Genomic DNA, 57,451 nt, shown 5'->3' with positions numbered 1-57,451 from the left:
AATGCCGGTTACAAGCTGGCGCCGGTCGACACCAACCTGTTCCCGGGTGGCTTCAACAACCTGCCGACCGAGATGCTGCCGCTGACGGTGCAGGCCGCCATGGCTGCGATCGACAAGTATTGCCCGGATGCGCGCAACCTGATCCTGGTGCCCGAGACGCATACGCGCAACCCGATGTACCTGCAGAACGTGGCGCGCCTGATGCAGATCTTCCGCCAGACCGGCCTGCACGTGCGCCTGGGGTCGTTCTCGCCGGACGTCACCGAACCGACCCCGCTGGCCCTGCCTGACGGCAATATGCTGGTGGTCGAGCCGCTGGTGCGCTCGGCCAACGGGCGCCGCGTCGGCCTGGCCGATTTCGACCCCTGCACCATCCTGCTCAACAACGATCTGTCGGCAGGGATCCCGGCCATCCTCGAGAACGTGCACGAGCAGTCGCTGCTGCCACCGCTGCATGCCGGCTGGGCGCTGCGCCGCAAGAGCAACCACCTGAAGGCATTCGACGAGGTGGCCAAGAAGTTCGGCAAGCTGATCGACATCGATCCGTGGCTGGTCAATCCGCTGCACAGCAAGTGCGGCGAAGTCGACCTGCGCGAGAACGTCGGCACCGAGGAGCTGGCCGACAACGTCTCGGCGCTGTTCTCGAAGATCAAGAAGAAATACAAGGAATACGGCATGAAGGAGCGCAAGCCCTTCGTGATCCTGAAGCCCGACGCCGGCACCTACGGCATGGGCGTGATGACGATCAAGGATGCGAGCGAAGTGCGCGACCTGACCCCGGCCCAGCGCGCGCGCATGTCGGTGATCAAGGATGGCGTGGCGGTGACCGACCTGATCATCCAGGAAGGCGTGCCGACTTTCGAATCGATCGACGACGCCGTGGCCGAACCGGTGGTGTACATGATCGACCGCTACGTGGTGGGCGGCTTCTACCGCGTACACGCCGAGCGCGGCATTGACCAGAACCTGAATTCGCCGGGCTCGCAATACGTGCCGCTGGCCTTCGCCCAGCAGCATGCGGTGCCGGACCTGAAGGCCAAGCCGGGCACGGCGGCGCCAAACCGCTTCTATGTGTATGGCGTGGTGGCGCGGCTGGGCATGCTGGCGGCGTCGCTGGAAATGGAACGCACGGATCCGAATCCGGAAGTCTATTAAGCGAATCGGCGCGTTCAACCGAAGCGCGCACTGCCGCATTGCGTCTGTAGGGTGGACGGCTCTGCCGTCCACCCCTACGCCTCCTTGCGCACCACGTACATGAAGTGCGAACGCAGCACCGGCGCCAGCGCCGTCAGCAATTCGGACACCATATACGGCGCAACGGCCAGCAGGCGGTGGATCGGCGGCGCCAGCACCAGGCTGCGGTAGCGCTGCCCGCTCCCAGCCCACCATTCCTGCAGCTCGCCCCGGGTGACCTTGCGCACATTGCGGTTGCGCGGGTTGTCGTAGCGAAAATCGAACACCAGGCACCAGCCTCCCGGGCGCAGCGCGCGCCACATCTGGGCGGCCAGGTCGCGCCGCAGGGCCGGATCGAGCACCGAGGAAAATACCGTTAGCGCCGTGACCAGGTCGAAGCTCGCCTGTGGCAGCGCGTCGAGCGTGCCCAGGTGCCAGCGCACGCCGTGCGCCGTACATCGGCGCGCATGGGCGAGCCGGTCTTTTTGCAGTTCGGTGCCGGTGAGATTGGCCGGCGAGGCGCCCCAGTCGATCATCTGGCGCAGGAAGCCGCCGCTGCCGCAGCCGACGTCCAGCACCTGCACGCTCGACAGATCCGGGCCGACCGTGCAGGACAGCAGGTCGGCGAAGCCGCGCGCGCGCGCCGCCACCTGCTGCAGGATCTCGGGCCGGTGCCAGGCATAGCGCGCCAGCGCCGCCCCGCCATGCCAGTTGCGGTAGACGTCTTCGATGCGCTCCTGCTCGGCCTGTTGGCTTGGTTGGGTATCCATGCCCTCATGTTCTCGCGCGATTGTATTGACACGATTGAGCTGCCTCAGTCACGTTGCGTGATACATCACAAATTGCTGCAGTTGTATTTCCGGGTGTGAGTGGATGAGGGCCCGGTCCGCGAGTTTCTACAATTCGGGCTAAAATCAGGCATTACTTCGAATGGACGTCCCATGAAAATCGCCTTTCTCGCCGACCCTCTGTCCGGATTCAAGATCTACAAGGATTCGACCTTCGCCATGATGCGCGAGGCGGCGCGGCGCGGCCATGCCATCTACCACTTCGAGCAGCGCGATATGGTGCTCGAAGAAGGCGTCGTCAGCGCGCGCGTGGCGCAGATCCACCTCACCGGCGACGCCGACGCGTGGTACCGCGCCGACCCGGCTGTCGATGTGAACCTGGGCGAATTCGACGCCATCCTCGAGCGCAAGGATCCGCCGTTCGACATGGAATATGTCTACGGCACCTATCTGCTGGAACTGGCCGAGCGCCAGGGCGCGTGCGTGATCAACAGCCCGCGCGCGATCCGCGACCACAACGAGAAGATGGCAATCGGCCAGTTCAGCGAACACACCTCGCCGACCCTGGTCACGTCCGACGCGGCGCGCCTGCGCGCCTTCCACGCCAAGCACACCGACGTGATCTTCAAGCCGCTGGACGGCATGGGCGGCGCCGGCATCTTCCGCGTGAAAAGCGATGGCCTGAACCTGGGGGCGATCATCGAGACCCTCACCGACAACGGCCGCAACACCATCATGGCCCAGAAGTTCATTCCGGCCATCGAGAAGGGCGACAAGCGGGTGCTGGTCATCGGTGGCAAGCCGGTGCCTTTCGTGCTGGCGCGCATCCCGCAAGGCGGCGAAGTGCGCGGCAACCTGGCCGCCGGCGGCCTGGGCGTGGCCCAGCCGATCAGCCCGCGCGAGCGCGAGATCGCCGAGGCCCTGGGCCCGGTGCTGGCCGAGCGCGGCCTGTTGCTGGTAGGATTAGACGTGATCGGCGACTTCCTCACCGAAGTCAACGTGACCAGCCCGACCTGTTTCCAGGAAATCTGCGACCAGACCGGCTTCGACGTGGCCGCGATGTTCATCGACGCGGTTGAACAAAAGGTAAACAAATAACATCATGGTAGGCATCCTGCTCCTGACCCACGCGCCGCTGGGCCAGGCATTCATCGCGGCAGTGGCGCACGTGTTCCGCGGTCCGACCGAGCGCTTCGAGGCGATCGACGTGGCCGCCGACCAGGATATCGGCGAGGTCAATGGCCTCGCGCGAGAGGCGATCGCGCGCCTCGATGAAGGCGACGGTGTGCTGGTGATCACCGACGTCAAGGGCGGCACGCCGTCCAACTGCTGCAACTCGCTGGCCGACGCCGGCCATGTGGAAGTCATCGCCGGCATCAGCCTGCCGATGCTGCTGCGCGCGATCACGTACCGGCGCGACACGCTCGACGTGGTGGTCGAGATGGCGCTGGCGGGCGCCCAGAATGGCGCGGTGCGGGTGGATAACCGGATCAGGGTAGGGTAGGGATTGCCATAGCGGTAGCGGTGCAGGCGCCGGGGGGCGCGATTCGACAAGTACAACGATAAAGCGAATATGATTCAACAAGAACTCGAGATCATCAACAAGCTGGGCCTGCATGCCCGCGCATCCGCCAAGTTCACGCAGCTGGCCGCCAAGTACCAGAGCGACGTCTGGCTGACCCGCAACGGTCGCCGCATCAACGCCAAGTCGATCATGGGCGTCATGATGCTGGCCGCCGGCAAGGGCGCCAAGGTGACCCTGGAAGCCGACGGCAAGGACGAGGAAGCCGCGGTCGCGGCCCTGTCCGCCCTGGTCAACGACAAGTTCGGCGAAGGCGAGTAATGCCGCGTGAAGCGGCATCTCGTTCAGGAGACGTCAGCATGGCCTCCTTCCTTCTCCATGGCATACCGGTCTCGCGCGGGATCGCGATCGGCCGCGCCCATTTGCTCACCCCGGCCGCGCTCGACGTCAAGCACTACCTGGTCGCCGACGACCAGGTAGAAAACGAAGTGCGCCGCCTGCAGGACGCGATCGCCGCCGTGCACCGCAACCTGCAGGAACTGTGGACCGACCTGCCCAAGGACGCCCCCACCGAGCTGGGCGCCTTCATCGACGTCCACGCGCTGATCCTGTCCGATCCGATGGTGTCGGAAGCGCCGCTCGACATCATCCGCGCGCGCCACTACAACGCCGAATGGGCGCTGGTGACCCAGATCGACGACCTGTCGGCCCAGTTCGACGAGATCGAAGACGAATACCTGCGCGAACGCAAGTACGACATCCAGCAGGTGGCCGAGCGGGTATTGAAAGTCCTGACCGGCACCGCGCTGAACGTGCCGCCGATCGTGCTCGACGAAGACCAGCCGCCGCCGCAGATGATCGTGGTGGCCCACGACATCTCGCCGGCCGACATGCTGGCCTTCCGCGACCGCGACGGCGGGCCGCGCACCTTCATCGGCTTCGTCACCGACGTCGGCGGCCAGAACTCGCATACCGCGATCGTCGCGCGCAGCCTCGACATCCCGGCCGTGGTGGGCATGGACCAGGCCTCGCGCCTGGTCGAGCAAGATGACTGGGTGATCGTCGACGGCGACGCCGGCGTGGTGATCTGCAATCCGAGCCAGCTGGTGCTGGAGCAGTACCGCGAGCGCCAGGCGGCGCTGGCCAAGGCGAGAAAACGCCTGCTCAAGCTCAAGAAGACGCCGGCCGTCACCCAGGACGGCACCGCCATCACGCTGCTGGCCAATATCGAGCTGCCCGACGATTGCCCGGCCGCGCTCGAGGCAGGCGCCCATGGCGTCGGCCTGTTCCGCTCCGAATTCCTGTTCATGGGCCGCGGCGCCGAGGGCCTCAGGATTCCCGGCGAAGACGAGCAGTTCGAGCAGTACCGCAAGGCGGTGCTGGCGATGAAGGGCCGTCCGGTGACGATCCGCACGCTCGACGTCGGCGCCGACAAGCCGCTCGACCAGACCGACCAGACCGCGCTCAACCCGGCGCTGGGCCTGCGCGCGATTCGCTACTGCCTGGCCGAGCCGCAGCTGTTCCTGACCCAGTTGCGGGCCATCCTGCGCGCATCCGCCTTCGGCAAGGTGAGAATTCTGATCCCGATGCTGGCGCATGCCTTCGAGATCGACCAGACGCTGAACATGATCGAGCAGGCCAAGGCCCAGCTGCGCGCCGAGAACATCAAGTACGACGAGGGCATCGAGGTCGGCGCCATGATCGAGATCCCGGCCGCGGCGCTGGCGCTGCCGCTGTTCGTGCGGCGCATGGATTTCCTGTCGATCGGCACCAATGACCTCATCCAGTATCTGCTGGCGATCGACCGGGTCGATTACGAAGTGGCGCACCTGTATAATCCGCTGCACCCGGCCGTATTGCAGCTGATCGCCTCGACCATCGCCACCGGCCACAAGGCCGGCCTGGACGTGGCGGTGTGCGGCGAGATGGCGGGCGACGTCAAGCTCACCCGCCTGTTGCTGGGCATGGGCTTGCGCGAATTCTCGATGCATCCGGCGCAGCTGCTGGCGGTGAAACAAGAAATTTTGAATACCGACCTGGGCGTGGTCACCACCCGTACCCGGCGCATCCTGCGCGCGATGGAGCCGGGCGAGATCGCCAGCGCGGTCGAGCAGCTGCAAGCCCTCTGATAGTTTGGCGACGGCCAGGCCCCGGCCGTCGCAAGTAACACCACCGCACCACCCAACACTTTTGAATACCTCCATGGGATCTCTTGGACTAGTCACACCGCAGGCGATGCATTTCGCCGAGCCCTTGCTGCTGCAGAGCGGCGCCCAGCTCGGCGACTACACGCTGATGTATGAAACCTATGGCACGCTCAACGCCGACAAGTCGAACGCGGTGCTGATCTGCCACGCGCTCAACGCCTCGCACCACGTGGCCGGCCACTACGCCACGCCCAAGAGCGCGGGCTGGTGGGACAATATGGTGGGACCGGGCAAACCGGTCGACACCGACCGCTTCTTCGTCATCGGCATCAACAACCTCGGCTCCTGCTTCGGCTCGACCGGCCCGATGCATGTGAACCCCGCCACCGGCAAGCCGTATGGCGCCGCCTTCCCCCTGGTGACGGTGGAAGACTGGGTGGCGGCCCAGGCGCGCCTGGCCGACCGCCTCGGCATCGAGCAATTCGCCGCCGTGATGGGCGGTTCGCTGGGCGGCATGCAGGCGCTGTCGTGGGCCATCATGTACCCGGACCGCCTGCGCCACTGCATCGTGATCGCCTCGACGCCCAAGCTGTCGGCCCAGAACATCGCCTTCAACGACGTCGCACGCCAGGCGATTTTGACCGACCCGGACTACCGCGGCGGCGACTTCTACGAACACGATGTGGTGCCGAAGAACGGCCTCAAGGTGGCGCGCATGGTCGGCCACATCACGTATCTGTCGAACGACGACATGGCGGAGAAATTCGGGCGCAAGCTGCGCAACGCGGCCGAGACCAATGACTACAACTTCGACTTCGGCATCGACTTCGAGATCGAATCCTATCTGCGCTACCAGGGCGACAAGTTTTCGGAATACTTCGACGCCAACACCTATTTGTTGATCACCAAGGCGCTCGATTACTTCGACCCGGCGCGCGAGCATGGCGGCGACCTGACGAAGGCGCTGGCCGGAACCCGCGCCCAGTTCCTGGTCGCCTCGTTCAGCACCGACTGGCGCTTCTCGCCCGAGCGCAGCCGCGAGATCGTCGAAGCCCTGATCAGCAACCGGCGCCGCGTGAGCTATGCCGAGATCGACGCGCCGCACGGCCACGACGCCTTCCTGCTGGAAGACGCGCGCTATATGAACGTGGTGCGCGCCTACTACAACCGCATCGCGCAGGAGGTCGCATGAACTTCGACGACCTGAATACCTTGCGGCCCGACCTGGCCTTCATCGCGCACTGGGTGGGCGAGGGCGCCCACGTGTTGGACGTCGGCTGCGGTGACGGCGCCATGCTGCGCTACCTGGAATCGGGCAAGCGCTGCAGCGGCTACGGCATCGAGATCGCCGACGACAAGGTGTTGGAAAGCACCGCGCGCGGCATCAATGTGATCCAGCACGACATGGAAAAAGGCCTCGGCCTTTTCGGCGACAATACCTTCGACACCGTGCTGTGCCTGAATTCGCTGCAGATGATGCAGCACGTCGAGGCGCTGCTGCGCGACATCGTACGGGTGGGCAGCGAGGCGATCGTCTCCTTCCCCAACTTCGCCCACTGGCCGCACCGGCTGGCGCTGCTCAAGGGCCGCATGCCGATGTCGCGTTCGCTGCCCTATAAATGGTATGACACGCCCAATGTGCGGTATGCCACGATCTACGACTTCCAGGAACTGGCGGTGTCGTGTGGCCTCGAAGTGCTGGAGTGTGTGGCGCTGGCCGATGGCGAGGTCATTAAATTCTTGCCGAATCTGCGCGGCAGCCTCGCGGTATTCCGCCTGCGCAAGAAAGCGACGCCAGCACTGTAATGACGCTTATGTGCGTTCGCGGCTTGAGCGGGGGCCATAAATGCTCCATGATCCACGGCAATCCTGCGCGGGCGTGTTGCCCATTTTGAATAATTGCTGAGAGGATAGCGCTGCTAACAACAGCCTGTCGGTGACGAGATGATAAAACTGAAACGCCTTGCCCTTTGCCTTACCCTGATGAGCGCCACCGGCCTGGGGCTTGCCCAGGATGGCAAGCAGGTAGTCCAGGACGGTATCGCGGTCAAGCCGCTGTCGCGCATGCGCGTGCTGGCCCCGGAAGAACAGGTCAACGAGGCCGCACGCCAGCAGTACACCGAAATGGTGGGCGAGGCCAAGCAGAAGGGCGTGCTGGCGCCGGAAGGCGACCCCCAGCTCAAGCGCCTGCGCACGATCGCCCAGCGCATCATCCCGCAGACCACGCGCTGGAATCCGGCCGCGAGCAAGTGGGAATGGCAGGTCAACCTGTTCAAGTCCGACCAGGTGAACGCCTTCTGCATGCCGGGCGGGCGCATCGGCTTCTATACCGGCATCATCGAGCAGCTGAACCTGAACGACGACGAAGTGGCGGCCGTGATGGGCCACGAGATCGCGCACGCGCTGCGTGAACACGGGCGCGAGCGCCTGGCCAAGACCAATGTCACCGCGCTGGGCGCCCGCGTCGGCGGCGCGCTGCTGTCGGGGATCTTCGGGGTCGACCCCAACCTGACGGGCGCCGCCGCCAATTATGCCGGCCAGTTCCTGGTGCTGAAGTTCTCGCGCGACGAAGAGCGCGAGGCCGACCTGGTGGGCCTGGACATCTCGTCGCGCGCCGGCTACGACCCGCGCGCCGGCATCGCGCTGTGGCGCAAGATGGCGGCGCTGAACCAGAGCGCGCCGCTCGAGATCTTCTCGACCCACCCGGGCGGCGAGACCCGCATCAAGGACATGGAAGCGCACATGAACGTGCTGCTGCCGCTGTATGCGCGCGCCAAGAACACCAGCGTCGCCAAGCTGCCGGCTTACCAGAGCGCCGCACTGAAATGATGGTTTGATGGGTCGTGTCGTCGTCAAGGGCCGGCAGGCCGAAGCCAATGCCCATGTGCCGCTGCCGGTCCGCGACGGCGTCTCGCCCAGCTACCTATGGCTGACCGAGACCCTCGCCGGGGGCATGCTGCGCTTCCTGTGCGAGCGGTTTCCGGACGTGAGCCGCGAGGCCTGGGCCGCGCGCCTGGCGCGCGGCGAGATCGTCGATGCCAAAGGCGCTGCCCTGGGCCCCGACAGCCAGGTGCGCCAAGGCATGCGCATCTGGTATTACCGCGAGCTGGAACAGGCCGAGACGCCGATTCCGTTCCATGAAAAAGTGCTGTTCCAGGACGCGCACATCCTGGTGGCCGACAAGCCGCACTTCCTGCCGACCATCCCGACCGGGCGCTTTCTGAAAGAGACGCTGCTGGTGCGCCTCAAGCGCGCGCACGATCTGCCGCACCTGGTGCCGATCCACCGGCTCGACCGCGAGACGGCGGGCGTGGTGATCTTCTCGCACAATCCTGATTCACGCGGGGCCTACCAGTCGATGTTCCAGAAGCGGGTGGTGAAGAAGACCTACGAGGCGCTGGCGCCGACGATGCCGGGACGCGAGTTTCCCTTTACCTACCGCAGCCGCATGCAGGATGCGGAGCAGTTCTTCGTCAGCGAAGAAGTGGAGGGCGAGCCGAATTCGGAGACGCTGATCGAGGTAATCGAGCAGCGAGGAGGCCTGGCGCGTTATCGCCTGCATCCGCACACGGGCCGCAAGCATCAGCTGCGGCTGCACCTGTCGCGGCTCGGCGCGCCGATCGTGAACGACGCCTTCTATCCGGTGGCGCTGCCGTGCAAGGGCGACGATTTTCGATCGCCGCTGCAGCTGCTGGCGCGCTCGATCGCCTTCGACGATCCCTTGAGCGGCCAGCCGCGCAGCTTCGACAGCCAGTTCAGCCTGGACTGGCCCGACTAGCGTTCGTAATCGATGATCAGCGGCGCGTGGTCGGAGAACTTGACGTCCTTGTAGACCGACACGGTCTTGGCGCACTTGGCGATGCCCGGCGTGGCGACGTGGTAGTCGATGCGCCAGCCCACGTTCTTGGCATAGGCCTGGCCGCGGTTGCTCCACCAGGTGTATTGCTCGGGACGCGGGTCCAGGCCACGGTGCACGTCGACCAGGCCCAGTTCGTCGAAGATGCGCGTCATCCAGGCGCGCTCCTCGGGCAGGAAGCCCGAGTTCTTCAGGTTGCCCTTCCAGTTCTTGAGGTCGATCTCCTGGTGGGCGATGTTCCAGTCGCCGCAGATCACGATTTCGCGGCCCTCTGCCTGCAGCTCCTGCAGGTGCGGCAGGAAGACTTCCATGAAGCGGAACTTGGCCAGCTGGCGTTCGGGCGACGAGGAGCCCGACGGCGCATACAGCGAGATCACGGTCAGGTCGCCGAAGTCGCAGCGCGTATAGCGGCCCTCGGCATCGAACTCGACGCAGCCGAAACCGATGCGGTGCTTGTCCGGGGCGGTGCGGCTGTAGACGCCGGTGCCCGAATAGCCCTTCTTCTCGGCGTAGTGGAAGTGGCCGTGGTAGCCGTGCGGGCGCAGGAAGTCCTCGGTCATGTCGGCTTCCTGGGCCTTGAGCTCCTGGACGCAGATATAGTCGGCATCTTGCGTGGCGAGCCACTCGAAGAAGCCCTTCTTGTGGGCGGAACGGATGCCGTTCAGGTTCGCGGAAATAATTCGTGGCATGGTGATGGTAAGACTGTCATGGATCAGCGGACTTCAATAGACATCCGGCAACTAGCTGGACAGTGTAGCGCGTTTTTGAACCGGTCGTCATGCCTGAGAACTGTTGCGTATATGCAGTAGCGGCCGTGATGAGGGGCAACGATCTGTTACACTAGGCATTCTCCCCCATCGCACGCCGCGCCATTCCTGACGCTGGATTGCCACCTTCCCAAGTCCATGAACACTGACAAACCGCTACTCGCGGGCATCGTCGATTCCGGCGCCTGCCTGCACGCCGCATCGAACGCCGAGCTGGCCGACTTCGTGGAAAATGCCGTCGAAGGCCTGCACCGGGTTGGCCCGGACGGCACCATCCTGTGGGCCAACCGCGCCGAATTGCAGCTGCTCGGCTATGCGTGGGACGAATACGTCGGCCGCCACATTGCCGACTTCCACGCCGATCCGGCCACGATCGACTACATCCTGACCACCCTGCTGTCGGGTGGGGCGCTGTACGACCAGCCGGCGCGGCTGCGCTGCAAGGACGGCTCGATCAAGCACGTGCTGATCCACTCGAACGGGCATTTCGAGAATGGCCAGCTGCGCTACACCCGCTGCTTCACGCGCGACGCGACCGAGCGGCACGAACGCGACGTGGCGCTGGCCCAGCGCGACGCGATGCTGCTGAACGCGCCGGTGGCGGCGGCCCTGCTGATGGGGCCCGAGCTGCGTTTTCACCTGGCCAATCGCCGCTATCTCGAGCTGTTCGACTGCGACAATCTGGTCGGCCGCACCGTCGGTGAAGCTTTTCCGCGCCTGGCCGGCAGCGGCGTGACGGAGCGGATCGCGCGCGTGTTCGCCACCGGCGAGCCGTATCACGCGGAAGAACTGGCCCTGAGCGGCGTCGATCCCCATGACCGGATCGAAGAACGCTATTTCAAGTTCAGCCTGGAGCCGCTGGCCGGCGCCGACGGCCGGCCGGACGGCGTGATCGTGGTCGCGGTCGAGGTGACGGAACACGTGCGCAGCCGCCAGGCGATCGAGCGCGCCCACCGCGAGCGCGAGCAGCTGCTGGTGGACCTGGGCGCGGCCAGCCAGGCCAAGGACGAGTTCCTGGCCATGCTCGGCCACGAGCTGCGTAATCCGCTGTCGCCGATCGTCACCGCGCTGCAGCTGATGCGCATGCGCGGCGATGGCGCCCACGGCCGCGAGGGCGAGATCATCCAGCGCCAGGTGGACCACCTGGTGCGGCTGGTGGACGACCTGCTCGACGTCTCGCGCGTCACGCGCGGCAAGATCGAGCTCAAGATCGAGCGGGTCGAGCTGGCGCGGGTGATCGACAAGGCGGTCGAGATGGCAAGCCTGCTGATCGAGCAGCGCCGCCATCGATTGCAGGTCGAGATCGAGCCCGGCCTGGCCTGGGAAGGCGATCCGGTGCGGCTGGCGCAGGTGGTGTCGAACCTGCTGACCAATGCGGCGCGCTATACCGAGCCGGGTGGCCGGCTGTGGCTGCGCGTACGGCGCGACGGTCTTGACGCGGTCGAGATCAGCGTGCGCGACACCGGCATCGGCCTCGCGCCGGAGGTGCGCGAACAGGTGTTCGAGCTGTTCTTCCAGGGCAAGCGCAGCATCGACCGCGCCGAAGGCGGGCTCGGGATCGGGCTGGCGCTGGTGAAGAATATCGTCGAGCTGCATGGCGGCAGCGTCCATGCGCACAGCGAGGGACGTGGCCTGGGCAGCGAGTTCGTGGTGCGCCTGCCGCTATGCAGCGCGGCCCTCATGCCGGCGCCCTCGGAAACGGCGCCAGCGGCGCTGCCGGGCGTGACAATGCAGCGCGTGCTGCTGGTAGACGATAATGCCGACGGCGCCGACACGCTGGGCCGCCTGTTGCGCGCGCACGGCCATACGGTCGAGGTGTACCACGACCCGGTCGGCGCGCTGGCGGCAGTCGATCGCTTCCGGCCAGACGTGGCCTTGCTCGACATCGGCCTGCCGGTGCTGGATGGCTACCAGCTCGCCGCGCGCATCCGCGCGCTGCCTGGCGGGCAGGGCTGCCGCCTGGTGGCGCTGAGCGGCTACGGGCTGGCGGCCGACCATGCGCGCAGCAAAGCTGCCGGCTTCGAGCGCCACCTGGTCAAGCCGGTCAATCCGGACGAGGTGGCGCGGGTGGTCGCGGCCGACGCCGCGACGGATTAAAATAGCCGTTTTCGACATTCAGGGAGAAGGTAAATGAGCGATTTGCGCCAGCAATTCATCGGTTTTTCGGTCGAGGCCGAGGTCTTGAGGTTCGGCCAATTCACGACCAAGGCCGGCCGCCTGTCGCCGTACTTCTTCAACGCCGGCCTGTTCCACGATGGCGCCACGCTGGGCAAGCTGTCCCAGTTCTACGCCCAGACCCTGCTCGACTCAGGCGTCGAATTCGACATGCTGTTCGGCCCGGCCTACAAGGGCATCACCCTGGCCAGCGCCACGGCCGTGGCCCTGGCCGCGAAGGGCCGCGACACCTCGTTCGCCTACAACCGCAAGGAAGCGAAGGACCACGGCGAGGGCGGCACCATCGTTGGTGCGAAACTGCAGGGCAAGGTCGTGATCATCGACGACGTGATATCGGCCGGCACCTCGGTGCGCGAATCGGTGACGATGATCCGCGCCGCTGGCGCCGAACCGGCCGCCGTCCTGATTGCCCTGGACCGCATGGAGCGCTCCGGCAAGGACGACGAATTATCCGAACTGTCCGCGGTACAAGAAGTCTCGCGCGAATTCAACATCCCCGTGATCTCGATCGCCAACCTCGAAGACCTGTTCACCTACCTCAACACCCACACCCAGGACGCGAGCCTGTCCCAGCACAAAGACGCCGTCGCCGCCTACCGCACCCGCTACGGCATCTAAAGCAATTACCCAACAATTAGGGTCAGAGTAGATTTATTGGGCAATTCCTCAAAGTTGTCAAACAATTCGACTCTGACCCTAATTTGGATTTGCAGAAAGTCTTGCAAATTAATTAGGGTCAGAGTCGATTTATTGAGCAATTCTCTAGAGTTGCCAGACAATTCGACTCTGACCCTAATTATTTATTTGCTCCGCGGACTCGATTTAATTTCCTGTTCATACAAAAAGCGGGAGTCGTCTGAGCGCTTGAGGACTACGCCTAAAAAGCGTTGAGTCCAGAGAAATTCGAACCGTCTGAGTAATGAGGGTCAGAGTCGAATTATTGAGCAATTTCTCGCATGAGCTCAATAAGTGGGGACAGAGTGCGAGATTCGGGCAATTTCTTGCGCTTGAAAACAATGAGGGTCAGAGTCGAATTACCGGCAATTTTGGGAAATTGCTCAACAATTCTACTCTGACCCTCATTGTCGACTCTGACCCTCATTGTCGATGGGCTAAGGGGGAATTAGCCGGCGAGTTTTTGTTTCAGCAGTTCAGTGACCTGGGCTGGATTGGCCTTGCCTTTCGAGGCTTTCATCGCCTGGCCGATCAGGGCGTTGATGGCGGCTTCTTTGCCGGCGCGGTATTGTTCGACGGACTTGGCGTTGGCGGCCAGGACTTCGTCGACGATCGCTTCCAGCGCGCCGGTGTCGGAGATCTGCTTCAGGCCTTTCTGGTCGATCACGGTGTCGGCCAGCGCTTCATCGGTCGACTTGGCTTCCCACATCGCCGCGAAGACTTCCTTGCCGGCCTTGTTCGAGATCGTGCCGTCGGCGATGCGCTTGAGCAGCAGCGCCAGTTGCGCCGCGTTCACCGGCGCCTCGCCGATGTCCACGCCTTCGCGGTTCAGGGTCGACGAGACGTCGCCCATCATCCAGTTGGCGGCCGCCTTGGCGTTTTCCTTGCCGGCCTTCGCCACCACGGCTTCGTAGTAGCCAGCCATCGCCTTCGACGAGGTCAGGACCAGGCTGTCGTACTCCGGCAGGCCATACTCGCCCGTGAAGCGCGCGCGCAGGGCGCCCGGCAGCTCCGGCATTTCGCTACGAACGCGGTCGATCCAGTCCTGGCCGATCACCAGCGGCGGCAGGTCGGGGTCGGGGAAGTAGCGGTAATCCTGCGCGTCTTCCTTGGTGCGCATCGAACGCGTCTCCTTGCGGTCCGGATCCCACAGGCGCGTCGCCTGAATCACCTTGCCGCCGTCTTCGATCAGCTCGATCTGGCGCCGCACTTCGTAGTGGATCGCCTCTTCCATGAAGCGGAACGAGTTCAGGTTCTTGATCTCGCAGCGGGTGCCGAATTCCTTCTGGCCGACCGGACGCACCGAGACGTTGACGTCGCAGCGGAACGACCCCTCCTGCATATTGCCGTCACAGACGCCCAGCCACATCACCAGCGAGTGCAGGGCCTTGGCATATGCCACGGCCTCGTTCGCGCTGCGCATCTCGGGCTCGGACACGATCTCGAGCAGCGGCGTGCCGGCGCGATTCAGGTCGATGCCGCTCATGCCGGCATAGTCCTCGTGCAGCGATTTGCCGGCGTCTTCCTCGAGGTGGGCGCGGGTCAGGTTGACGGTCTTGGTCTCGAGCTTGCCGTCCTTCTCGTAGGCGAAGCTGACGGTGCCGCCCTGGACCACCGGATCCTCGAACTGGCTGATCTGGTAACCCTTCGGCAGGTCGGGATAAAAATAATTCTTGCGCGCGAAGACCGACTGCGGCGCGATCTTCGCGCCAACCGCCAGGCCGAAACGGATCGCGCGCTCGACCGCGCCGCGGTTCAGCACCGGCAGCACGCCCGGCAGCGCCAGGTCGACCGGGCTGGCCTGCGTGTTCGGCTCGGCGCCGAAACGGATCGAGCTGCCGCTGAAGATTTTCGATTGGGTCGTGAGCTGGACGTGATTCTCAAGACCGATGACGACTTCCCATTGCATAGTGTTCTCTCTTTGTTCAGTAGCGTCGCGGATCACACGCCTTCGGGCGTACGCTGGTGCCAGTCGGTCGCCTGCTGGTACTGGTGCGCGATGTTCAGCAGCTTCGCCTCGGCGAAGTAGTTGCCGATGATTTGCAGGCCCACCGGGCGCTTGCCGTTCTTGTCGCCGGCGCCGAAACCGCAGGGGATCGACATGCCGGGCAGGCCGGCCAGGCTGGTCGACAGCGTGAAGATGTCGGCCAGGTAGTTCGCCACCGGGTCATTGGCCTTGGAGCCCAGGTCCCATGCCACCGTCGGCGCCACCGGTCCCATGATCACGTCGCACTTCTCAAGCAAGGCGGCCTGGAAGTCGTCCGCGATCAGGCGCCGGATCTTTTGCGCCTGCACGTAATAGGCGTCGTAGTAGCCGTGGCACAGCACATAGGTGCCGACCAGGATGCGGCGTTTGACCTCGCTGCCGAAGCCTTCGGCGCGGGTTTTGCGGTACATGTCCTGCAAATCCTTGTACTCCGACGCGCGGTGGCCGTAGCGCACGCCGTCGAAGCGCGACAGGTTCGACGAGGCCTCCGCCGGTGCGATGATGTAATAGGTCGGGATCGACAGCGCCGTCTTCGGCAGCGAGATGTCGACCAGCGTCGCGCCCAGTTTCACGAACTGTTCGAGCGCAGCGCGCACCGCGCCTTCGACGTCGCTAGCCAGGCCTTCGCCGAAGTATTCCGACGGCACGCCGATGCGCAGGCCGTCCAAAGGTTTGTTCAGGTCGCGCGTATAGTCTTCGCGCGCATTGCCCTGTTCGACCGTGAGGCTGGTCGAATCGCGTTCGTCGAAGCCGATCATTTCGTTGAGCAGCAGCGCGCAATCCTCGGCGGTCTGGGCGATCGGGCCGCCCTGGTCCAGCGACGAGGCGAAGGCGATCATGCCGAAGCGCGACACGCGACCATAGGTCGGCTTGATGCCGGTGACGCCGCAGAAGGCGGCCGGCTGGCGGATCGAGCCGCCGGTGTCGGTCGCGGTGGCGGCCGGCGCCAGGCGCGCGGCGATCGCGGCGGCCGAGCCGCCCGACGAACCGCCCGGCACGGCGCTGGCGTCCCACGGATTCTTCACCGCGCCATAGGCCGAGTTCTCGTTGGCCGAACCCATCGCGAATTCGTCCAGGTTGACCTTGCCCAGGGTGACCATGCCGGCCGCCTTGAAGCGGTCGACGACGGTCGCGTCGAAGGGGCTGACGTAACCGTCCAGCATCTTCGAGCCGGCCGTGGTGCGCCAGCCGCGGGTGACGAAAATGTCCTTGTGCGCGATCGGCACGCCGGTCAGCGGGCCGGCCGTGCCCTGGGCCAGGCGGTCGTCGGCGGCCGCGGCCTGGGCCAGCGTCAGTTCGTGGTCCACGTGCAGGAAGGCGTTATGCCCGCTCGCGTTGATGCGGCCGAGGTAGTGGCGCGCCAGCTCGGTCGCGGACACCTGTTTCGAGTGCAGGAGCGCGGACAGCTCCTTGATGGTCTTGTTATGCATGTGCGTGTCGATTCTTTAGCGATTTCGTGAGGCGGACTTACTCGATGACTTTCGGCACCAGGTACAGGCCATCCTGCGCCTTCGGCGCCGGCGCCTGGTAGTCCTCGCGGCGGTTCTCTTCGGTCACCACATCGTCGCGCAGGCGCAGCGGCAGGGCCAGGATGGCCGACAGCGGCTGGGCCAGCGGCGCCACGCCGGTGGTATCGACCGCCTGCATCTGCTCGGCCAGCGCGAAGATGCCGTTCAGCTCGGCCAGCGCGGTCTCGGCATGGGCTTCGTCCATGTCGAGCTGGGCCAGATTGGCGATGCGTTTTACGTCGGAAAGGGTCAGGGACATGGCTATATGGCACGCCATCAGCGCGCAAAAAGTGATTCGGCGAATAATGAATGTTAGCAAGTTGTCAGCGAACGGCTTCTTAAAGGCGATAAAACCCTGCAAACACCGTCCAAATCGCTTGCAAATCGGTGGGGAAAACCACCTGTATTCAGCATGTAAACGACAAATTATAAGGTAGAATGGCGGGCTAATGCGTTGTCGTGCCGAAAGCCCGGCGCCGCGCATGCGAAGTCCGCGGTGCCCATTGCTTGGCAGGTGCGGCACAGAATCCCCGATCAATGTTTAGGCGCACATTGATGCGCATCAGGACACCCATGTTTGGTTTTTTACGCAGCTACTTCTCGAATGACCTGGCGATCGACCTCGGCACCGCCAACACGCTGATCTACGTCCGCGGCCTGGGCATCGTCCTGGACGAGCCATCGGTGGTCGCGATCCGCCAGGAAGGTGGCCCGAACGGCAAGAAGACCATCCAGGCAGTCGGCAAGGAAGCCAAGCAGATGCTCGGCAAGGTACCCGGCAATATCGAAGCGATCCGTCCGATGAAGGATGGCGTGATCGCCGACTTCACCGTCACCGAGCAGATGCTCAAGCAGTTCATCCGCATGGTGCACGACTCGAAATTCTTCCGTCCGTCGCCGCGCATCATCATCTGCGTGCCGTGCGGCTCGACCCAGGTCGAGCGCCGCGCGATCCGCGAATCGGCGCTGGGCGCCGGCGCCTCGCAGGTCTACCTGATCGAAGAGCCGATGGCGGCCGCGATCGGCGCCGGCCTGCCGGTCTCGGAAGCGACCGGTTCGATGGTGGTCGACATCGGCGGCGGCACCACCGAAGTGGGCATCATCTCGCTGGGCGGCATGGTTTATAAAGGCTCGGTGCGCGTGGGCGGCGACAAATTCGACGAAGCCATCGTCAACTACATCCGCCGCAACTACGGCATGCTGATCGGCGAACAGACCGCCGAAGCGATCAAGAAAGCGATCGGCTCGGCGTTCCCGGGTTCCGAAGTCAAGGAAATGGAAGTCAAGGGCCGCAACCTGTCCGAAGGCATCCCGCGCTCGTTCACCATTTCGAGCAACGAGATCCTGGAAGCCCTCACCGATCCGCTGAACCAGATCGTGTCGGCCGTGAAGAACGCGCTGGAACAGGCGCCGCCGGAACTGGGCGCCGACATCGCCGAAAAAGGCATGATGCTGACCGGTGGCGGCGCGCTGCTGCGCGACCTCGACCGCCTCTTGATGGAAGAAACCGGCCTGCCGGTGCTGGCCGCCGAAGATCCGCTCACCTGCGTGGTGCGCGGCTCGGGCATGGCCCTCGAGCGCATGGACAAGCTTGGTTCGATCTTCTCGTACGAATAAGACGCACGTGATCAACCGGGGCGGGCAGGGCGTGCGGTCACAAGCTGCGCGCATCTGCCCGTCTTGGTATTGATTGCCCGCGTTACCACCAACGGACGTCATGGAATACAGTCCTCCGCCGCTGTTCAAACAAGGCGCCCCAGCACGAGTCAAGGCGATGGTCTGCGCACTGATCGCCATCGTATTGCTGTTCGTCGACGCCCGCATGGGATTGCTGTCCGGTGTGCGCCAGGTCGCGGCCACCGTGCTCTATCCGATGCAGATGGCGGCCCTGATGCCACGCGAGGCGCTGGCCAATATGGACGATTATTTCTCGTCGCTGTCGACCTTGCAGAAGGAAGTGCAGGCCCTCAAGCACCAGGAGCTGGCGCGCGCCCAGTTGCTGCAGCAGGCCCAGTTCCAGATGGCCGAGAACGCGCATCTGCGGCGCCTGATGGAAGGCAAGCAGCAGTTGCCGGTGCAGTCGCAGATGGCCGAGATCCTGTACGACGCACGCGACCCGTCCACCCGCCGCATCGTGATCAACCGCGGTTCGCGCGACGACGTGTCGCTCGGTCTGCCGGTGATCGACCACGCCGGCGTGGTCGGCCAGGTCACCCGCGTGTTCCCGTTCACCTCCGAAGTCACGCTGCTGACCGACAAGGACCAGGCCATTCCGGTGCAGGTGCTGCGCAGCGGCTTGCGCAGCATCGTCTATGGGCGCGGCAATACGGGCCTGCTCGACCTGCGCTTCGTGGCCCAGGACGCCGACATCCAGGTGGGCGACGTGCTGGTGACCTCGGGCCTGGACGGGATGTACCCGGCCGGCCTGGCGGTGGCGCGCGTGACCCAGGTCGAGAAGGCTGCCGGCTCGTTCGGCCGCGTGGTCGGCCAGCCGCTGGCCGGCATCGACCGCAATCGCCAGGTGCTGGTGATCATGTCGCACAATGCCTTGCCGCCGCGCCCTGCGCCCGAGGCGCCGCAGACGGGCAGCCGGCGCAATATGCCGAAGATGGCGCCGGTGCCGCAGCTGCCGCTGCCGGCCACGCCGCTGCCGGCGGCCGGCGTGCCCGCCGCCGTTCCTGCTCCTACCAACGGCGCACCGGCGCCGGCCAACCAGCCTGCGGCAACTGTGCCGGCCGCGCCATCCGCGGCCCAGGCCCAGGGCCGGACCCAGCCCACGCCACGTCCGGCGGCGCCTGCCGCCACGCCACCTGCAACGACCGCGACCGCGCCTGCGCCGGCCGCCCGAAGGGAGTAAGCCGCCATGCCCGGTCGCCGTCCGCATTACATCCTGCTGCCCGTCAGCCCGCTGTTCATCGCCTTCAGCCTGGTGTGCGCCTTCATGCTCAACCTGATGCCCTGGGGCCGCTGGGTCGGGGCGCCCGACTTCGTCGCGCTGGTGCTGGTGTTCTGGGGCATCCACCAGCCGCGCAAGGTCGGCATCGGCGTCGCCTTCTGCATGGGCCTGTTGATGGACGTGCACGACGCCAGCCTGCTGGGCGAGAACGCGCTCGCCTACACCGTGCTGTCCTACCTGGCCATCATGATCCACCGCCGCGTGCTGTGGTTCCCGCTGCTGACCCAGGCCATGCACGTGTTCCCGCTGCTGCTGCTGGCCCAGGCCATCCAGCTGGTCGTGCACATGGCGGTCTCCGGCCGTTTCCCCGGCCTGCTGCCGTTCGTCGAGAGCGTGGTGGCGGTGCTCCTGTGGCCGGTGATCACCTGGCTGCTGCTGGCGCCGCAGCGGCGCGCCGTCGACCGCGACCATACCCGCCCGATCTGACGAGGTTTTTTCGAGAATGACCGAGTTCAAGGACAGCGACCGCGAGATCCACCAGTTCCGGATGCGCCTCACGGCGCTGGTGGCGCTCGTCTTCATCTGCTTCGGCCTGCTGGTCGCGCGCGTGGTCTGGCTGCAGGTGCTGCACCACGACCAGTACGCGGCGCAGGCCGAGGACAACCGCATCGCGCTGGTGCCGATCGTGCCCAACCGGGGCCTGATCGTGGACCGCAATGGTGTGGTCCTGGCGCGCAACTATTCCGCCTACACGCTCGAGATAACGCCGTCGAAGCTGCAGGCCGACATGGAATCGGTGATCGACGAGCTGGCCAAGCTGGTGGCGATCGATGCGCGCGACCGGCGCCGCTTCAAGCGCCTGCGCGAAGAGTCGCGCAGCTTCGCCAGCGTGCCGCTGCGCACCCGCCTGACCGACGACGAAGTGGCGCGCTTTACCGCCCAGCGTTTCCGCTTTCCCGGCGTCGAGGTGCAGGCGCGCCTGTTTCGCCAGTATCCGATGGGCGAGGTGGCCTCGCACGTGATCGGCTACATCGGCCGCATCAACGCCAAGGAAGCCGCCACGATCGAAGAGGGCGACGACGCCGCCAACTACAACGGCACTGACCACATCGGCAAGGAAGGCGTCGAGAAGCGCTACGAGCGCCAACTGCACGGCGTCACGGGCTACGAGCAGGTGGAGCGCTCGGCCGGCGGCCGCGCGATCCGCACGCTCAAGCGCACGGCGCCGGTCCCGGGCAGCAATCTGATCCTGTCGATCGACATCGAGCTGCAGAAGATCGCCGAGGAAGCCTTCGGCGACCATCGCGGCGCGCTGGTGGCGATCGAACCGTCGACCGGCGACGTGTTGGCCTACGTTTCGCGGCCCGGCTTCGATCCGAACCTGTTCGTCGACGGCATCGACTACCAGAGCTGGAACGAGTTGAACACCTCGCTCGACCGGCCGCTGATGAACCGTCCGCTGTCGGGCACCTATCCGCCCGGTTCGACCTTCAAGCCCTTCATGTCGCTGGCGGCGCTCGAGATGGGCTACCGCCGTCCTCAGGACGCGATCCGCGACCCCGGTTTCTTCATGCTGGGCGGGCACCGCTTCAACGACGACAAGCCGGGCGGCCACGGCATCGTCAATATGTACCACTCGATCGCCCACTCCTGCGACACCTATTACTACCAGCTGGGTAACGAGATGGGGATCGACAACATCTCCAAGTTCATGCGCGAATTCGGTTTCGGCCAGCCGACCGGGATCGACCTCGATCATGAAAAAGTCGGCGTGCTGCCGTCGAAGGAATGGAAGGCCGAGCGCTTCAAGCGCAACCGCGCGGCCCAGAAATGGGTGGGCGGCGACACCATCTCGATCTCGATCGGGCAGGGCTTCAACCACTACACCATGCTGCAGCTGGCGCATGCGACCGCGATCCTGGCCAATGACGGCGTGGTGATGAAGCCGCACCTGGTCAAGATGGTCGAGGACGGCATCACCCGCGAGCGCACCCTGACGGTGCCCAAGGAAACCCGGCGCCTGGCGATGAAGCAGGAGCACCTCGACTTCATCAAGGATGCGATGGCCGGCGTGATGCGCGAAGGCACCGGACAACGCGCCTTCTCCACCGCCGCGTACACCTCGGCCGGCAAGACCGGCACCGCGCAGGTGATCGGCCTGCGCGGCAAGAAGTACGACGCCAATGCAATCGACGAACGCCATCGCGACAACGCGCTGTTTACCGCCTTCGCGCCGGTCGAGCAGCCGCGCATCGCGCTGGCGATGGTGGTCGAGAATGCCGGCTTCGGCGGTGTCGTGGCAGCGCCGATCGCACGCAAGGTGCTCGATTACGCGCTTCTCGGCAAGCGTCCGGCGCCACCGCCGGAACCGAAGGAAGGCGCTCGTCCCGTCACCGTCAAGAAGGCTGCGCCGGCCGCCGCGCCAGCCCCGGCCCCGGCCCCGATTGTCGCCGCCGCGGCCCCCACCGCCACCACCCGAACCGAATAAGCCATGGCCCATATTCCAGAACGGCGCTCGCTGCGCCGCCGCCTGCGCCCGTACTTCATGGTGTTCGACCTGCCGCTGACCCTGATCCTGGCGATGCTGGTGACGATCAGCATGGTCACCATGATGTCGGCCGGCGCCGATTTCCCTGACCGGGTCGAGCACCAGATCCGCAACTTCCTGCTGTCGTTCGCGGTGATGTGGGTGGCCGCGAACATCGCGCCGCAAAACCTGATGCGGCTGGCGGTGCCGGTTTACGCGATCGGCGTGGCCCTGCTGGTCGCGGTCGCGATGTTCGGCCTGATCAAGAAGGGCGCGCAGCGCTGGCTGCACATCGGCGTCATCGACATCCAGCCGTCCGAGATCATGAAGATCGGCGTGCCGCTGATGCTGGCCTGGTACTTCCAGACCCGGGCCCAGGTCGCCGGCTGGCGGCACTACATCGTGGCCGCCGTGATCCTGATGATCCCGGTCGCCCTCATCATGGAGCAGCCCGACCTCGGCACCTCGCTGCTGGTCGCATCGTCGGGCCTGTACGTGATCTTCCTGGCCGGCCTGTCGTGGAAGGCGATCGCCGCGGTGACGGTGAGCGTCCTGGCCTTCCTGCCGATCGGCTGGTCGATGATGCACGACTACCAGCGCCAGCGGGTGATGACCCTGATCGATCCGACCTCCGACCCGCTGGGCAAGGGCTTCCACATCATCCAGTCGATCATTGCGATCGGCTCCGGCGGCATGGCCGGCAAGGGCTATATGCAGGGAACCCAGGGCTATCTGGAATTCGTGCCGGAACGCACCACCGACTTCGTGTTCTCGGTGTATTCCGAGGAATTCGGCCTGATCGGCAACCTGTTCCTGCTGTTCGTTTACCTGCTCCTGATCGGACGCGGCCTGATGATCGCGGCCAATGCGCCGAACACCTTCGGCCGCCTGCTGGCCGGCTCGATTGCGATGATTTTCTTTACTTATGCCTTCGTCAATATGGGCATGGTCTCAGGGATATTGCCTGTCGTGGGGGTGCCGCTACCCTTCATGAGTTATGGCGGTACGGCCTTTATCACGCTCGGCCTTGGCGCCGGCATATTGATGAGTATTCAAAGACATCGTAAACTGGTACAGACTTAGACTCTGATAAAGGACAGCCAATGGGCGTTCGTACAAGCTTCCTGGCGGTCATACCGGTTGCCATTTTAGTATCGGCGTGCAGCAGCACGGGAGAGCACAAAAAGCTCAATCCTTTCCCCTGGCCACATAAACCAAGCGCCAAGCATGGCAAGGCGCCGCAGCTGCCGGCCGCCAGGTCGGGCCGCGGCGGCTATTACAAGGACGACGGCCCGGGCGACAACATCCCCGACGGCCTGCTCGACGTGCCGGACGCCGTGGTCAAGGCCGAGCCGTTCAACAAGTGGACCAGCCGTCCCTACACGGTGCTGGGCAGGACCTATACGCCGCTGGGAAATGACGTGCCGTATAGCGCACGTGGCGTCAGCACCTGGTATGGCGTCAAGTTCCACGGCCAGCGCACGGCGTCCGGCGAACTGTACGATATGTACAAGATGACGGCCGCGCATCCGACCCTGCCAATTCCGTCCTATGTGCGCGTGACCAGCCTCGATACCGGTAATTCGGTGGTGGTGCGCATCAACGACCGCGGTCCCTTCCACGCCAGCCGCATCATCGACGTCTCGTATACGGCGGCGCTCAAGCTCGGCCTGCTGGGCAAGGGTAGTCACGAAGTCGAGATCGAGCGCCTGTTCCCGGGCGATCCGATCGTCCCGCCGGCGCAGATCGCGGCGGTGCGCCGCGAAGTCGCATCGATCGCGCAGTCGGCGCCGCCCGAGATCGAGGCGCTGATGCTCGAAGATCGTATCCATTCCGACAGCGCGGCGCTGGTGAGGCAGGCCGAGCCGGCTGCTTCCGAGCCGGCATCAGCTTCTGTCCCTGCGGGCGCCGGCCGCTATTTCATCCAGTTCGGCGCCTATGGCCGGGCCGGCACCGCCGAGGCGATGGGCGAAAAGATCACCAATGCCGGCGTCGAGCTGGGCAAGCTGGAGGTGGTGAAGGTGGGTTCCCTGAACCGCCTGTATGGCGGCCCCTATGCCAGCCGCGCCGAAGCGCTGGAAGCCATGCGCGCGCTGCCGGCCAGCCTCGGCTTCAAGCCGATCGTGGTCCAGCGCTGATCCGGCCGGCTTTGCCATCCAGAAAATCCAAGCACCATTGAAAATGGCCGGCGAACCGGCCATTTCCTGAAGCGGAAAAGAACCGCTTATGCCTGGGCGGCGTTGCGGCGACGGCGCAGGAAGCCGATCGCGGCCAGGCCGGCGCCTGCCAGCAGGACGCTCGATGGCTCAGGCACTTCGCCCGGCTCTTCGACTGGATCTTCGACCTTGGTGTAGTCCAGCACGAGGCTGCTGCCGGTCAGCAGCAGGTCGCCGACGACTTTCAGGCTCAGGCTCAGGTCACCGTTGTTGAACAGCTGGTTGATCAGGTCCCGGTCATTGATGGTGCCGGTGATCGAGAAGCCGCCCGTGTAATCCTGGGTCACGATGGTGGTTTTGGTCTTCACGTCCGACTTGTAATAATCGCACCAGAACAGGAAGCAGTCCTTGCCGTCGACGACGCGCTGGGATTTCGTACCGCCGTTTTCGCTCTTCTCGTTGTATTCGGTCGCGCCGCTGCCGAGCACCAGGTCGCCGAACGACAGTTGTGCGGTTTCTTGTTTGCTGGTCTTGGTGATCGTATGGCCGACATCGACCGTGCGCAGGTAGGCACCGAGGGAGTTCGACCACTTATAGTTGCCAGCGTGATAGCTGGTCTGCTTCGGGTCGCTCGTCTTGAAGGTGCCGCCGTTGTCGAGGAAGGCGAACGAGAACGTCAGGCTGTTCAATTCATACTTGCCTTCGAGGTTCGATTTGAAGACGGTATCGTAGGTCTTGCCCGACAGGTTGGTGCCGAACGAGCCGTCCAGGTTGATGGTTTCGGCCGAGGCCGAGGTCGAGAATGCGCAGGTGACGGCGAGCAGTGCGGCGATGATGGTCTGTTTCATGGAGATCCCCTTGGAATTAAATTTTAACAACACACTTTGACTTAGAGCAAATTGCGTGCCAGAAACATAAGTGTCTGTTTTAATTACAGTTATTTTCTATGGGAAATTTTTATGTAAAGAAATTCGACATCTATGCGGGAGTGGCCGGATGGCGAGTTGCCGAAAAAAAAACGCACCACAGGTGCGCTTCCAGGCGAGCGGATGACGACGCCGTCAGTCGCAGTCTCGCAGCCCCGCATTCGGATAGTCGTCGGCGATGCCGGCCAGCCTGGCGCGCAGCGGCGGTTCGATCGCCCGGTACTGGTAGCCCGCGCGCATGACCTGCGGCCCGCGCGGCAAGATCTGCACGCCGCGCACGCCCTGGCGCTGCAGCTGTGCCACCAGCTTCTGGGCCGCGCTGTCGGTCTTGAACACGCCCAGCGAAATCGCCCAGCGCAGCGGCGAGTCGCCCTGCATGATGTAAAAATTCTCGACACCACTTTCCTTGAGCTCGGCCGCGCGGCGCTGCGCGCCTTCACGGCCGCCGTTCGGCGGCAGGTAGACCAGGCGGCTGGTCACTTCCTGGAAGGGGATCTCGACCCGTGACTGGCGCGCCGCGATGTCCAGGCTCGCGACCCGCGCTTCGAAACGGCGGGCGTCGGCCGCGCTGAAAGGTCCGGTCTGGACGCAGGCAACCAGGTTGGCCGCGACGGCAACCGGCGCCGCCGGCGTCGGCGTTGGCGGCGTCGGGGCAGCCTCCTGCGTGGCCTCTTCGGCTTCTTCCTGCTCGGCCTGGTCCAGCGCACGCTTGGCCTCGACCGCCGTCAGCTGCGTGATGCGTTCGGGCGCCAGCTGGTTCTTCAGCCGCGCCGGCTCGCGCTCGCCGGCCCCGGGCTGGCCGAGCACACCCTGGCCATAGGCCAGTAGCGCCGCGTTCGCGGCCAGCAGCGCCCAGAATACGAATTTCAGCAAGGCGTTCCCCCTTTCGTCGATGCGGCCGCCGCCTGCAGGCCGACCAGCACGATATTATCGACCAGAAGGTGCGCGATCTTGAGCGCCGGCGCGATATGCGGCGCCGCGCCGCCCGAGACGATGCAGGCAGTGGCCCGGTGGCCGGCCACCGCACGTTCGATCGCGCCGGCCTGGGCCGACAGCACGCCAGAGAGAATCGCGTCGTTGGTATTGTCGCCAAACAGGGCGGGCAGGGCGCCCGGCGCCACCTGCGGCAGCTGTGCCGTATTGCTGGCCAGGCTGGACGCCATCAGGGCCAGGCCGGGAAGAATCATGCCGCCCAGGAACAAGCCATCGGCGCTGACCGCGTCGATCGTGGTCGCGGTGCCGCAGGTGGCGACGATCAGGTCCTGGCCGGGCGCCAGTGCGCGTGCGCCGATGGCGGCGGCGAAGCGGTCGCAGCCCAGCCGGCCCGGCTCGCGGTAGCCGTTGCGCAGGCCGGCGCGCTCAAAAGTGGAGGCGAACCATTCGACCTCGATCCCCTCCGGCAGCAGGGCCGCGATGCGCGTGGCCAGCTGCGGACCGGCCACGTTCGACACCAGCGCGCGAGTCACGCCGGCCAGCGCCCACTCGGCTGCCGCTTCATCGAGCCCGGCGTGCAGCACGGCGCCGTGAAAGCGCCACATGCCGAGGGCGCTCGCATCGTCGGCCAGCGCCCACTTGACGCGGGTATTACCCGCATCGACCAGCAGCATCATGTCTTCACCCGCAGCGACACGTCGCCGGCCATCACGGTGATCCGGCCCTCGGCCGTGTCGAGCAGCAGGCGGCCGCTGTCGTCGACGCCGGCGGCGCGGCCCTCGTGCCGCACCGTGCCCTGGTCGAGCAAGACCACGGTTTCTCCCTGCCATGCGTGGCGCAGGTTCCAGCGCGCGGCGAAGGCCGCGAAGCCGCGTGTGGAAAATTCCGTCAGCGCCGCGGCCAGGCCGTCGAGCAGGGTCGCCATCAGGACATCGCGCTCCATGCGCGCCAGCCAGGGCACACCGGCGGCGCTGCGGCCCAGCTGCGCTTCCATCTCGTCCGGCATCAGGAGATTCAGGCCGATGCCGATCACGGTCCAGGTGCCGCCGCCCGGCGCGGACTGGGTCTCGACCAGGATGCCGGCCAGCTTGTCGCCATCCTTGAGCAGGTCGTTCGGCCATTTCAGCTGGACCTGCTGGCCCAGGCCAGCGAGGGTCTCGGCCAGCGCCACGCCGATCGCCAGCGGCAGGCCGGTAAGAAGCTGCGGGCCGCCGTCGAATTTCCATGCCAGCGAAAAGGTCAGCGAACCTTCGGGCGAAGACAGCCAGCTGCGGCCGGCGCGGCCACGGCCGGCGCTCTGATGTTCGGCCACCAGCAGCAATGGTGCAGGCAGCAGGGCGGCGCGCGCCAGCAGGTCGGCATTGGTGGAGCCGGTCTGCGCCACGACTTCGACCGCCACGCCGGCCTTCGACAGCGCGCGGATGCCGTCGGCGTTCATGCTTCCCCCTGGGGTTGTTTGGTCGGCGCGCGCGCGAACAGGCGGTCGAACACGAAGTTGGGCAGCAGGCGCAGCAGCTTGGCGACCGCGCCCATCTGCCAGGGCAATACACGGTAGCTGTCGCCGCGCGCGATCACGGCGGCGGCTTGCGCCGCGAAGCGGTCGGCGGGCATCAGGAAGGGCATGGGAAAACGGTTCTTGCTGGTCATGGGGGTGTCGATATAACCGGGAGCGATCGTCACCACCCGGATGTTGGTGGCGCGCAGCTCGAGCCGCAGCGCTTCGCAGTAGCTGTGCACCGCGGCCTTGCTGGCGCAGTAGGCGCCGGCGCCGCGCATGCCGCGTACGCCCGCCACGCTGCCGATGCCCACCAGGCGGCACGGCGTCGCCTGCTGCCGCATGGCGGGAATGAACGGGGCGAAGGTGGCGACAGTGGCATTCATATTGGTGGCGAACACCGCGTCGAACACGGCCAGGTCGGCCGCGCGGTCGGTGAGGGTGCCGTGCGAGATGCCGGCGCTGGCGATGACGACGTCGGCGCCGCCGTTGGCGGCGATGAAGTCATGCGCGGCGGCGGCCAGGCCATCGCGGTCGAGCACGTCGACCGCATAGATGTGATGCCGTTCGGGGTAGGGCAGCGAGGCGGCCAGCGCAAGCAGGTGGTCGCGGCGCCGCGCCAGCAGGCCGAGCGTGGCGCCGCGCGCGGCGTATTCGCGCGCCAGGGCGGCCCCGATGCCGCTCGAGGCGCCGGTGATGAAGACGCGCTCCGTCCGCGTCATCGTGGGATCAGCGCTGGTTGCGCACGATGGCGACGTCGATGCCGCTGTCGAGCAGCTTGGCGCGCGCCTTGTTGACGGCTTCGACTTGCGTGTAAGGGCCCACCCGCACCCGGTGCAGCACGCCGCTGTCGGTCGTGCGGTCGCTGATGGCGGCCTCGAAGCCGAGCAGGGCCAGCTTGGCGCGGGTGTTCTCGGCATCCGACATTTCACGGAAAGCGCCGGCCTGCAGGTAATAGATATAGCCGTCGGTCACGGCCGCGGCGCCGGGGGCGGGAGCGGCGGTGTTGACCGGGGCCGGCGGCGGTGGCGGCGCGCTCGGACGCGGCTCCTGCATGCCGGCGATGGCGGCGCCCAGCGGGTCGGAATCGGGCTGCTGCTGCGGCGCCTTCGGCACGGTCGCCGGTGCGCTCGGCTGGGCCGGCGCCTGTGGCACCGGCACCGGCGCCCGGTTGCCGTACATCGGCTTGTTGGGATCGGACGCCTGGCTCGGCTCGAGGTCGGCCGGGCGGCCCATCTTGTTGGAGCGGTCGGTGAACGGCGAGGCGCCCTTGGTGATCACGAGTGCGACCGCCACCGCGATACCCAGCCCGATGATCAGGCCGATGATGATGCCGGTCAGGGTGCTGCCGCGCTGGTAGCGTTGGCTAAGCTTCGATACGGTACGGATGACGGTCATGACGCTTTCTGGTGATGAGACGTTGGGCTTGGTGCTACCTGCGCTTTACATCTTGTCCGGCGCCGAGACGCCGATCAGGGCCAGGCCGTTGCGCAGCACCTGGCGGGTGGCTGCGGCCAGCGCCAGGCGGGCCAGCTTGAGCGACTCGTCGTCGTCCAGCAGCCACTTGTGCGCGAAGTAGTAGCTGTGAAGTTCGCCGGCCAGGTCGCGCAGGTAGAACGCGACCTGGTGCGGGCCGAGTTCGGCCTGCGCGCGCTGCAGCATCTCGGGGTAGGCGGCCAGCTTGGCCAGTAATTGCGACTCGTGCGATTCGGTCAGCGGCGACAGATCGACCTTGGCCAGGCTGGCGACGTCGCCGCCCCAGTTGGCCAGCGCCGAGCAGATGCGCGCGTGGGCATACTGCACGTAGTAGACGGGATTTTCGTCATTGGTCGCGAGGGCGACGTCGACGTCGAACACGAACTCGGTGTCGGCCTTGCGCGAAATCAGGAAGAAACGCACCGCGTCGCGGCCGCGCGTGACGTCGCCATTGCCCGACCATTCGATCAGGTCGCGCACGGTGACGTAGGAGCCGGCGCGCTTGGAGATCTTGACCTCTTCGCCGTTCTTCATCACGGTGACCATCTTGTGCAGCACGTAGTCGGGGTAGCCCTGCGGGATGCCAATGTTCACCGCCTGCAGGCCGGCGCGCACGCGCGCGATGGTGCCGTGGTGGTCGCTGCCCTGGATATTGATGGCCTGGTCGAAGCCGCGGCGGAATTTCTGGATGTGGTAGGCGACGTCGGGCACGAAATAGGTATAGGTGCCGTCGGACTTGCGCATCACGCGGTCCTTGTCGTCGCCGTAGTCGGTGGTCTTGAGCCACAGGGCGCCGCCGTCTTCATAGGTTTTGCCGGCATCGACCAGGGCCTGCACCGCCGTCTCGACCTTGCCGTCGGCGTACAGCGACGACTCGAGGTAATAATTGTCGAACTTGACGCCAAACGCTTGAAGATCCTGATCCTGCTCGTTGCGCAGGTAGGTGACCGCGAAGCGGCGGATCGATTCGATGTCGTTCACGTCGCCGCTGGCGGTGCTTGGGGCGCCGTCGCTGGCCGACACGGTCTGCTTGGCCAGGAAATCGGCCGCGATGTCGGCGATGTAGTCGCCGTTATAGGCAGACTCGGGCCATTCGGCGTCACCCGGCTTGAAGCCGCGTGCGCGCGCCTGCACCGAGGTGGCCAGGGTGGCGATCTGGACGCCGGCGTCGTTGTAGTAGAACTCGCGGGTCACTTCGATGCCCTGCGATTCGAACAGCGACGACAGCGCATCGCCCAGCGCGGCCTGGCGGCCGTGGCCGACGTGCAGCGGACCGGTCGGGTTGGCCGAGACGAATTCGATGATCGCATGGTGGCCGCTGGCGGCGCCGGCGCGGCCGAAGGCCGCACCCTGCTCGAGGACGTCGCGCACTACCGCCTGCTTGGCGGCGGCGGCCACGCGCAGGTTGATGAAGCCCGGACCGGCGATGTCCGCCGATTCGATCAGGCCCTGCGCGCCCGGCTCGGCCTGCAGCGCGGCGACCAGGCGGGTGGCCAGTTCGCGCGGATTGGTCTTGAGCTGCTTGGCCAGCTGCATGGCGATATTGCAGGCGATGTCGCCATGCGAGGGATCGCGCGGACGCTCCAGCACCACATTGGGGGCCAGGTCGGTGCCGGCGACGATCGGGGCGAGGGCTGCCTGGAACAGGGCAACGATTTGTTGTTTTTGTTGGGCGAGCATGGGAATGGTCGAAAAAAGTAGGTGCTGGACGGCGCCTGAAAAGCAGGCAAACAGTGCACATTATACTAGTTTGATGCCACGCTTTGGCTGGCCACGGCGTTCGCGATTGGCGGTTCAACAACCATATTAAGCGTCGCCAAAGGCATAACCGTTACAATGGGAACCCATTTTCGCAACATTTTATTCGCCATGACTGACAAGCGTCCAACGCTCTCCCTGAAACCCAAGGCCAGGCCCGCCGCCGACCGGCGCACCGCGGGCACGGTCGGCCGCAATCCGGGGCAGGGCGGCCAGGGCGCCGCGGGTCGTGGCAGCGGCAAACCAGGACCGGCCGCGTCTGGCCAGCCGCGTCCGGGCAATCCCGACAGTCGTCCGGTCGGCAAACCGCCACGGGTGCAGGGCGGCGACTTCCCGGGCCAGTCGCGTCCGGCGCGCGAGGAACCCCGGCTGCGCGAGAGCCATGAAGTGAAAGTCGCGCCACAGCGCGACTTCCGTCCCGACCTCAAGTCCGACTCGCTGGCACTGGCGCTGCTCGGCGCCGCCAGTGCCGTGGCGCGCGTGCGCGGCGGCAGTGCGCTGCCGCAGGCCCTGGCTGCCGTATTCGCCGCCTACGACGCCACTCCGCAGGCGCGCGGCGCGATCCAGGATATCTCCTACCGCACCATGCGCCAGCTGGGCCGCAGCGAGACCCTGCTGGGCCTGATGACGAGCAAGGCGCCCGAGCCGCCGATGCTGGGCGGCCTGCTGGCTGCCGCCCTCTCCCTGCTCGATACGCCCGAGGGCCAGGCCGCCCCCTATGAAGCCTTCACCGTGGTCGACCAGGCCGTCAGCGCGGCCGCGGCCCATCCCGATTTCGCCCATGCCAAGGCCATGGTCAACGCCGTGCTGCGGCGCTTCCTGCGCGAGCGCGAAGCGCTGGTCGAGCAGGCCCTGCGCGAGCCGCTGGCGCGCTTCAATTATCCGCAGTGGTGGATCGACACCATGCGCGCGGCCTATCCGCAAGAGTGGGAGTCCGTGCTCGCGGCCGGCAACGTCCATCCGCCGCTGACCCTGCGCGTGAATCGCCGCAAGCTCGATGTCGCCGCCTATCTGGACACCCTGAACGACGCCGGCCTGCAGGCCGAACAGGTGGGCTTGACCGCGGTGCGCCTGGCCCACGCCGTCAACGTGGCCCAGATTCCGGGCTTCGCCGATGGCATGGTGTCGGTGCAGGACGCCGGCGCCCAGTTGGCCGCGCCGCTGCTCGACCTCAAGGACGGCATGCGCGTGCTGGACGCCTGCGCCGCCCCTGGCGGCAAGAGCGGTCACATCCTCGAGACGGCCGATGTGCAGCTGACCTCGGTCGACACCGACCCGGCGCGCCTGGCGCGCGTGGGCGACAACCTGGGCCGCCTGGGCCTGGACGCTACCCTGCTGGCCGCCGACGCCGGCAGCCGCGATTGGTGGGACGGCCGTCAATACGATCGTATCCTGGCCGACGTGCCGTGCACCGCCTCGGGCATCGTGCGCCGCCACCCGGATATCCGCTGGCTGCGCCGCAAGTCGGATACATCCCAACTTGCAACACTTTCTTCCAAAATACTCGACAATCTTTGGCAGATGTTGCTGCCCGATGGTAAATTGCTGTTCGTGACATGTTCGCTCTGGCCCCAGGAATCGGAGGCGCAGGCAGCCGCTTTCGCGGCTCGCCATGACGCGGTCCGCCTCGACGCGCCGGGCCAACTCCTGCCGCTCGGCGGCGCCGGACAGGATCATGACGGTTTGTTCTACGCCCTGTTCCAGAAGAAAGCGGCGTAAGTTCTTTTACACTACGCGCATTTTTTAAGGCCCCGGCTCACCCGTGACGTTACGACTTTTACGCCTCCTCGCCTGCCAGCTGTTGTTGGCGCTTGCGTGCGTTGGTGCGTGGGTACCGGCGCGGGCGGCCGACGGGATCGAGATCGCCCGCGCCGCGATCGAAGCCAGCGACGACGGCTACCGGCTCAACACCGTCTACGATTTCGAGCTCAATAGCGGCCTGCGGGATGCGCTCCAGCACGGCGTGCAACTGCATTTCACCACCGAGATCGAGCTGGTGCGGCCGCGCTGGTGGTGGCGCGACGAGCGGGCGGTGTCCGCCAAGCGCACCATCCGCATTTCCTATGACGTGTTGACGCGCCAGTATTACGTGACGGTGGTCGGCTCGTTCCAGGAACGCTTCCAGACCTTCGAGGACGCGATGTTCATGGTGCGCCGGCCGACCCGCTGGCTGATCGCGCCCAAGGGCAAGCTCAAGCAGGGCGAAGTCTACGAAGTCTCGCTGCGCATGTATATGGACCGCGAATACCTGCAGAAGCCGCTGCAGGTCAATGCCTTCAACGATTCCGACTGGCGCCTGACGTCCAGCCGGAAGACCTTTACCTATCGTGCAGAGTAGACCGGTCAACCAGGTCTTGCGCTACGCCCTCGTCGTGGGCGCGGCCGTGGTGTCCATCCTGCTATTCCTGCTGGCCTCGGCCTCGGCCAATTCCGAATTCCTCGGCCGCTACTACGCCTGGCTGATCGGCCTGAACGGCACGGTGGCCTTCATCTTGCTGATCTTCGTCGCGGTCGCCCTCGGCCGCCTGTATTCGCGCTACAAGGCCGGCAAGTTCGGCTCGCGCCTGATGGCCAGGCTGGTGCTGCTGTTCGCCGGCATCGGCATCCTGCCCGGCCTGGTCATCTTCATCGTGTCGGTGCAGTTCGTCTCCCATTCGATCGACTCCTGGTTCGACGTCAAGATCGAGTCGGCCATCGAGTCGGGCCTGAACCTGGGCCGCGCCGCGCTCGACGAATCGCTGGCCGAACTGGGCGCGACCGCGCAGACCGCCGCCGCCACCCTGGCGGGCCAGGGCGACATGAGCGCGCAGCCGGTGCTGGCACGCCTGCTGGCCGACACCAGCGGCCTGCAAAGCGCGATGCTGGTCGACGAGAAGGGCGCGGTGCTGGCCGCGGCGCTGGAAGACCGCGGCGCCAACCTCGCGGCCGACGCGCCCAACGAACGCATGCTGCGCAGCGCCGCCATGCCGGGCGGGTATGCGCTGGCCGAAGGCGGCGTCGACCGCGACCTGAGCGAAGAAGGGCTCGACGGCGTCTCGAGCGCGCTCGACGCCGTCACGGGCCTGCGCCTGCGCGTGGTGCTGGCCGTGCCCGAGCCGCCCGGCGCGCCGCAGCGTTACCTGCAACTGCTGCAGTCGGTGCCGGTCAACCTGGCCTCGAACGCCGAGGTGCTGCGCTCGGCCTACAGCGAATACCGCCTGCGCCTGGAAGCGCGCACCGGCCTGCGCAAGATGTATATCGGGATGCTGTCCCTGACCCTGCTGCTGGCGATCTTCGGCGCCGTCGGCAGCGCCTTCCTCATCGCCAGCAACCTGGCGCAGCCGCTGCTGGTGCTGGCCGAGGGCACGCAGGCGGTGGCCGAGGGCGACCTGTCGCCGCGGCCGATCGTCCAGACCAAGGACGAACTGGGCACGCTGACGCAATCGTTCAATGCCATGACCGGCCAGCTGTTCGAGGCCCGAAGCGCGGTCGAGCGTAACCGCGCCGCGCTGCAAAGCGCCAAGGCCCACCTCGAATCGGTGCTGGCCAATATGTCGGCCGGCGTGATCGTGCTCGACGCCGAAGGCCTGGTGGTGAACTCGAACGACGCGGCCTATCGTATCCTGCAGGTGGAACCCGGCGCGATGGCCGGGCCGCTGGCCCGGATCCCGGGCCTGGAACACTTCTCGAACTGCATCACGCGCGCCTTCTCGGCCCAGAGCGCGCACTCGGCGGCCGAGCGGCGCAAGCGCGCGCACTGGCAGCAGCAGATCGAGATTCCGCGCCGCGGCAACGGCGACGAGCACGACCACGACCTGGTGCTGCTGGCGCGCGGCTCGCGCCTGCCGGTGGGCGCCGACAGCGGCTTCATCGTGGTGTTCGACGATATCTCGGACGTGATCACGGCCCAACGCTCGGTGGCCTGGGGCGAAGTCGCGCGGCGCCTGGCGCACGAGATCAAGAACCCGCTCACGCCGATCCAGCTGGCGGCCGAGCGCATGCAGATGAAGCTCGAGCACAGCCTGCCGCAGAAAGAAGCCGAGCTGCTCAAGCGCGGCACCACCACCATCGTCAACCAGGTCGACGCCATGAAGCGCATGGTCGACGATTTCCGCGACTATGCGCGCACGCCGCCGGCCATGCTCGGGCCGCTCGACCTGAATGGCCTGATCGAAGAAATCCTCAACCTTTACCTGGCCGAAGACGGCAATGACGTCATCCACGCCAGCCTGGCGCCGAACCTGCCGCGCGTGATGGGCGACGCCACCCAGCTGCGCCAGGTGATCCACAACCTGGTGCAGAACGCCCAGGATGCGCTGGTCGACCGCGGCCCGGATGCGCCGCCCCCGCGCGTGGACGTGAGCACCGAGGCGATCCACTACACCGGCGCCGACGGGCTCGCGGGCACCGCGGTGCGCCTGGCGATCGTCGACAACGGCCCCGGTTTCGCACCGCGCATTTTGGCGCGCGCCTTCGAGCCGTATGTCACCACCAAGGCCCGCGGCACCGGCCTGGGCCTGCCCATGGTCAAGAAAATCGTGGACGAACACGGCGGCCGGATTGACGTCGGCAACCGTACAGATGGAGCTGGCGCAGCGGTCTCGATTTTGCTGTTAAAGTTATCCCAAGACTCGGCCCCATCAGGAAACTTGGCTTAAGTGCAAAAAAACTTATAAAATTGCACACGTGACGGGTAGAAGATCAGGAAGGTAGAAACGATGGCGAACATACTCGTAGTTGACGATGAAATGGGCATACGGGAACTCCTGTCGGAGATTCTCGGTGACGAAGGCCATGCCATCACCCTGGCCGAGAACGCGCAGCAGGCGCGCGAGGCGCGTGCGGCCGCGACGCCAGACCTGGTGTTGCTCGACATCTGGATGCCGGACACCGATGGCGTGACGCTGCTCAAGGAATGGCAGCGCGACGGCTTGCTCACGATGCCGGTCATCATGATGTCGGGCCATGCGACCATCGACACGGCGGTCGAGGCGACCCGCATCGGCGCCCTGAATTTCCTCGAAAAGCCGATTGCCCTGCAAAAGCTGCTCAAGGCGGTCCAGCAGGGCCTGACCCGCGCGCAAGAGGTGGCGCGCGCACCGATGGCGCCGCCGCGCCCCATCGCGCCGAGCGCGCCGCCGGTGGCGAGCGACGCCGCCATCGCCGCCCCCAGCGCACCGATGTTCGCGCCGCCGGGCGTGCAGCCCGGCCCCGGGGTTGGCATGGGCAACGGTTCACGCATGGTGCATGCGGTGTCGCAGGGCGAGGGCACCGGCTATACGCTGTCGTTCGACCTGCCGCTGCGCGAGGCGCGCGACGCCTTCGAGCGCATGTATTTCGAGCACCACCTTGGCCGCGAAGGCGGCAGCATGACGCGCGTGGCCGAAAAGACCGGCCTCGAACGCACCCACCTGTACCGCAAGCTCAAGCAGCTGGGCGTCGAGCCGGGCAAGCTCGCCAAAAAAGGGGGATGATGGCCCGCGCGGCCACCGTCCTCGTTCCAGGGGCCAGCGCTGCCGCACGCGAACAGGCGATCGCGGCGCTGCTGGCCATTCCTCCCTCCGTAGTTTCCGCTTCCGCTGATGCTCCCGGCGTTGGCGCAGACACGTCTCCAGAATTCAGCGCCGTCATCCTCGAAGGCCTGGGCGTGGCCGCCACGCCGCTGGAAACCGGCCCAGGCCTGCAGGTGGTGCGCATTGCCCCGGGTTGCCTGTGCTGCGACGGCAATCTCGTTTTGCGTGTAACATTGAATCGACTGCTACGCCAACGCCCGCGACGTTTGTTCATCGGCGTGGCCAGCAGCGAACACCTTGATCAGTTGCGATCGTGGCTTGCAGCGCCGCCATACGATCAGCTGTTGGCACTGGACCCGACCGTCCATGCCCAAACAGGCATTGACGGTCTTGAATTCGGTTCAGACAGCCCCACCTCTGAAGCGAAGTGAACAGCCTGCCGTACGCCGCCATGCGGCAGGGTTGCACTAATTTCTGATCGAAGGAGTCATCATGAACATGATCTATAACAGCGAACAGTACAGCGTCGTCGAGTTCGGTGTCGACCGTGAACTCGAAGCGCTGCGATTTGGCGGCTTCGAGATCGTCGACAAGGCCGGCCGTCGCGAGGCCTTCATCGGCGGCCGCCTCGCGCAATCGTTCCGGCGCGACGTCAACAACCTGATTGCCAGCGAACCCACCATGGAAGAGATCGACGACTTCCTGGGCTCGTATGACACCCTGATGAGCCAGCCGGTCGTTCTTCATTGAACGCCTGCATTGCGCCGTCACACGGGTCTGCCGCGCTGAAGTCCCCGAGCGCCATCGCCACCAGCGGGCGATGGCGTTTTTTTTATCCGGCATGGTAAGCTGCCGCCCATGTGCCAGCTTCTCGGAATGAACTGCAATGTCCCCACCGACATTGTCTTCTCTTTTACCGGCTTCGCCCATCGCGGCGGCCGTACCGACACCCACCATGACGGCTGGGGAATCGCTTTCTTCGAAGGCAGCGGCGTACGCCACTTCGTCGATCACCAGGCCGCCATCGCCTCGCCGATCGCCGAGCTGATCAAGCGCTATCCGATCAAGTCGACCAACGTCATCGCCCATATCCGCAAGGCCACCGTCGGCCACGTGGCGCTGGAAAACTGCCATCCCTTCGTGCGCGAGCTGTGGGGCCGCTACTGGGTGTTCGCCCATAACGGCGACCTCAAGGATTTCGCGCCCGTGCTCGACGGGCCCTATCGTCCGGTCGGCACCACCGACAGCGAACTGGCTTTCTGTTATCTGCTGCAAAGCATGCGCCGCGAATTCGGCGACACGGCGCCCAGCCGCGAGGCCTTGCGCGGCCTGCTCGAACGCATCATTCCCGGCATCGCCGCGCATGGCACCTTCAATATGATGCTGTCCGACGGCACCGCGCTGTTCACCCATTGCTCGACCAAGCTGTGCTACGTAGTGCGCAAGTATCCGTTCGTGACGGCCTGCCTGTCCGACGAAGACCTGTCGGTCGATTTTTCGCAGGTGACCACGCCCGACGACCGGGTCGCGATCATCGTCACCGAACCGCTGACGACGAACGAGGAGTGGACCCATTTCGCGCCGGGCGAGTTGAAGGTGTTCGTCGAAGGACTGCCTCAGTAGGCCCGTTTATGTAGTGACAACTCCGATGCTCCGCGAATAACGTTCCTCTAATAAATTAGTGCCAAGAAGACACACGCTGGGATGGATGCGGTAAAGTAGTCCGATAGACGCGAGAACGAGAAGAACGAGATGACCGATACCGCCAGCCTCGACGAGGCCTCCCAGCCGCTACGCATGCGCCATTTCTACCTCGCGCGCCAGCCGGTGCTGGACCGCAACCAGGCGCTGTTCGGCTATGAACTGCTGTTCCGGGGCAGTGCCCAGGGGCCTGCCCATTTCGATTCGGGCCTGTCGGCCAGCGCCAGCGTTATCCACCATGCATCCCAGCTAGGCCTGCCGCGCGCGATCGGCGACGCCAACGCCTTCATCAACGTCGACAAGGACGTCCTGATGAGCGATATGTTCGCCCTCCTGCCGCGCGAGCGCACGGTGCTGGAGATCGTCGCCTCGGTCGAGCCGGACGACGCCGTCATCGAACGCATGCGGGACCTGGGGGCGCATGGCTTCCGCTTCGCGGCCGAGGCGGCGGCCCACGGACCGGCGCTGTCGCGCCTGCTGCCGGTGATCGATTTCGTCAAGATGGACCTGCGCGCGCTGCCGGCCGTGACCCTGCTGTCGCTGGCGCCGCGCCTGCGCACCACGGGCAAGCGCCTGGTGGCGGAGAAGGTCGAGAACCACAGCGAATACCGCACCTGCCTGGATATCGGCTTCGACTACTTCCAGGGCTATTATTTCGCCAAGCCGTCGGTGATGTCCAGCCGCAAGCTGTCGCCATCGCAAACGACGGTGCTCGACCTGGTGAACCTGGTGGTGTCCGACGCCGACAACGCCGAGATCGAACGCGTGGTCAAGCGCGAGGTGACGATCGGCCTGAACCTGCTGCGCCTGGTGAACACGCCGGCGGTGGGGGCGGGCCGGCGCATCGAATCGATCAGCCAGGCCCTGACCCTGCTGGGCCGGCGCCAGCTGCAGCGCTGGCTGCAGATCCTGCTGTACGCCGAGCCCGACGTGCGCGGCCACAGCCAGAGCCCGCTCCTGCTGCTGGCCACCACGCGCGCGCGCCTGATGGAGCTGCTGGCCCAGCGCCTGCGCCCCGGCCAGAAGAACGTCGCCGACGTCGCCTTCACGGTCGGCATGATGTCGCTGATGGACACGCTGTTCTGCATTCCAATGATGGACATCGTGGAGCAGATCCCCGTGATCGACGAAGTGCGCGCCGCGCTGTTGCAGCGCAGTGGCTTCTTCGGCGAGCTGCTGAAGCTGGCCGAATCGATCGAGCGCATGGACGACGAGGGCGACGACATGCTGGCGGGCCTCAGGAGCCTGTCGGTGGATGGCGACGACCTGGCCGAGCTCGAGGTGTCGGCGTTCGAGTGGAGCGACAAGGTGGTGCGCTACGCGATTTGAGTTAGCTTGAAACCGTCGTTCCCGCCCTCGCCGGGCGCCTTGGCGGGAACCCAAGTTTGCAAGTACGCTGCCATGTTTGAAGTAAGTGGCAGCGCTGGATAACTTGGGTTCCCGCCTTCGCGGGAACGACGATTTTATGCAGCGGGTGCTTTCTTGCTCCGCAGCGCGCTCGCGAAATTACAGGTTCGGCGCCAGGTGACGTTCCACCTCGGCCTTGTCCATCCCGCGCCGCTGCGCCATGTCCTCCACCTGGTCGTTGCCGATCTTCCCGACCACGAAATACTTCGATGCCGGGTGCGCGAAGTAGAAGCCCGACACCGCCGCGCCCGGATACATCGCGTACGACTCGGTCAGCTCCATGCCGACTTCCCCGGCCTGCAGCGTGCGGAACATATCGGCCTTGACCGTGTGCTCGGGGCAGGCCGGATAGCCGGGCGCCGGGCGGATGCCCTGGTACTGCTCATCGATCAGCGCCTCGTTCGACAGGTCTTCGTTCGCCACGTAGCCCCACAGGTCGGTGCGCACGCGCTCGTGCAGGTATTCGGCGAAGGCTTCGGCCAGGCGGTCGGCCAGCGACTTGAGCATGATCGACGAGTAGTCGTCATGCGCCGCCTCGAAGCGCTGTTCGTGCTTCTCGATACCGAGGCCCGCGGTCACGGCGAACATGCCGATATAGTCCGCGATGCCGCTGTCCTTCGGTGCAATGAAGTCGGCCAGGCACTGGTTGGGGCGCTGCACGCCGTCGACGATCGGCCGGACGCCCTGCTGGCGCAGGCCGTAATAGGTGAAGGCCACCTGGGTGCGCGATTCGTCGGTGTACACCTCGATGTCGTCGTCGTTGACGGTATTGGCCGGCAGCAGGGCGATCGCGCCGTTGGCGGTGAGCCAGCGGCCTTCGATGATCTTCTTGAGCATGGCCTGGCCTTCGGCGTAGACCTTGGTGGCGGCCTCGCCCACCACCTCGTCGCTGAGGATGGCGGGGAAGGGGCCGGCCAGGTCCCAGGTCTGGAAGAACGGACCCCAGTCGATGTAGCGCGCGATCAGGCCCAGGTCGACGTTTTTGAACACGCGGCGCCCGATGAACTTCGGCTTGACCGGGTTGAATGCCAGCTGCGCCTTGTTGGCGCGCGCCTGTTCGAGCGTCACCATCGGCAGCGCCTTCTTGCCGGCGTGCTGGATGCGGATGCGTTCGTAGTCCTGGGCCAGTTCGATGATGTAGGCGTCGCGCGTGTCGTCGGTGACGAGTGCCTGGCCGACCGAGACCGAGCGCGATGCGTCCGGCACGTAGACCACCGGGCCGTCGTAGTGCGGCGCGATCTTGACCGCGGTATGGGCGCGGCTGGTGGTGGCGCCGCCGATCAGCAGCGGCACCTGGCGCTCGCGGAACCACGGGTCGCGCTGCATCTCGCGCGCGACGTGGGCCATTTCTTCGAGCGACGGCGTGATCAGGCCAGACAGGCCGACCATGTCGGCGTTTTCTTCCTTGGCGCGGGCCAGGATGTCGGCGCAAGGGACCATCACGCCCATGTTCACGATCTCGAAGTTATTACACTGCAGGACCACCGAGACGATGTTCTTGCCGATGTCGTGCACGTCGCCCTTGACGGTGGCGATCACCATCTTGCCCTTCGGCTTGGCGACGATGCCGGTACGCGCTTCTTCCGCCGCCTTTTCTTCTTCAATATAGGGCACCAGGTGCGCCACGGCCTGCTTCATCACGCGCGCCGACTTGACCACCTGCGGCAGGAACATCTTGCCCTGGCCGAACAGGTCGCCGACGATGTTCATGCCGTCCATCAGCGGGCCTTCGATCACGTGGATCGGGCGGCCCTTGGCCGCCAGCACCTGCTGGCGCATCTCTTCGGTGTCTTCGACGATCCACTGCGTGATGCCGTGCACCAGTGCGTGCGCCAGGCGCTTCTCGACCGGCGTGTTGCGCCACTCGAGGTTCTGTTCCTGCCTGGCGCCGCCGGCCTTGAGCGTGCCGGCGAATTCGATCATGCGCTCGGTGGCGTCCTTGCGGCGATTGAGCACCACGTCTTCCACGCGTTCGCGCAGCTCGGGATCGAGGTCGTCGTAGACGCCGACCATGCCGGCGTTGACGATGCCCATGGTCAGGCCGGCCTTGATCGCGTGGTACAGGAACACGGTGTGGATCGCCTCGCGCGCCGGGTCGTTGCCGCGGAAGCTGAACGAAACGTTCGACACGCCGCCCGAGATCTTCGCGTGCGGCAGGTTTTCACGGATCCAGGCGCAGGCTTCGATGAAGTCGTTGGCGTAGTTGTCGTGCTCTTCGATGCCGGTGGCGATGGCGAAGATGTTCGGGTCGAAGATGATGTCTTCGGGCGGGAAGCCCACCTGTTGCGTCAGCACCTTGTAGGCGCGTTCGCAGATCTCGACCTTGCGCGCGAAGGTGTCGGCCTGGCCTTTTTCGTCGAACGCCATCACGATCACGGCGGCGCCGTAGCGGCGGCACAGGCGCGCCTGGCGGATGAATTCCTCCAGGCCTTCCTTCATCGAGATCGAGTTGACGATGGCCTTGCCCTGCACGCACTTCAGGCCCGCCTCGATCACCGACCACTTGGACGAGTCGATCATCACCGGCACGCGAGAGATGTCGGGTTCCGAGGCGATCAGGTTCAGGAAGCGCGTCATGGCCGCCTGCGAATCGAGCATCGCCTCGTCCATATTGATGTCGATGACCTGGGCGCCGTTCTCGACCTGCTGGCGCGCGACCGACAGCGCCTCGTCGAACTGCTCGTTCAGGATCATGCGCGCAAACGCCTTCGAGCCCGTCACATTGGTGCGCTCGCCGACGTTCACGAACAGCGACGATTCATCGACCGTAAACGGCTCCAGGCCCGACAGGCGCATCGCGACCGGCACGTCGGGAATGGCGCGCGGCGTCTGCGTCTCGAGGATCTTCGCGATCGCCGCGATGTGCTCGGGCGTGGTGCCGCAGCAGCCGCCGGCAATGTTGATGAAGCCGGCGTCGGCGAATTCGCGCAGCAGGGCGGACGTATCGGCGGGCAGCTCGTCGAAGCCGGTATCGCTCATCGGGTTGGGCAGGCCGGCGTTCGGGTAGATGCACACAAAAGTATCGGCGATCTGCGACAGCTCTTGCGCATAGGGGCGCATCAGCGCCGCGCCGAGCGCGCAATTAAGGCCGATCGTCAGCGGCTTGGCATGCCGCACCGAATTCCAGAAGGCGGGCACGGTCTGGCCCGACAGGATGCGGCCCGAGGCGTCGGTGACGGTGCCCGAGATCATCAGCGGCAGGCGCGGCGTCTCGGGATGTTCGTCGAAATACTGGTCGATCGCGAACAGCGCCGCCTTGCAGTTCAGGGTGTCGAAGATGGTCTCGACCAGCAGCAGGTCGGCGCCGCCGTCGACCAGGCCGCGCACCTGTTCGTGGTAGGAGGCGACCAGCTGGTCGAAGGTGATATTGCGCGCCGCCGGGTCGTTCACGTCGGGCGAGATCGAGGCGGTCTTCGGGGTCGGTCCCAGGGCGCCGGCGACGAAGCGCGGTTTATCTGGCGTGGAGTATTTGGCGCAGGCGGCGCGCGCGAGCTTGGCCGCCTCGACGTTCATCTCATAGGCCAGGTGCGCCATGTGGTAATCGTCCTGCGCCACGCCGGTGGCGCCGAAGGTATTGGTCTCGAGCAGGTCGGCGCCGGCGGCGAGATAGCGTTCGTGGATTTCCTGGATCACCTGCGGCTGGGTGAGCGTCAGCAGCTCGTTGTTCCCTTTCACGAACAGTTCGCGCTGGCCGGCGCCCTCGGGCGCGGCGAAGGTCGCGAAACGTTCGCCGCGGTAGGCCGCTTCATCGAGCTTGTACTGCTGGATGATGGTGCCCATCGCGCCATCCAGGATCATGATGCGGCGCTTGAGGATATCGCGCAGCTGGGTTTCGATCGGGGAGATGGCGGACGTAACGGCGTTCATGATGGTGGTTTTCCAGGATGCGGCTTGACAGGCCGATTGACATTGGGCGGTCAACGATTATACGTCATGCGGGCTATCTGGCCCGGCGGCAGGGGCGTGTATGTATCGTTATGTATTCAAACCGTCATGCGTTACATGGCGTTACATTTGGTGGGGTGCCTGCAATCTTTACGATACATGGCGAGACGACAATCAAGGTCCGCCTCCACGAGTGGCGAACGTAAAGATGGGATAACCGCATGAACAAAGAATACCAACCGGATTGGGATCAAGCTATGGACCGCAACCCGGAACCAGCAATGTCGTCGAAGTCACAAGTCGCCAGCAACGGTGTGAAACAGATCGTCACGATCCGCCTGGATGTGGATATGCTTGAATGGTTCAAGGGTGCAGGTCCGGGCTACCAGACCCGTATCAACCAGGTACTGCGTGAGCACATGGACGCCCAGCGTACGTCGCAGGCAGAATAATTCGACTGTGGCGTCAGAGCGGCGCCACCTTCGTTAAGCGATAACGTCGTCTTCGTCGTCAGCTTAAAAACGTCGTCCCCGCGCAGGCGGGGACCCAAGTCCTTCGCATCACCACTTAAATGAATGTAAGTGGCGCGCTTGAAAACTTGGGTCCCCGCCTTCGCGGGGACGACGTACTTTTGAAAACGATTTCTCAAGCGTTGGCGGCGCCTCAGCTGAACGTCAACCCCGCCAGCGAAAAGCCTTTCAGAAATTCCGCCGCCTTCAGGCGCTTGCCGCCAGGCTTCTGCAATTCGTTCAGGCGCAGCGCACCTTCTCCGCAAGCGACCACGATGCCGCCCGCGTCGGCCTGCAAGACCGCGCCCGGTGCGCCGCTACCGTCAACCGCTTCGGCAAACCAGAACTTGACCGCCACGCCATCGACCACGCCATTCGCGCCAGGGAAGGGATTAAAGGCACGCACCTTGCGCGCCAGCACTTCGGCCGGCAGGGAAAAATCGAGCTTCGCTTCTTCCTTGCCGATCTTGGCCGCGTAGGTCACGCCTTCCTCGGGTTGCGGCACGGCCTGCAGGCCGCCGGCTTCGAGCTTGCGCAGCGCCTCGACGATCATGCGCCCGCCCAGCGCCGCCAGCTTGTCGTGCAGGCTGCCGGTGGTGTCGAGCGCGTCGATCGGCAAGCGCTCCATGGTCAGCATGGGTCCGGTATCGAGACCTTCTTCCATCTCCATGATGGTCACGCCGGTTTCCAGGTCGCCCGATTCGATCGCGCGGTGGATTGGCGCGGCGCCGCGCCAGCGCGGCAGCAGTGAACCGTGGATATTGATGCAGGGGCGGATGTCGAGCGTGCTGCGCGGCAGGATCAGGCCATAGGCCGCGACCACCATCACGTCGTAGTCGATCGACTGCAATTGTTCATGGGCGGCGCGGGCTTGCGCCGCGCGCTCCGGGTCCTTGGCATCCATGCGCAGCGACAGCGGCTGCGCCACCGGCATGCCGTGGGCCAGCGCATACTGCTTGACGGCGGAGGCCTGCAGCTGCATGCCGCGGCCGGCCGGGCGGTCTGGCTGGGTCAGGACCAGGGGGATTTCGAAGCCGGCCTCGTGCAGGGCACGCAGGGCGACGGCGGCGAACTCGGGCGTGCCGGCGAAGACGACTTTCATCGGGATCAACGACGGGCGGCGCGCTGGGCGGCGTCGCGCTGCTGGCCGCGTTCTTCCTTCTGCAGCTTGGCCTTGATGCGGTTGCGCTTGAGCGGCGACAGGTATTCGACGAACACCTTGCCCATCAGGTGGTCCATCTCGTGCTGGATGCACACGGCCAGCAGGCCATCGGCGTCGACCTCGAACGGCTTGCCGTCGACGTCGAGCGCGCGCACCTTGACCCGTGACGGGCGCTCGACGCCGTCGTAGACGCCGGGCACCGACAGGCAGCCTTCGTCATAGACCTGCCGCTCTTCGCTGGCCCAGGTGATCTCGGGGTTGATGAAGACCATCAGCTGTTCTTGTGCTTCGGTCACGTCGATGGTGACCACGCATTCATGCACGTCCACCTGTGTGGCGGCCAGGCCGACGCCGGGTGCGTCGTACATGGTTTCCGCCATGTCGGCCACCAGCTTGCGCAGGCGCTCGGTACCGAATTCGGTGACCGGCTTGGCGACCTTGTGCAGGCGCGGGTCGGGGTAGCGGAGGATGTCGAGAAGTGCCATATCGGATCGGATGTCGGTGGAGTTGTCTAGGTTGAACGGGTACTTGGCTGGCAGGCAAGACAGGACGCAATCCCGCCACACGCCCTGGCGCGCAGACCTCGGTTTGCTTGCTAGTTCAGGGATTTGTGTGCAGAATTTGATTCTATACAGCAACCCTTCCGTGAGCGGGGAGCGGTACGTCGTGCTATCTCAGGCTGCGGCCGGGCCGGATGACGGAGCGGCCTGTTCAGCATCATGACCTGCATTGGATGCAGCTGCAATCTGGCGGCATCATTTAATCTTACGCCGCATTAAACGGACGTCTTCAATGAAAAATTTTAGCACAGTCGTGGCCCGTGCTGCTGCGACGGCGTTGTTCGCATGCGCCGCTGCCGCCTCGGCCCAGACCCCGGTGCCCGCCATGACCGCGACTGCCGCCTGCAGCTTCCGCCCGGACGCACCCGACAAGCACGTCGTGGTCAAGGGCGATACCTTATGGGATATTTCTGGCGCCTTCTTGCGCAACCCATGGTGCTGGCCCCAGGTCTGGGGCATGAACCGTGACGAAATCCGCAATCCGCACTGGATCTATCCGGGCCAGACCATCTGGTTCGACCGTGAACGCGGCCGCCTGAGCCTGCAGCGTCCCGGCAGCGGCCTTGACGCCGGCGACGGTCGCGATGCACCACCGCTGACCCGCCTGTCGCCGCAGGTGCGCAGCGAAGGCCTGGCGCGCGATGCCGTGCCGGCGATTCCCGCAGGCGCCATCGAACCCTATCTGACCCAGCCGCTGGTGGTCGAGGCCGACGAGCTGGCGGGCGCGCCGCGCATCGCCGCCTCGCAGGAAGGCCGCGTCTACCTGGGCGAAGGCGACCGCGTCTACGTGCACGGGCAGATCGGAGGCGAGAGCGTGTTCCAGGTATTCCGTCCGGGCACCGCGCTGCGGGATCCGCAGACCGGCCAGGTGCTGGCGCACGAAGCCGCCTACCTGGGCACCGTCAAGCTGCTCAAGCCGGCCGCGCCCGGCGTCGACGTGCACACCTTCCAGGTGGTCGATACCGTGCAGGAGATGGGCGTGGGCGACCTGCTGGTGCCGGCGCCGCCGACGCCGGTGCGCAACTACGTGCCGCATGCGCCGCTGCAAGCGGTCGACGGCCGCGTCATGTCGATCTACTCGGGCGTGACCTACGCCGGACAGAGCCAGGTCGTCACTGTCAATCGGGGCACGATTGACGGACTCGATGTCGGCGCCGTGCTGCAGCTCTATCATCTCGGGAAGACTGTGGCCGATCCAGCGAGTCGGGGTTTCCTGGGCCTGGGCCGGCAGGGGTTGAAACTGCCCGACGAGCAATACGGCAACCTGTTCATCTTCCGCGTGTTCAAGAACGTCTCGTACGGCTTGGTCATGCAGGTGACGGCGCCGGTGCAGGTGGGCGACGTCGCCAAATCACCGGAGTAAACAGCACCGTGCAAGACACGGAAACCCATCCCATTGCCGAACGCGCCGCCCTGATCGCCGACTGGCTGCGCCTGGAACAGGCGGATGGGGTGGGTTGCCGCAGCGCGCATGCGCTGTTGTCGGCCTTCGGCTCGCCCGACGCCATCTTCAAAGCGGGGCCAGGCGTGCTGGCGGCCCATGTGTCGGCCAGCCAGGCACGCGCCTTGTGCGCGCCGGTCACGCCCGCCCTGGCGGCCCTGGTCGAGGCCACCCTGGCCTGGCTGGACCAGCCCGGCCACCACCTGCTCACCTTCCACGATCCGCTGTACCCGGCGGCATTGGCCGAGATCCCCGATCCGCCGCTGCTGCTGTACGCCACCGGCCGCATCGAGATGCTGGCGCGGCCCCTGGTTGCCGTGGTCGGCAGCCGCAACGCCAGCGTGCAGGGCAAGCTCGACGCCGAATCCTTTGCCGCGGCCCTGTCCGGGGCCGGCCTGTGCGTGGTCTCGGGGCTGGCGCTGGGCATCGACACCGCAGCCCACGAAGGCGCGCTGCGTGGACCAGGCGCCACCATCGCCGTGGTCGGCACCGGCCTCGACCGCGTTTACCCGGCGCGCAACCGGCAGCTCGCTCATCGTATCGCCGAACACGGTTGCCTGCTCAGCGAGTACGCGCTGGGCACGCCGCCGCTGGCCGCCAATTTCCCTCGCCGCAACCGCGTGATCAGCGGCCTGGCTGCCGGCGTGCTGGTGATCGAGGCCGCAGCCCAGTCCGGCTCGCTGATCACGGCCCAGATGGCGGCGGAGCAGGGTAGGGAAGTGTTCGCCTTGCCCGGCTCGATCCACTCAGCACTGGCCAAGGGTTGCCACCGCCTGATCCGGGATGGCGCGCAACTGGTCGAGACGGTGGACGAGGTGTTGCTGGCGATGAAGGTCTCGCCGCTGGCGGCCATCGCGCAAGAATGCAGCCAGAAGCGGGATGCCGGGCCCGGCGACACGGCCGAAGAAGACGCCGATCTGCTGGCCGCGCTGGGTCACGAACCGGTCGCGCTCGACGATTTGCTGGAGCGTCTTGGGGCCGATGCGGGCGAGCTCGGCGGACGATTGCTGGGCCTGGAACTGGCCGGTTTGGTGGCGCAATTACCGGGTGGAAGGGTGCAGCGCATCTGGCATTAGGCCTACGTCAAATAAGGCCGTTCGGATGCACATTTAATAGATTACCTATGCTTCGCATAACGAAGTTTGCGAATTGTATGTTCTTGTTTTTAATCGTTTTTGGTAAGCTGGCTGATTGGACAAGGCTTCGATACAACGTTTTTTCCGCGAGGCAGCCCGACAGGCGCGCTCTACTTGTGCCGCACGAAGTTTAGCTGCTACAGTAGCGTCACTATGTTCGACATCCTGGTCTATCTCTACGAGACGTACTACCGTCCCGACGCCTGCCCCGAGCCGGCAGCCCTGGCTCGCAAACTGTCCGCCGTCGGCTTCGACGACATCGAAATCTCGGAAGCGCTGGACTGGCTGACTGGGCTGACCGATGCGCCGCTGCCCGAAACGATCGATGCCTCCACCGGCATGCGTTACTACGTGGACGAAGAATATATCGAGCTGGGCAGCGCCGCGATCGGCTTCATCGCCTTCCTCGAAAGCGCCAAGGTGCTCGGTCCCATCCAGCGCGAGATCGTCATCGAGCGCGCACTGGCCTGCGACGAGTCTCCCATCGCCTTGAGCAAGCTCAAGATCATCGTGCTGATGGTGCTCTGGAGCCAGGGCAAGGAACCGGACGCGCTGATGTTCGACGACCTGTTCAGCGACGACGACGAGCAGGAACCGCGTCTGCTGCACTGAGCGGCGTACCACACCGCAACATCCATCGAACGGGGCTGACGCCCCGTTTTGCTTTTCTTGCGCCCCATTTCTGGGCAGCGAAGAGGCGGCATGCGGTGCGCATCGCACCGTCCTGTAGCGCAAGGTGTACTTGCAGGGAGCGCGATAACGCGCTTATCATTGGCCGCTTCATCTTGACAGTTACCAATCAGACACTATGGCCGGAATTTCACCGGCCCGGCTGCGAGCATGTATGATGCGCAAGCCCACACTATATAGATAGCACGACGAGAATCACTATGACCAAATCCCTCATCATCGCCGAGAAACCGTCGGTCGCGAACGATATCGCGAAGACGCTGGGCGGCTTCACCAAGCACGATGAGTACTTCGAATCGGACGAATACGTCCTCTCGTCCGCCGTCGGCCACCTGCTCGAGATCGCGGTGCCCGAAGAACACGACGTCAAGCGCGGCAAGTGGAGCTTCACCCACCTGCCGATGATCCCGCCTTATTTCGCGCTGAACCCGATCGCCAAGACCGAATCGCGTCTCAAGGTGCTCAATAAGCTGATCAAGCGCAAGGACGTCACCACCCTCATCAACGCATGTGACGCGGGCCGCGAAGGAGAACTCATCTTCCGCCTGATCGCCCAGAACGCGAAAGCCAAGCAACCGGTCAAGCGCCTGTGGCTGCAGTCGATGACGGCCAACGCGATCCGCGAAGGCTTCAACAACCTGCGCACCGACGAAGAAATGCTGCCGCTGGCCGACGCCGCGCGCTGCCGCTCCGAAGCCGACTGGCTGATCGGCATCAACGGCACCCGCGCCATGACCGCCTTCAACTCGAAAGAGGGCGGCTTCTACCTGACGACGGTGGGCCGGGTGCAGACCCCGACCCTGTCGATCGTGGTCGAGCGCGAAGAGAAGATCAAGAAGTTCGTGCCGCGCGACTACTGGGAAGTGCGCGCCGAGTTCGTGTGCGCCGCCGGCGTCTACGAAGGCCGCTGGTTCGACCAGAAGTTCAAGAAGGACGAGAACGATCCCGAGAAGCGCGCCGAGCGCCTGTGGAGCCGCGCCGCCGCCGATTCGATCGCGGCCGCCTGCCGCGGCAAGCAGGGCAACGTTACCGAAGAAAGCAAGCCGACCACCTCGATGGCGCCGGGCCTGTTCGACCTGACGTCGCTGCAGCGCGAGGCCAACGGCCGCTTCGGCTTCTCGGCCAAGAACACGCTGGGCCTGGCCCAGGCGCTGTACGAAAAGCACAAGGTGCTGACCTACCCGCGTACCGATTCGCGCCACCTGCCGGAAGATTACATCGCGACCGTCAAGGAGACGCTGGGCTCGCTGGCCGATACCAATAACTACAACCAGTTCGCCAAGCAGATCAGCAAGAACGGCTGGGTCAAGCCGAACAAGCGCATCTTCGACAACACCAAGATCTCGGATCACTTCGCCATCATCCCGACCGGCGTCGTGCCCAAGAACCTGTCGGAGCCTGAACAGAAGCTGTACGACCTGGTCACGCGCCGCTTCCTGGCCGTGTTCTATCCGGCCGCCGAGTTCCTGGTCACGACCCGCTACACCGAAGTCTCGGGCCACCAGTTCAAGACCGAGGGCAAGGTCATGACCAACCCCGGCTGGATGGCCGTGTATGGCAAAGACCTGGGCGACGACAAGGACGGCGCCAACCTGGTGCCGGTGGCCAAGGATGAGAAGGTACTGACCGACAAGATCACGGCCAACGGCCTGGTCACCAAGCCGCCGGCGCGCTACAACGAAGCGACGCTGCTGTCGGCGATGGAGGGCGCGGGCAAGCTGGTCGATTCCGACGAGCTGCGCGATGCGATGGCCGGCAAGGGCCTGGGCACGCCGGCCACGCGCGCGGCCATCATCGAGGGCTTGCTGACCGAGAAATACCTGCTGCGCGAGGGGCGCGAGCTGATGCCGACCGCGAAAGCGTTCCAGCTGATGACCTTGCTGCGCGGCCTGGGTGTGAATGAACTCACGGCGCCCGAGCTGACCGGCGAATGGGAATTCAAGCTGTCGCAGATGGAAAAGGGCAAGATCTCGCGCGAAGAGTTCATGCGTGAAATCGCCCAGATGACCCAGATCATCGTCAAGCGCGCCAAGGAATACGACAACGACACGATTCCCGGCGAGTACGCGACCCTGGTCAACCCGTGCCCGAACTGCGGCGGCGTGGTCAAGGAAAACTACCGCCGCTTCGCCTGCACCAAGTGCGAATTCTCGATGAGCAAGACGCCGGGCAGCCGCCAGTTCGAGATCGAGGAAGTCGAAGAACTGCTGAAGAACCGCACCATCGGTCCGCTGCAGGGCTTCCGCTCCAAGATGGGCCGTCCGTTCGCCGCCATCCTGCGCATCGTGCGCGATGAAGACATCAAGAATTTCAAGCTCGAGTTCGACTTTGGCCAGGATGACGAAGGCGAAGAAGGCGAAGGCGTCGACTTCACCGGCCAGACCCCGGTCGGCCCTTGCCCGAAGTGCAACGGCGGTGTGTACGAAATGCCGCTCGCTTATGTTTGCGAGCACAGCGTGGCCAAGCCGAAGACTTGCGATTTCCGCAGCGGACGCATCATCCTGCAGCAGGAGATCCTGCCGGAACAGATGGCCAAGCTGCTCAACGACGGCAAGACCGACCTGTTGCCGGGCTTCGTGTCCCAGCGTACCCGGCGTGCATTCAAGGCCTTCCTGGTGCGTGGCAAGGACAACAAGATCAGCTTCGAGTTCGAAGAGCGCAAGGCCAAGCCGGGCGCGGCCGCCAAGGGCAAGGCAGCTGCTGCTGACGCTGATGCTGCTGCGACGGGCGCCGACGGCGCCGATGGCGCGGCAGCGCCGGTGAAGGCGGCGCGCAAGGCGGCGGCCAAGCCGGCCGCCAAGCCGGCGGCAAAGAAGGCAGTGGCCAAGAAGGCGCCGGCCAAGAAGGCGACCGCGGCCGCCGCGAAAAAGTAAGCGCGTAGATGGCGGGGGTAGTTCACCCCGTCCGGGCGTAAAAAAACCGCGGCTCGCCGCGGTTTTTTTCATTCCAGCATCAGCGATGCGCGATGCTTATTCTTGCCATTCCTTCAGCGCGAGGATCGCCGCCTCGCCATTGCGGATCGCTTTCACGCGCCGCACCACTTCGTTGCGCCACGCTTCATCGGCGTCCTGGTCCGGGCCGTCGATATCCTGTAGCAGCAGCTGCATGACTTCCTGTTTCTCGGCCGGGCTCAGCAACTTGAGTCGTTCGGCGATTTCTGCGACGGCGTTGGACATGATGCTCTCTCCTATAATTTTGATTCGATCATAGCGCGAGAACTATTGATTGTCGACTGGCAGCATATTGTCATTCGGTTTGCGATCGATCAGTTTGTTGTCGGGATCGATGCCGGCGCGTCCCGGTACGCCATCGACCACCAGGGTCAGCTGCTGCGTGGCCTGGGTCACCAGCCGCCGCTCGCGCGCCAGCGGGTTGCTATTGCGATCATCCACGCCGAACTCGATGTAGTCGTTCAAAGGCATCGGTTGTTCCTCGCCCACGTCCGTCATCAAGAGCTTGCCGGCGTGGGCGTCGATCGTGACCTCGATCTTGCCGTCCGGACGGCGGCGCGCTACAGCGCTGGCGGCGCGGTTCTCGTAGAACACGATCGATTCGAACAGGTCGTCGATCAGGTAGGCCTTGTCCTTCGGCGTCACCGCGCGCAAGGCCCCGACCAGGCTGGACGCGGTGGGGTAGGGCGCGCTGCGATAGGCGTATTGCCGCAGCAGGCCGCGCAGCACGCCATTGACCACGTCCTCGCCCAGCATGTCCTGCAGCAGGTACAGCGCCAGGCCGCCCTTGCGCTGGTGGATGTAGCGCTGGTTCTCGTTGTGCGCCAGCGGCAGTTCCTTTTCCTGTTCCTGGGCGCGGCCCACCAGATAGGCTTCCTGGTCATGGCGCAGGAAGCGCCGCATCTTGTCCGCGCCGTAGGCGCGCCGCATGACCATCAGCGCCGTGTACTCGGCCAGGCTCCCGGACAGCACGGTGGCGCCACGGGTGCCGGCGCCGACCAGCTGCTGGCCCCACCACTGGCGCGCGGTCTGGTGGGCGCTGACGTAGAACGGATAGTCGAGGTCCTTGGGCGAGCCGGGATCGACGCGCGCGATGAAGGCGGCGCTTTCCGAGAACGGGATCAGGCCCGAGAAGGACTGGGTGTTGCGGACGGTGCGCGGGAATTCGGCGATGCGCAGTTCGCGCAGCGGATAGCGGCCGAAATGGCGCGCGCCGTAGTCCAGTCCGGCCTGGGCGCCGCGGATCATGCGTTCGACGTTGACGTCATGCCCCGGCTGGTAATAGACGTCGATCGCCACGTCCTGCCAGCGGTCGTGGCGCACTTCGTAGCGCGCCGACTGGAAGGCATAGGCGTTGAGCATCGGACGGTCCATCTTGTAGCGGAAGTGGCGCCGTCCGCCTTCGTTCCATTCGCGCACCAGGGTGCCGGGCGCGATCGCGACCTGGTCGGCACTCGTGCTGACGGTGGTGTCGAAGCCGATCCAGTCGGCGTCGCCGCCGATGTGGTGATGGGCGCGGCCGGCCGGGTCGTCGCGTGCCGGCATGGGCGGTCGGGCCGCCAGTCCGTGGCGGCGCCGGTCGCGCGGGTCGCTCAGTTCGACCGAGGGTTGATAGCCGATGCGCGGCATGACCTCGTTGGTGAAGAAGGTGCCGTTGGCGATCACCGGCGTGTCGCTGCCCAGGCCCAGCAGGCCGCGCGGCGCGTAGTCGAGTTCGAAATCGAAGTCCAGGCGTGCGCCGGGGCCCAGCGGGGTGGCCAGGCGATAGTGGTAGAGACCGAGATCGGGCTCGATCGTCACGCTCGTCGCCGGCTGGCTGAAGCTGGCCTTGAGCTGCGCGCCGCGCTGCTGGTACAGCACCAGGTCGCGGATCGGCGCGCCGCTGCGGTTCTCGAGCCGGTAGCTGCCTTTGACGTGCAGGGCGCGCCGATCGGGATGGATGGCGGCGTCGAGCCTGACGTCGACGATGCGCGGCTGCGGCAGCCGGGCGAAGCCGTGGTAGCGCTTCTCGTATTCGGCGCGCAGCAGCTCGCTGCGCCATGGGGTCAGGTAGCCGCCGCTCGACAGTTCCCAGGCCAGGAAACCGCCGGCGCCCGCGAACACGGCCAGCCCCAGGCCGAAGCAAGTCAGCACCCTTGGTGTCAGGTTGCGGCGCGCCAGGCGCAGGCGCTCGCGCCAGGCGTCGTCGACGCCGCGCGGCCACAGCGCGCGCGCCAGCGCCAGCAGCATCAGCGCCGCGCCGCTCCAGTACAGCAGATACAGGCGCTCGCGCGTCAGCTGGTGGCCGAAGCCGTTCATCGTCGAATACGTCAGGTCGGGCCAGACCCCGTACAGCAGCAGCGGATGGTTTTGGCCGCTGCCGTTCAGCAGGATCGCCGCCACGAGCCAGGCGATCATCAGGAAGTTGGCCAGGTATTTGTGGTTGACGATGACCTGCACCGCGATCGCCAGCACTGCGATCAGCGCGTAGTTCGGCAGCAGGATGGTGAACAGCGCGTGCAGGTAAAGCCCTGGCTCGAGCTGGAAGTAGCCCTTGAACAGCTGGATCAGCATGCCGGTGACCATGGCCAGCAGCACCAGCAGCGCCTGCAGGCCGACCAGGGCCAGGGTCTTGCCGGCCAGCGGCAGCCAGCTCGGCACCGGCAGCGCGTCGAGCATCTGGGCCACGCGCGTCTCGCGTTCGCGCCAGACCAGTTCACCGGCATAGAAGATGGTAACGGCCAGCATGAACAGGCCGAACACGGCGCGGATCAGCTCCAGCACCATATACGTCACCGGATAGGTGGAGACGCCGTAGAGGGCGTCGAGGTCGATCCCGCCGACGACCAGGGTCAGTATGCCGCCAATGGCCAACGCCGCGAAGTAGACGTTGCGGGTCATCTCGCGCAGTTCGCCCCGCGCCGACTTGAACAGCAGCAGCGCCAGGCTGCGCGCCGCGAAATCGGGTTGCGCGGTGGTGTCGCGGGCGGATTGCGACAGTTCGACCGGCAGGTCGGGCTGGGCCTGGCTGCGCCCGCGCGAGTGCACATCGGGCTCGCCGATGAAGTGGAAGCGCCAGTAGCCGAGCAGCAGCGCCAGCAGTGCGAAGCCGCACCACAGCAGGCGGTTGATCAGGTACACGTCCTGCAGGTCGATCGGATTGAGGTTGCGTTCGGCCAGCGGCCAGTACTCCGTCAGCAGGAACAGGGCGGTGGTGCCGAACGGGTCGATCAGGGCGGCCAGGGTCTTGAAGTCGAGGTCGCGCGCCAGCGACGGCGCGACGGTATAGCCGATGGTCATGACCACGGCGGCCACGTACACCGGCAGCATGCGCCGGGTGAGGGCGGCGAGCACGAAGAAGATGGCGCCGAAGATGAACAGGTTGGGCAGCAGCGTAAACAGGTAGGGCTTGATCCAGGCCGACGCCGTCGATCCGCCCAGGCGGTCGGGCGGGATGCCGGGAATGAAGGTGCCGAGCCACAGCCCGACCAGGATGCCCGAAAAGATCACCGCCAGGGTCGCGAACGCGCCGAGGAAGCGGCCGAACACGTAGTCGGCCTTGCTGAGCGGCGCGCTGAAGAAGAAGTGGTGCATCTCGTGCTCGAAGTCCTGCTGTACCGCGCGCCCCATCACCGCCGCCGTGATCACCGTGCCCAGGCTGCCCAGCAGCGCCGTCGCGATCGCGATCTGGCGCGGCGCGTCGACCAGGACCCGGGTGCCGAAGGAGACGACCAGGTCGCGGAACGCGCCGCCCGAGGCGGCCATCCACAGCATCCCGAGCGCCACAAAGACGGCAAAATAGACCCAGGTCGAGAGCCGCCGCAGGCGCTGGCCCGCTTCGAAGCGGGCGATGACGAACAGGGCGCGCACGGTCAGCAGTTCCCCGCGGCCGGGTTGTGGCGGCCGGCGATGGTGGCGAAATACACGTCTTCCAGGCTGGCGCGCGCCGGCTCGAAGCCGTCGCCGGGATCGTCCTCGGAGTACACATGGATCAGGGTGCGGCCGCTGAGCAGGCGGGTCGAGATCACGCTGTAGCGCGACTGGAAGGCGGGCAGCTCGGCCTTGGTGACGAAACGGGCCCAGATGAAGTCTTCGATCCCGTAGATCAGCTCTTGCGGCTCGCCGCACAGCAGCACCTGGCCTTTGTTGATGATCGCCATATTGGCGCACAGGTCGGCCACGTCGGACACGATATGGGTCGACAGCAGCACGGTGCGTTCTTCGCCGATGTCCGACAGCAGGTTGTGGAAGCGCACCCGTTCCTGGGGATCGAGGCCGGCGGTGGGTTCATCGACGATGATCAGGCGCGGGTCGCCCAAGAGGGCCTGGGCGATGCCGAAGCGCTGGCGCATGCCGCCCGAGAAGGTGCCCAGGCGCTGGTCGCGCACTTCCCACAAATTCGTTTGCTGCAGCAGGCCGTCGACCACCTCGCGCCGGCGCGCCTTGTGCGACAGGCCTTTGAGTTGCGCGAAATGGTCCAGCAGTTCGTAGGCGGTCACCTTCGGGTAGACGCCGAAATCCTGCGGCAGGTAGCCCAGCATGCGGCGCACCGCATCCTTTTCGTCGAGCACGTCGATATCGTCCAGGAACACTGAACCGGAGTCGCATTCCTGCAGGGTCGCCAGGATCCGCATCAGCGTCGATTTGCCCGCGCCGTTCGGGCCGAGCAGCCCGAACATCCCGGCCGGGATGTTGAGCGTGACACGGTCCAGCGCGACCACGCCATTGGCGTAGGTCTTGGACAAATTGCGGATTTTCAGTTGCATGACGACTCCTCGCTGCTGCCCCACGCGTCTTTACGCAGGACCAAACACTTTTTCATACTGGCATTGTATTCAATCGGCACGGCCGCGGCGGGCCCGGTGCGATACACGGTCCAAACAGGGACCCAGACCGCATTATCCGGTGACAGGACGCATGATGGTTTTCTTTCGATAAATTTCTTGCAATGGAGGACGGGCGTGCAGCGCAAGCTGGGGCAAAGCATGGATAATGCACGCATGGACTCCATCACCCAAGAAAAGCTCTTGATCCTGATGCGCGAAGGGCGCAGCCGGGCCGAATCCACCGACTGGTTCCGCGTCGCGCTGGGCCTGGTCTACCTGGCCGGCCTGATGACCAAGGAGGCGATCGACTTCAAGACGGTCGACCGCGAGTTCAACCGCTTCATCTACCACACGCTGGGCAAGGGCCACACCATCACCAGCGTGCTGCAGTTCATGAGCGGCGCGAAGGTGATGCCGACGGTGGAGTGCGCGCGCTTCCTGGACGCCTTCAAGCGCCATTGCCCGGGCGTGCCGCTGGTGTCGGTGCCGTTCCTGATGGAGCTGAACCTGGGCGTGGCCAAGAATATCTCGGGGCTGGAGCCCGAGGGCCCGCTGGCCGGGTGGATCGCGCGTAAAAAGAAGGAGCAGGAGGCGCCAAAGGCAGAGGCGGGCTCTGGACCGCATGCCGAAGACTTATAATGAGCGCTTCAGCGACCAGAACATCGAGCACACCATGATTGCGAACCGTTTCATCAGCCCCCTGGACCAACTGATCGTCGGCGTCGACAAGGCCTTGCGCGTCGTCGGCGGCGTGGCGGCGATGTCGCGCCCGAACCCGGGCGCGCACGCCATCGACAGCGAATTGAGCGACGCCGAGCGCCGCCACGCCGCGGGCCTGATGCGGGTGAACCACGTGGGCGAGGTATGCGCACAGGCGCTCTACGATTCGCAGGCCAACTTCGCCCATACGCAAGAGGTGCGCGCCCAGTTCGAGCACGCCGCGCGCG

At 65.4% G+C, this 57,451-nt stretch carries 50 protein-coding genes (2 of these 50 only partly in view); 32 read left to right on the top strand and 18 right to left on the bottom strand.

The window, feature by feature from the left end; genetic code table 11:
* Positions 1-1,155, top strand: the 3' portion of a protein-coding gene (gene gshA, locus SOM61_RS23210) for a glutamate--cysteine ligase (RefSeq protein ID WP_123070764.1). The gene continues 147 nt to the left of window position 1, outside the view; the window shows 1,155 of its 1,302 coding nt (coding positions 148-1,302); its start codon lies off the left edge, out of view; its stop codon occupies positions 1,153-1,155.
* A gap of 74 nt (positions 1,156-1,229) precedes the next feature.
* Here the strand turns inward: gshA and SOM61_RS23205 are convergent, their stop codons facing one another.
* Positions 1,230-1,943 (bottom strand): class I SAM-dependent methyltransferase, encoded by a 714-nt coding sequence (locus SOM61_RS23205; protein WP_320476270.1) that lies wholly within the window; start codon positions 1,941-1,943, stop codon positions 1,230-1,232.
* A 171-nt stretch (positions 1,944-2,114) separates the two neighbouring features.
* Here SOM61_RS23205 and gshB point away from each other — a divergent pair, with 171 nt between their 5' ends.
* The 8 genes from gshB to SOM61_RS23165 all read left to right on the top strand — a co-directional run bounded on the left by gshB (position 2,115) and on the right by SOM61_RS23165 (position 9,408).
* Complete coding sequence (gene gshB / locus SOM61_RS23200) at positions 2,115-3,059, top strand: glutathione synthase (RefSeq protein WP_320476269.1); 945 nt, start codon at positions 2,115-2,117, stop codon at positions 3,057-3,059.
* A gap of 4 nt (positions 3,060-3,063) precedes the next feature.
* On the top strand, positions 3,064-3,465 hold the full coding sequence (locus tag SOM61_RS23195; RefSeq protein WP_005667799.1) for a PTS sugar transporter subunit IIA: 402 nt from the start codon (positions 3,064-3,066) through the stop codon (positions 3,463-3,465).
* Between the two features lie 69 nt (positions 3,466-3,534).
* Entirely contained in the window at positions 3,535-3,804 is a 270-nt protein-coding gene (locus SOM61_RS23190; protein ID WP_005667800.1) for an HPr family phosphocarrier protein, read from the top strand.
* Positions 3,805-3,842: 38 nt separating this feature from the next.
* Positions 3,843-5,612 (top strand): phosphoenolpyruvate--protein phosphotransferase, encoded by a 1,770-nt coding sequence (gene ptsP, locus SOM61_RS23185; protein ID WP_320476268.1) that lies wholly within the window; start codon positions 3,843-3,845, stop codon positions 5,610-5,612.
* A 73-nt stretch (positions 5,613-5,685) separates the two neighbouring features.
* Complete coding sequence (gene metX, locus SOM61_RS23180) at positions 5,686-6,822, top strand: homoserine O-succinyltransferase MetX (protein WP_320476267.1); 1,137 nt, start codon at positions 5,686-5,688, stop codon at positions 6,820-6,822.
* On the top strand, positions 6,819-7,436 hold the full coding sequence (metW, locus tag SOM61_RS23175; protein WP_123070759.1) for a methionine biosynthesis protein MetW: 618 nt from the start codon (positions 6,819-6,821) through the stop codon (positions 7,434-7,436). The genes metX and metW overlap by 4 nt, the downstream gene beginning before the upstream one ends.
* A gap of 138 nt (positions 7,437-7,574) precedes the next feature.
* Entirely contained in the window at positions 7,575-8,459 is an 885-nt protein-coding gene (locus tag SOM61_RS23170) for a M48 family metallopeptidase (RefSeq protein WP_320476266.1), read from the top strand.
* Positions 8,460-8,466: 7 nt separating this feature from the next.
* On the top strand, positions 8,467-9,408 hold the full coding sequence (locus SOM61_RS23165; RefSeq protein WP_320476265.1) for an RluA family pseudouridine synthase: 942 nt from the start codon (positions 8,467-8,469) through the stop codon (positions 9,406-9,408).
* Here the strand turns inward: SOM61_RS23165 and SOM61_RS23160 are convergent.
* Positions 9,405-10,175 carry an exodeoxyribonuclease III gene (locus tag SOM61_RS23160; RefSeq protein ID WP_123070756.1) on the bottom strand — a complete coding sequence of 257 codons (771 nt, stop codon included), beginning with the start codon at positions 10,173-10,175 and terminating at the stop codon, positions 9,405-9,407. The two genes, SOM61_RS23165 and SOM61_RS23160, sit on opposite strands and share 4 nt — an antisense overlap.
* A gap of 216 nt (positions 10,176-10,391) precedes the next feature.
* Between SOM61_RS23160 and SOM61_RS23155 the strand changes: the two genes are divergently transcribed.
* Entirely contained in the window at positions 10,392-12,350 is a 1,959-nt protein-coding gene (locus SOM61_RS23155; protein WP_320476264.1) for a hybrid sensor histidine kinase/response regulator, read from the top strand.
* 33 nt (positions 12,351-12,383) lie between these two features.
* Complete coding sequence (gene pyrE, locus SOM61_RS23150) at positions 12,384-13,046, top strand: orotate phosphoribosyltransferase (protein WP_320476263.1); 663 nt, start codon at positions 12,384-12,386, stop codon at positions 13,044-13,046.
* 505 nt (positions 13,047-13,551) lie between these two features.
* Here the strand turns inward: pyrE and gatB are convergent.
* Genes gatB through gatC form a run of 3 tightly spaced genes read right to left on the bottom strand, consistent with a single transcriptional unit; the run spans position 13,552 to position 16,857 of the window.
* On the bottom strand, positions 13,552-15,012 hold the full coding sequence (gene gatB, locus SOM61_RS23145; protein WP_320476262.1) for an Asp-tRNA(Asn)/Glu-tRNA(Gln) amidotransferase subunit GatB: 1,461 nt from the start codon (positions 15,010-15,012) through the stop codon (positions 13,552-13,554).
* A 32-nt stretch (positions 15,013-15,044) separates the two neighbouring features.
* Entirely contained in the window at positions 15,045-16,520 is a 1,476-nt protein-coding gene (gene gatA, locus SOM61_RS23140; protein WP_320476261.1) for an Asp-tRNA(Asn)/Glu-tRNA(Gln) amidotransferase subunit GatA, read from the bottom strand.
* A gap of 37 nt (positions 16,521-16,557) precedes the next feature.
* Positions 16,558-16,857, bottom strand: coding sequence for an Asp-tRNA(Asn)/Glu-tRNA(Gln) amidotransferase subunit GatC (gene gatC / locus SOM61_RS23135; RefSeq protein WP_320476260.1), 300 nt, complete (start codon positions 16,855-16,857; stop codon positions 16,558-16,560).
* A 314-nt stretch (positions 16,858-17,171) separates the two neighbouring features.
* On the opposite strand from gatC, the gene SOM61_RS23130 reads away from it, so the two are divergent.
* The 6 genes from SOM61_RS23130 to SOM61_RS23105 all read left to right on the top strand — a co-directional run bounded on the left by SOM61_RS23130 (position 17,172) and on the right by SOM61_RS23105 (position 24,159).
* Entirely contained in the window at positions 17,172-18,215 is a 1,044-nt protein-coding gene (locus SOM61_RS23130) for a rod shape-determining protein (protein WP_005667820.1), read from the top strand.
* A gap of 100 nt (positions 18,216-18,315) precedes the next feature.
* The gene (mreC, locus tag SOM61_RS23125) at positions 18,316-19,455 is read left to right on the top strand and encodes a rod shape-determining protein MreC (RefSeq protein ID WP_320476259.1); all 1,140 of its coding nucleotides are present in this window, start codon (positions 18,316-18,318) and stop codon (positions 19,453-19,455) included.
* Positions 19,456-19,461: 6 nt separating this feature from the next.
* Entirely contained in the window at positions 19,462-19,980 is a 519-nt protein-coding gene (mreD, locus tag SOM61_RS23120) for a rod shape-determining protein MreD (protein WP_320476258.1), read from the top strand.
* Between the two features lie 16 nt (positions 19,981-19,996).
* Positions 19,997-21,982: a penicillin-binding protein 2 gene (gene mrdA / locus SOM61_RS23115; RefSeq protein ID WP_320476257.1), complete on the top strand. Its 1,986-nt coding sequence runs from the start codon at positions 19,997-19,999 to the stop codon at positions 21,980-21,982.
* A 3-nt stretch (positions 21,983-21,985) separates the two neighbouring features.
* Positions 21,986-23,104, top strand: coding sequence for a rod shape-determining protein RodA (rodA, locus tag SOM61_RS23110; protein WP_320476256.1), 1,119 nt, complete (start codon positions 21,986-21,988; stop codon positions 23,102-23,104).
* 20 nt (positions 23,105-23,124) lie between these two features.
* Complete coding sequence (locus SOM61_RS23105; protein WP_320476255.1) at positions 23,125-24,159, top strand: septal ring lytic transglycosylase RlpA family protein; 1,035 nt, start codon at positions 23,125-23,127, stop codon at positions 24,157-24,159.
* An 86-nt stretch (positions 24,160-24,245) separates the two neighbouring features.
* Here SOM61_RS23105 and SOM61_RS23100 read toward each other — a convergent pair whose 3' ends face one another.
* The 7 genes from SOM61_RS23100 to argS form a co-directional block, all read right to left on the bottom strand.
* Positions 24,246-25,025, bottom strand: coding sequence for a PEP-CTERM sorting domain-containing protein (locus SOM61_RS23100; RefSeq protein WP_320476254.1), 780 nt, complete (start codon positions 25,023-25,025; stop codon positions 24,246-24,248).
* Positions 25,026-25,238: 213 nt separating this feature from the next.
* On the bottom strand, positions 25,239-25,976 hold the full coding sequence (locus SOM61_RS23095; protein ID WP_320476253.1) for an SPOR domain-containing protein: 738 nt from the start codon (positions 25,974-25,976) through the stop codon (positions 25,239-25,241).
* The gene (locus SOM61_RS23090; protein ID WP_320476252.1) at positions 25,970-26,713 is read right to left on the bottom strand and encodes a type III pantothenate kinase; all 744 of its coding nucleotides are present in this window, start codon (positions 26,711-26,713) and stop codon (positions 25,970-25,972) included. Before SOM61_RS23090 ends, SOM61_RS23095 begins: the two co-directional genes overlap by 7 nt.
* The gene (locus SOM61_RS23085; protein WP_320476251.1) at positions 26,710-27,474 is read right to left on the bottom strand and encodes a biotin--[acetyl-CoA-carboxylase] ligase; all 765 of its coding nucleotides are present in this window, start codon (positions 27,472-27,474) and stop codon (positions 26,710-26,712) included. The genes SOM61_RS23090 and SOM61_RS23085 overlap by 4 nt, the downstream gene beginning before the upstream one ends.
* Entirely contained in the window at positions 27,471-28,253 is a 783-nt protein-coding gene (locus SOM61_RS23080; RefSeq protein WP_320476250.1) for an SDR family oxidoreductase, read from the bottom strand. Before SOM61_RS23080 ends, SOM61_RS23085 begins: the two co-directional genes overlap by 4 nt.
* Before the next feature lie 7 nt (positions 28,254-28,260).
* Positions 28,261-28,929 (bottom strand): SPOR domain-containing protein, encoded by a 669-nt coding sequence (locus SOM61_RS23075; protein ID WP_320476249.1) that lies wholly within the window; start codon positions 28,927-28,929, stop codon positions 28,261-28,263.
* Positions 28,930-28,974: 45 nt separating this feature from the next.
* Complete coding sequence (gene argS, locus SOM61_RS23070) at positions 28,975-30,687, bottom strand: arginine--tRNA ligase (RefSeq protein ID WP_320476248.1); 1,713 nt, start codon at positions 30,685-30,687, stop codon at positions 28,975-28,977.
* Positions 30,688-30,876: 189 nt separating this feature from the next.
* Between argS and rsmB the strand changes: the two genes are divergently transcribed.
* From rsmB to SOM61_RS23030, 8 genes are all read left to right on the top strand, one after another.
* Entirely contained in the window at positions 30,877-32,484 is a 1,608-nt protein-coding gene (rsmB, locus tag SOM61_RS23065) for a 16S rRNA (cytosine(967)-C(5))-methyltransferase RsmB (RefSeq protein WP_320476247.1), read from the top strand.
* 43 nt (positions 32,485-32,527) lie between these two features.
* Positions 32,528-33,103 carry a DUF4390 domain-containing protein gene (locus SOM61_RS23060; RefSeq protein WP_320476246.1) on the top strand — a complete coding sequence of 192 codons (576 nt, stop codon included), beginning with the start codon at positions 32,528-32,530 and terminating at the stop codon, positions 33,101-33,103.
* The gene (locus tag SOM61_RS23055) at positions 33,093-35,402 is read left to right on the top strand and encodes a sensor histidine kinase (RefSeq protein WP_320476245.1); all 2,310 of its coding nucleotides are present in this window, start codon (positions 33,093-33,095) and stop codon (positions 35,400-35,402) included. The genes SOM61_RS23060 and SOM61_RS23055 overlap by 11 nt, the downstream gene beginning before the upstream one ends.
* Positions 35,403-35,462: 60 nt before the next feature.
* Positions 35,463-36,218 carry a response regulator gene (locus SOM61_RS23050; protein WP_147936584.1) on the top strand — a complete coding sequence of 252 codons (756 nt, stop codon included), beginning with the start codon at positions 35,463-35,465 and terminating at the stop codon, positions 36,216-36,218.
* Positions 36,215-36,688, top strand: a complete 474-nt coding sequence (locus SOM61_RS23045) for a GTPase (protein ID WP_320476244.1) — start codon at positions 36,215-36,217, stop codon at positions 36,686-36,688. The genes SOM61_RS23050 and SOM61_RS23045 overlap by 4 nt, the downstream gene beginning before the upstream one ends.
* Positions 36,689-36,749: 61 nt before the next feature.
* On the top strand, positions 36,750-37,007 hold the full coding sequence (locus SOM61_RS23040; protein WP_005667861.1) for a BTH_I0359 family protein: 258 nt from the start codon (positions 36,750-36,752) through the stop codon (positions 37,005-37,007).
* 108 nt (positions 37,008-37,115) lie between these two features.
* On the top strand, positions 37,116-37,880 hold the full coding sequence (locus tag SOM61_RS23035; protein ID WP_320476243.1) for a class II glutamine amidotransferase: 765 nt from the start codon (positions 37,116-37,118) through the stop codon (positions 37,878-37,880).
* Between the two features lie 129 nt (positions 37,881-38,009).
* Positions 38,010-39,287, top strand: a complete 1,278-nt coding sequence (locus SOM61_RS23030) for an EAL and HDOD domain-containing protein (RefSeq protein WP_320476242.1) — start codon at positions 38,010-38,012, stop codon at positions 39,285-39,287.
* Between the two features lie 177 nt (positions 39,288-39,464).
* Here the strand turns inward: SOM61_RS23030 and metH are convergent, their stop codons facing one another.
* Positions 39,465-43,232 carry a methionine synthase gene (gene metH / locus SOM61_RS23025; RefSeq protein WP_320476241.1) on the bottom strand — a complete coding sequence of 1,256 codons (3,768 nt, stop codon included), beginning with the start codon at positions 43,230-43,232 and terminating at the stop codon, positions 39,465-39,467.
* Positions 43,233-43,471: 239 nt separating this feature from the next.
* Between metH and SOM61_RS23020 the strand changes: the two genes are divergently transcribed.
* Entirely contained in the window at positions 43,472-43,702 is a 231-nt protein-coding gene (locus SOM61_RS23020) for a BrnA antitoxin family protein (RefSeq protein ID WP_320476240.1), read from the top strand.
* Positions 43,703-43,913: 211 nt separating this feature from the next.
* Here SOM61_RS23020 and fmt read toward each other — a convergent pair whose 3' ends face one another.
* Both fmt and def read right to left on the bottom strand, forming a co-directional pair.
* Positions 43,914-44,861 (bottom strand): methionyl-tRNA formyltransferase, encoded by a 948-nt coding sequence (gene fmt / locus SOM61_RS23015; RefSeq protein ID WP_320476239.1) that lies wholly within the window; start codon positions 44,859-44,861, stop codon positions 43,914-43,916.
* Positions 44,862-44,866: 5 nt separating this feature from the next.
* Positions 44,867-45,406: a peptide deformylase gene (gene def / locus SOM61_RS23010; RefSeq protein WP_320476238.1), complete on the bottom strand. Its 540-nt coding sequence runs from the start codon at positions 45,404-45,406 to the stop codon at positions 44,867-44,869.
* 307 nt (positions 45,407-45,713) lie between these two features.
* On the opposite strand from def, the gene SOM61_RS23005 reads away from it, so the two are divergent.
* From SOM61_RS23005 to SOM61_RS22990, 4 genes are all read left to right on the top strand, one after another.
* Complete coding sequence (locus SOM61_RS23005; RefSeq protein ID WP_320476237.1) at positions 45,714-46,844, top strand: LysM peptidoglycan-binding domain-containing protein; 1,131 nt, start codon at positions 45,714-45,716, stop codon at positions 46,842-46,844.
* Between the two features lie 8 nt (positions 46,845-46,852).
* Positions 46,853-47,998, top strand: coding sequence for a DNA-processing protein DprA (gene dprA / locus SOM61_RS23000; RefSeq protein WP_320476236.1), 1,146 nt, complete (start codon positions 46,853-46,855; stop codon positions 47,996-47,998).
* 213 nt (positions 47,999-48,211) lie between these two features.
* Complete coding sequence (locus tag SOM61_RS22995; RefSeq protein WP_123070803.1) at positions 48,212-48,670, top strand: Smg family protein; 459 nt, start codon at positions 48,212-48,214, stop codon at positions 48,668-48,670.
* 278 nt (positions 48,671-48,948) lie between these two features.
* Positions 48,949-51,621 (top strand): DNA topoisomerase III, encoded by a 2,673-nt coding sequence (locus SOM61_RS22990; RefSeq protein WP_320476235.1) that lies wholly within the window; start codon positions 48,949-48,951, stop codon positions 51,619-51,621.
* A gap of 96 nt (positions 51,622-51,717) precedes the next feature.
* On the opposite strand, the gene SOM61_RS22985 is transcribed toward SOM61_RS22990, so the two are convergent.
* Genes SOM61_RS22985 through SOM61_RS22975 form a run of 3 tightly spaced genes read right to left on the bottom strand, consistent with a single transcriptional unit; the run spans position 51,718 to position 56,444 of the window.
* Positions 51,718-51,924, bottom strand: coding sequence for an addiction module protein (locus SOM61_RS22985; protein ID WP_147936576.1), 207 nt, complete (start codon positions 51,922-51,924; stop codon positions 51,718-51,720).
* 42 nt (positions 51,925-51,966) lie between these two features.
* Positions 51,967-55,548 carry an ABC transporter permease/M1 family aminopeptidase gene (locus SOM61_RS22980; protein ID WP_320476234.1) on the bottom strand — a complete coding sequence of 1,194 codons (3,582 nt, stop codon included), beginning with the start codon at positions 55,546-55,548 and terminating at the stop codon, positions 51,967-51,969.
* A gap of 2 nt (positions 55,549-55,550) precedes the next feature.
* Positions 55,551-56,444: an ABC transporter ATP-binding protein gene (locus SOM61_RS22975; RefSeq protein ID WP_147936574.1), complete on the bottom strand. Its 894-nt coding sequence runs from the start codon at positions 56,442-56,444 to the stop codon at positions 55,551-55,553.
* Between the two features lie 234 nt (positions 56,445-56,678).
* Between SOM61_RS22975 and SOM61_RS22970 the strand changes: the two genes are divergently transcribed.
* Both SOM61_RS22970 and coq7 read left to right on the top strand, forming a co-directional pair.
* The gene (locus tag SOM61_RS22970) at positions 56,679-57,143 is read left to right on the top strand and encodes a hypothetical protein (protein WP_320476233.1); all 465 of its coding nucleotides are present in this window, start codon (positions 56,679-56,681) and stop codon (positions 57,141-57,143) included.
* A gap of 34 nt (positions 57,144-57,177) precedes the next feature.
* Positions 57,178-57,451 carry the start of a 2-polyprenyl-3-methyl-6-methoxy-1,4-benzoquinone monooxygenase gene (gene coq7 / locus SOM61_RS22965; RefSeq protein WP_320476285.1) on the top strand. The gene runs 371 nt beyond the window's last position, so only the first 274 of its 645 coding nucleotides appear in the window; its start codon is at positions 57,178-57,180; its stop codon lies beyond the right edge, outside the window.

This window comes from Massilia sp. CFBP9012, assembly GCF_034045115.1.
In the GTDB taxonomy this organism is placed as follows: Bacteria; Pseudomonadota; Gammaproteobacteria; order Burkholderiales; family Burkholderiaceae_D; genus Telluria.
The sequence above is the reverse complement of the archived record's forward strand: the minus strand, read 5'-3'. Positions and strand labels throughout refer to the sequence as shown.

Excerpts from the sequence above, each read along its gene's own strand:
- SOM61_RS23195 (WP_005667799.1), top strand. The coding sequence starts at position 3,064 with ATGGTAGGCATCCTGCTCCTGACCCACGCGCCGCTGGGCCAGGCATTC.
- SOM61_RS23075 (WP_320476249.1), bottom strand. The coding sequence starts at position 28,929 with ATGACCGTCATCCGTACCGTATCGAAGCTTAGCCAACGCTACCAGCGC.
- SOM61_RS23165 (WP_320476265.1), top strand. The coding sequence starts at position 8,467 with ATGGGTCGTGTCGTCGTCAAGGGCCGGCAGGCCGAAGCCAATGCCCAT.
- SOM61_RS23105 (WP_320476255.1), top strand. The coding sequence starts at position 23,125 with ATGGGCGTTCGTACAAGCTTCCTGGCGGTCATACCGGTTGCCATTTTA.
- gatC (WP_320476260.1), bottom strand. The coding sequence starts at position 16,857 with ATGTCCCTGACCCTTTCCGACGTAAAACGCATCGCCAATCTGGCCCAG.
- SOM61_RS23205 (WP_320476270.1), bottom strand. The coding sequence starts at position 1,943 with ATGGATACCCAACCAAGCCAACAGGCCGAGCAGGAGCGCATCGAAGAC.
- SOM61_RS23170 (WP_320476266.1), top strand. The coding sequence starts at position 7,575 with ATGATAAAACTGAAACGCCTTGCCCTTTGCCTTACCCTGATGAGCGCC.
- ptsP (WP_320476268.1), top strand. The coding sequence starts at position 3,843 with ATGGCCTCCTTCCTTCTCCATGGCATACCGGTCTCGCGCGGGATCGCG.
- gatA (WP_320476261.1), bottom strand. The coding sequence starts at position 16,520 with ATGCATAACAAGACCATCAAGGAGCTGTCCGCGCTCCTGCACTCGAAA.
- mrdA (WP_320476257.1), top strand. The coding sequence starts at position 19,997 with ATGACCGAGTTCAAGGACAGCGACCGCGAGATCCACCAGTTCCGGATG.
- SOM61_RS23020 (WP_320476240.1), top strand. The coding sequence starts at position 43,472 with ATGAACAAAGAATACCAACCGGATTGGGATCAAGCTATGGACCGCAAC.
- argS (WP_320476248.1), bottom strand. The coding sequence starts at position 30,687 with ATGCTCGCCCAACAAAAACAACAAATCGTTGCCCTGTTCCAGGCAGCC.
- SOM61_RS22975 (WP_147936574.1), bottom strand. The coding sequence starts at position 56,444 with ATGCAACTGAAAATCCGCAATTTGTCCAAGACCTACGCCAATGGCGTG.
- SOM61_RS22985 (WP_147936576.1), bottom strand. The coding sequence starts at position 51,924 with ATGTCCAACGCCGTCGCAGAAATCGCCGAACGACTCAAGTTGCTGAGC.
- metW (WP_123070759.1), top strand. The coding sequence starts at position 6,819 with ATGAACTTCGACGACCTGAATACCTTGCGGCCCGACCTGGCCTTCATC.
- mreD (WP_320476258.1), top strand. The coding sequence starts at position 19,462 with ATGCCCGGTCGCCGTCCGCATTACATCCTGCTGCCCGTCAGCCCGCTG.
- SOM61_RS23040 (WP_005667861.1), top strand. The coding sequence starts at position 36,750 with ATGAACATGATCTATAACAGCGAACAGTACAGCGTCGTCGAGTTCGGT.
- SOM61_RS23030 (WP_320476242.1), top strand. The coding sequence starts at position 38,010 with ATGACCGATACCGCCAGCCTCGACGAGGCCTCCCAGCCGCTACGCATG.
- SOM61_RS22970 (WP_320476233.1), top strand. The coding sequence starts at position 56,679 with ATGGACTCCATCACCCAAGAAAAGCTCTTGATCCTGATGCGCGAAGGG.
- metH (WP_320476241.1), bottom strand. The coding sequence starts at position 43,232 with ATGAACGCCGTTACGTCCGCCATCTCCCCGATCGAAACCCAGCTGCGC.
- fmt (WP_320476239.1), bottom strand. The coding sequence starts at position 44,861 with ATGAAAGTCGTCTTCGCCGGCACGCCCGAGTTCGCCGCCGTCGCCCTG.
- SOM61_RS23130 (WP_005667820.1), top strand. The coding sequence starts at position 17,172 with ATGTTTGGTTTTTTACGCAGCTACTTCTCGAATGACCTGGCGATCGAC.
- SOM61_RS23080 (WP_320476250.1), bottom strand. The coding sequence starts at position 28,253 with ATGACGCGGACGGAGCGCGTCTTCATCACCGGCGCCTCGAGCGGCATC.
- SOM61_RS22990 (WP_320476235.1), top strand. The coding sequence starts at position 48,949 with ATGACCAAATCCCTCATCATCGCCGAGAAACCGTCGGTCGCGAACGAT.
- SOM61_RS23090 (WP_320476252.1), bottom strand. The coding sequence starts at position 26,713 with ATGATGCTGCTGGTCGATGCGGGTAATACCCGCGTCAAGTGGGCGCTG.
- gatB (WP_320476262.1), bottom strand. The coding sequence starts at position 15,012 with ATGCAATGGGAAGTCGTCATCGGTCTTGAGAATCACGTCCAGCTCACG.
- SOM61_RS23035 (WP_320476243.1), top strand. The coding sequence starts at position 37,116 with ATGTGCCAGCTTCTCGGAATGAACTGCAATGTCCCCACCGACATTGTC.
- SOM61_RS23050 (WP_147936584.1), top strand. The coding sequence starts at position 35,463 with ATGGCGAACATACTCGTAGTTGACGATGAAATGGGCATACGGGAACTC.
- SOM61_RS23085 (WP_320476251.1), bottom strand. The coding sequence starts at position 27,474 with ATGAACGCCGACGGCATCCGCGCGCTGTCGAAGGCCGGCGTGGCGGTC.
- SOM61_RS23045 (WP_320476244.1), top strand. The coding sequence starts at position 36,215 with ATGATGGCCCGCGCGGCCACCGTCCTCGTTCCAGGGGCCAGCGCTGCC.
- pyrE (WP_320476263.1), top strand. The coding sequence starts at position 12,384 with ATGAGCGATTTGCGCCAGCAATTCATCGGTTTTTCGGTCGAGGCCGAG.
- SOM61_RS23005 (WP_320476237.1), top strand. The coding sequence starts at position 45,714 with ATGAAAAATTTTAGCACAGTCGTGGCCCGTGCTGCTGCGACGGCGTTG.
- mreC (WP_320476259.1), top strand. The coding sequence starts at position 18,316 with ATGGAATACAGTCCTCCGCCGCTGTTCAAACAAGGCGCCCCAGCACGA.
- def (WP_320476238.1), bottom strand. The coding sequence starts at position 45,406 with ATGGCACTTCTCGACATCCTCCGCTACCCCGACCCGCGCCTGCACAAG.
- SOM61_RS23190 (WP_005667800.1), top strand. The coding sequence starts at position 3,535 with ATGATTCAACAAGAACTCGAGATCATCAACAAGCTGGGCCTGCATGCC.
- SOM61_RS23160 (WP_123070756.1), bottom strand. The coding sequence starts at position 10,175 with ATGCCACGAATTATTTCCGCGAACCTGAACGGCATCCGTTCCGCCCAC.
- rodA (WP_320476256.1), top strand. The coding sequence starts at position 21,986 with ATGGCCCATATTCCAGAACGGCGCTCGCTGCGCCGCCGCCTGCGCCCG.
- metX (WP_320476267.1), top strand. The coding sequence starts at position 5,686 with ATGGGATCTCTTGGACTAGTCACACCGCAGGCGATGCATTTCGCCGAG.
- SOM61_RS23155 (WP_320476264.1), top strand. The coding sequence starts at position 10,392 with ATGAACACTGACAAACCGCTACTCGCGGGCATCGTCGATTCCGGCGCC.
- SOM61_RS22995 (WP_123070803.1), top strand. The coding sequence starts at position 48,212 with ATGTTCGACATCCTGGTCTATCTCTACGAGACGTACTACCGTCCCGAC.
- gshB (WP_320476269.1), top strand. The coding sequence starts at position 2,115 with ATGAAAATCGCCTTTCTCGCCGACCCTCTGTCCGGATTCAAGATCTAC.
- SOM61_RS23100 (WP_320476254.1), bottom strand. The coding sequence starts at position 25,025 with ATGAAACAGACCATCATCGCCGCACTGCTCGCCGTCACCTGCGCATTC.
- rsmB (WP_320476247.1), top strand. The coding sequence starts at position 30,877 with ATGACTGACAAGCGTCCAACGCTCTCCCTGAAACCCAAGGCCAGGCCC.